Source organism: Tenacibaculum agarivorans (genome assembly GCF_001936575.1).
Classification (GTDB): domain Bacteria; phylum Bacteroidota; class Bacteroidia; order Flavobacteriales; family Flavobacteriaceae; genus Polaribacter; species Polaribacter agarivorans.
Window position 1 is genome coordinate 1 of the sequence record NZ_MSMP01000033.1, and the last position, 54,711, is coordinate 54,711.

The 54,711-nt window shown below is 30.9% G+C and carries 39 protein-coding genes and 3 tRNA genes; 10 read left to right on the forward strand and 32 right to left on the reverse strand.

The window, feature by feature from the left end; all coding sequences use genetic code 11:
• From BVC87_RS18680 to BVC87_RS18765, 18 genes are all read right to left on the reverse strand, one after another.
• The coding region (locus BVC87_RS18680) for a GTP-binding protein (RefSeq protein WP_143569839.1) at positions 1-556 on the reverse strand (556 nt) is incomplete at its 3' end.
• An 11-nt stretch (positions 557-567) separates the two neighbouring features.
• Positions 568-981 carry a phosphoribosyl-AMP cyclohydrolase gene (locus BVC87_RS18685; protein ID WP_075343931.1) on the reverse strand — a complete coding sequence of 138 codons (414 nt, stop codon included), beginning with the start codon at positions 979-981 and terminating at the stop codon, positions 568-570.
• 46 nt (positions 982-1,027) lie between these two features.
• Positions 1,028-1,648, reverse strand: a complete 621-nt coding sequence (locus tag BVC87_RS18690) for a DUF1826 domain-containing protein (protein ID WP_075343932.1) — start codon at positions 1,646-1,648, stop codon at positions 1,028-1,030.
• 324 nt (positions 1,649-1,972) lie between these two features.
• The gene (locus BVC87_RS18695) at positions 1,973-2,245 is read right to left on the reverse strand and encodes a serine hydrolase domain-containing protein (protein ID WP_075343933.1); all 273 of its coding nucleotides are present in this window, start codon (positions 2,243-2,245) and stop codon (positions 1,973-1,975) included.
• A gap of 133 nt (positions 2,246-2,378) precedes the next feature.
• Complete coding sequence (locus BVC87_RS18700) at positions 2,379-4,703, reverse strand: TonB-dependent receptor (RefSeq protein ID WP_075343934.1); 2,325 nt, start codon at positions 4,701-4,703, stop codon at positions 2,379-2,381.
• Between the two features lie 70 nt (positions 4,704-4,773).
• On the reverse strand, positions 4,774-5,550 hold the full coding sequence (locus BVC87_RS18705) for a response regulator transcription factor (RefSeq protein WP_075343935.1): 777 nt from the start codon (positions 5,548-5,550) through the stop codon (positions 4,774-4,776).
• Between the two features lie 403 nt (positions 5,551-5,953).
• Complete coding sequence (locus BVC87_RS18710; protein ID WP_143569840.1) at positions 5,954-6,430, reverse strand: hypothetical protein; 477 nt, start codon at positions 6,428-6,430, stop codon at positions 5,954-5,956.
• An 82-nt stretch (positions 6,431-6,512) separates the two neighbouring features.
• Positions 6,513-7,031 (reverse strand): hypothetical protein, encoded by a 519-nt coding sequence (locus BVC87_RS18715; protein WP_075343937.1) that lies wholly within the window; start codon positions 7,029-7,031, stop codon positions 6,513-6,515.
• A gap of 3 nt (positions 7,032-7,034) precedes the next feature.
• Positions 7,035-7,946: a helix-turn-helix domain-containing protein gene (locus BVC87_RS18720; RefSeq protein ID WP_075343938.1), complete on the reverse strand. Its 912-nt coding sequence runs from the start codon at positions 7,944-7,946 to the stop codon at positions 7,035-7,037.
• Positions 7,947-7,955: 9 nt separating this feature from the next.
• Positions 7,956-8,906, reverse strand: coding sequence for an SDR family oxidoreductase (locus BVC87_RS18725; protein ID WP_075343939.1), 951 nt, complete (start codon positions 8,904-8,906; stop codon positions 7,956-7,958).
• A gap of 195 nt (positions 8,907-9,101) precedes the next feature.
• Positions 9,102-9,605 carry a hypothetical protein gene (locus tag BVC87_RS18730; protein ID WP_075343940.1) on the reverse strand — a complete coding sequence of 168 codons (504 nt, stop codon included), beginning with the start codon at positions 9,603-9,605 and terminating at the stop codon, positions 9,102-9,104.
• 161 nt (positions 9,606-9,766) lie between these two features.
• The gene (locus tag BVC87_RS18735; protein WP_083629617.1) at positions 9,767-10,927 is read right to left on the reverse strand and encodes a flavin monoamine oxidase family protein; all 1,161 of its coding nucleotides are present in this window, start codon (positions 10,925-10,927) and stop codon (positions 9,767-9,769) included.
• Between the two features lie 77 nt (positions 10,928-11,004).
• Positions 11,005-12,156, reverse strand: coding sequence for a serine hydrolase domain-containing protein (locus tag BVC87_RS18740; RefSeq protein ID WP_075343941.1), 1,152 nt, complete (start codon positions 12,154-12,156; stop codon positions 11,005-11,007).
• 276 nt (positions 12,157-12,432) lie between these two features.
• Positions 12,433-13,386 carry a 2OG-Fe(II) oxygenase gene (locus BVC87_RS18745; protein ID WP_075343942.1) on the reverse strand — a complete coding sequence of 318 codons (954 nt, stop codon included), beginning with the start codon at positions 13,384-13,386 and terminating at the stop codon, positions 12,433-12,435.
• Between the two features lie 205 nt (positions 13,387-13,591).
• The gene (locus BVC87_RS18750) at positions 13,592-13,951 is read right to left on the reverse strand and encodes a DoxX family protein (protein ID WP_075343943.1); all 360 of its coding nucleotides are present in this window, start codon (positions 13,949-13,951) and stop codon (positions 13,592-13,594) included.
• 1 nt (position 13,952) lies between these two features.
• Positions 13,953-14,813: an SDR family oxidoreductase gene (locus BVC87_RS18755; protein WP_075343944.1), complete on the reverse strand. Its 861-nt coding sequence runs from the start codon at positions 14,811-14,813 to the stop codon at positions 13,953-13,955.
• Positions 14,814-14,867: 54 nt separating this feature from the next.
• A complete protein-coding gene (locus BVC87_RS18760; RefSeq protein WP_075343945.1) occupies positions 14,868-15,413 on the reverse strand; it encodes a TetR/AcrR family transcriptional regulator in 546 nt (181 codons plus the stop codon).
• Between the two features lie 111 nt (positions 15,414-15,524).
• Complete coding sequence (locus tag BVC87_RS18765) at positions 15,525-17,801, reverse strand: purple acid phosphatase family protein (RefSeq protein ID WP_075343946.1); 2,277 nt, start codon at positions 17,799-17,801, stop codon at positions 15,525-15,527.
• A 372-nt stretch (positions 17,802-18,173) separates the two neighbouring features.
• Between BVC87_RS18765 and BVC87_RS18770 the strand changes: the two genes are divergently transcribed.
• Entirely contained in the window at positions 18,174-19,757 is a 1,584-nt protein-coding gene (locus BVC87_RS18770) for a phytoene desaturase family protein (RefSeq protein ID WP_075343947.1), read from the forward strand.
• Between the two features lie 123 nt (positions 19,758-19,880).
• Positions 19,881-20,756: a DoxX-like family protein gene (locus tag BVC87_RS18775; protein ID WP_075343948.1), complete on the forward strand. Its 876-nt coding sequence runs from the start codon at positions 19,881-19,883 to the stop codon at positions 20,754-20,756.
• 9 nt (positions 20,757-20,765) lie between these two features.
• Here BVC87_RS18775 and BVC87_RS18780 read toward each other — a convergent pair whose 3' ends face one another.
• From BVC87_RS18780 to BVC87_RS18805, 6 genes are all read right to left on the reverse strand, one after another.
• The gene (locus BVC87_RS18780; protein WP_075343949.1) at positions 20,766-21,905 is read right to left on the reverse strand and encodes an acyltransferase family protein; all 1,140 of its coding nucleotides are present in this window, start codon (positions 21,903-21,905) and stop codon (positions 20,766-20,768) included.
• A 182-nt stretch (positions 21,906-22,087) separates the two neighbouring features.
• Positions 22,088-22,540, reverse strand: a complete 453-nt coding sequence (locus BVC87_RS18785) for a DUF4174 domain-containing protein (RefSeq protein WP_083629619.1) — start codon at positions 22,538-22,540, stop codon at positions 22,088-22,090.
• Between the two features lie 3 nt (positions 22,541-22,543).
• A complete protein-coding gene (locus BVC87_RS18790; RefSeq protein WP_075343951.1) occupies positions 22,544-28,930 on the reverse strand; it encodes an alpha-2-macroglobulin family protein in 6,387 nt (2,128 codons plus the stop codon).
• Between the two features lie 157 nt (positions 28,931-29,087).
• Complete coding sequence (locus BVC87_RS18795; RefSeq protein WP_075343966.1) at positions 29,088-31,154, reverse strand: OmpA family protein; 2,067 nt, start codon at positions 31,152-31,154, stop codon at positions 29,088-29,090.
• Positions 31,155-31,164: 10 nt separating this feature from the next.
• On the reverse strand, positions 31,165-32,115 hold the full coding sequence (locus tag BVC87_RS18800; protein ID WP_075343952.1) for a PorP/SprF family type IX secretion system membrane protein: 951 nt from the start codon (positions 32,113-32,115) through the stop codon (positions 31,165-31,167).
• An 11-nt stretch (positions 32,116-32,126) separates the two neighbouring features.
• Positions 32,127-35,021 carry a T9SS type B sorting domain-containing protein gene (locus BVC87_RS18805; RefSeq protein WP_075343953.1) on the reverse strand — a complete coding sequence of 965 codons (2,895 nt, stop codon included), beginning with the start codon at positions 35,019-35,021 and terminating at the stop codon, positions 32,127-32,129.
• 118 nt (positions 35,022-35,139) lie between these two features.
• Here BVC87_RS18805 and BVC87_RS18810 point away from each other — a divergent pair, with 118 nt between their 5' ends.
• Positions 35,140-36,492, forward strand: a complete 1,353-nt coding sequence (locus tag BVC87_RS18810) for a UDP-N-acetylmuramate--L-alanine ligase (protein ID WP_075343954.1) — start codon at positions 35,140-35,142, stop codon at positions 36,490-36,492.
• On the opposite strand, the gene BVC87_RS18815 is transcribed toward BVC87_RS18810, so the two are convergent.
• The 6 genes from BVC87_RS18815 to BVC87_RS18835 form a co-directional block, all read right to left on the reverse strand.
• On the reverse strand, positions 36,476-37,537 hold the full coding sequence (locus tag BVC87_RS18815) for a nucleotidyltransferase domain-containing protein (protein ID WP_083629621.1): 1,062 nt from the start codon (positions 37,535-37,537) through the stop codon (positions 36,476-36,478). The genes BVC87_RS18810 and BVC87_RS18815 overlap by 17 nt on opposite strands.
• On the reverse strand, positions 37,524-38,651 hold the full coding sequence (locus tag BVC87_RS18820; protein WP_075343956.1) for a hypothetical protein: 1,128 nt from the start codon (positions 38,649-38,651) through the stop codon (positions 37,524-37,526). The genes BVC87_RS18815 and BVC87_RS18820 overlap by 14 nt, the downstream gene beginning before the upstream one ends.
• A gap of 54 nt (positions 38,652-38,705) precedes the next feature.
• Entirely contained in the window at positions 38,706-38,879 is a 174-nt protein-coding gene (locus BVC87_RS23715; protein ID WP_200799212.1) for a hypothetical protein, read from the reverse strand.
• Positions 38,880-38,899: 20 nt separating this feature from the next.
• Positions 38,900-41,755, reverse strand: coding sequence for a lamin tail domain-containing protein (locus tag BVC87_RS18825; protein WP_075343957.1), 2,856 nt, complete (start codon positions 41,753-41,755; stop codon positions 38,900-38,902).
• A 151-nt stretch (positions 41,756-41,906) separates the two neighbouring features.
• A complete protein-coding gene (locus BVC87_RS18830) occupies positions 41,907-42,851 on the reverse strand; it encodes a hypothetical protein (protein ID WP_075343958.1) in 945 nt (314 codons plus the stop codon).
• Positions 42,852-42,904: 53 nt separating this feature from the next.
• Positions 42,905-45,460 (reverse strand): ATP-dependent Clp protease ATP-binding subunit, encoded by a 2,556-nt coding sequence (locus BVC87_RS18835; protein WP_075343959.1) that lies wholly within the window; start codon positions 45,458-45,460, stop codon positions 42,905-42,907.
• A 298-nt stretch (positions 45,461-45,758) separates the two neighbouring features.
• Between BVC87_RS18835 and gyrA the strand changes: the two genes are divergently transcribed.
• Together gyrA and BVC87_RS18845 are read left to right on the forward strand one after the other, a co-directional pair.
• Complete coding sequence (gyrA, locus tag BVC87_RS18840) at positions 45,759-48,245, forward strand: DNA gyrase subunit A (RefSeq protein WP_075343960.1); 2,487 nt, start codon at positions 45,759-45,761, stop codon at positions 48,243-48,245.
• Between the two features lie 36 nt (positions 48,246-48,281).
• The gene (locus BVC87_RS18845) at positions 48,282-49,526 is read left to right on the forward strand and encodes a tetratricopeptide repeat protein (RefSeq protein WP_075343961.1); all 1,245 of its coding nucleotides are present in this window, start codon (positions 48,282-48,284) and stop codon (positions 49,524-49,526) included.
• 65 nt (positions 49,527-49,591) lie between these two features.
• Here the strand turns inward: BVC87_RS18845 and BVC87_RS18850 are convergent, their stop codons facing one another.
• Together BVC87_RS18850 and BVC87_RS18855 are read right to left on the reverse strand one after the other, a co-directional pair.
• Complete coding sequence (locus BVC87_RS18850; RefSeq protein WP_099098863.1) at positions 49,592-50,359, reverse strand: C40 family peptidase; 768 nt, start codon at positions 50,357-50,359, stop codon at positions 49,592-49,594.
• Between the two features lie 17 nt (positions 50,360-50,376).
• Positions 50,377-51,552, reverse strand: coding sequence for an acetyl-CoA C-acyltransferase (locus BVC87_RS18855; RefSeq protein ID WP_075343963.1), 1,176 nt, complete (start codon positions 51,550-51,552; stop codon positions 50,377-50,379).
• 96 nt (positions 51,553-51,648) lie between these two features.
• On the opposite strand from BVC87_RS18855, the gene BVC87_RS18860 reads away from it, so the two are divergent.
• The 5 genes from BVC87_RS18860 to BVC87_RS18880 form a co-directional block, all read left to right on the forward strand.
• Complete coding sequence (locus BVC87_RS18860) at positions 51,649-53,709, forward strand: HD family phosphohydrolase (protein WP_075343964.1); 2,061 nt, start codon at positions 51,649-51,651, stop codon at positions 53,707-53,709.
• 84 nt (positions 53,710-53,793) lie between these two features.
• A tRNA-Ser gene (locus tag BVC87_RS18865) sits at positions 53,794-53,876 on the forward strand.
• Positions 53,877-53,902: 26 nt separating this feature from the next.
• Positions 53,903-53,977 (forward strand) — tRNA-Pro (locus BVC87_RS18870).
• A 14-nt stretch (positions 53,978-53,991) separates the two neighbouring features.
• A tRNA-Arg gene (locus BVC87_RS18875) sits at positions 53,992-54,065 on the forward strand.
• Between the two features lie 223 nt (positions 54,066-54,288).
• Positions 54,289-54,711 (forward strand): AAA family ATPase (locus tag BVC87_RS18880; RefSeq protein WP_143569841.1); only part of this gene is annotated, 423 nt, incomplete at its 3' end.

Consider the following 54,711-nt stretch of genomic DNA (forward strand, 5'->3'; position numbering starts at 1 on the left):
TTAAAATAATAACGTTAGCAAATTCAACTTGATCTGTTAGTAAATCAGCAATTGTTCTATCGTCTCCATCAATATCTGTAAGCTCACGATCTGTTAATTGTTCAGGACTTCCAAAATCATTAAAGAAATTAAAAGCATCTACCACAGTTACCATAGTATCAATATAGCTAAATTGAGAAAGGTCAATACCACTTTCTTGATCTACAAAAGAAAAGGTTTGAGCTACAGGTACTGGTTCACTTATTCCAGTACTTTCAATAAGTAAATAGTCAAAACGATCTTCTTTGGCTAAGCGCTCTACTTCAATCATTAAATCTTCTCGCAGCGTACAACAGATACAACCGTTGCTCATTTCTACTAGTTTTTCCTCTGTGCGAGATAATATATTTTCATTTTTTACTAAGTCAGCATCTACATTTACTTCCCCCATATCATTAACTATAACAGCTACTTTTAAGCCTTCTTTGTTATGTAAAACATGGTTTAATAATGTAGTTTTTCCTGCTCCAAGAAAACCACTTAAAACAGTTACAGGAAGTTTTTTTTCTGTTATCATATCTAAATTACTTATTTCATGTTTTTAATAAATTGAAGACTGTTTTGTTCGATGTCAAGTTCTCTGTAAAAACAAGCTTTTCGATGTTTTCCTTTTGAATCAAATGTATGGCAAACTCCATTTCCAACTAAGGTAACTTGATAAACTAAAGCATCTTGATCACAGTCGATTAAAATAGTATCGATTTTAAGATAATCTCCAGAGGTTTCGCCTTTTGTCCAAAGTTGATTACGAGAAGTACTCCAGAATGTCGCCATTTTAGTTTTTAATGTTTTTGATAAAGCTTCTTTGTTTACAGAAGCTAACATTAAAATTTGACCCGTAGCTGTTTCTTGGACAGCAACAGGTAGTAATCCGCCACGTTTTTCAAATTGCGGATTTAGTTTAAGTCCTTCTTCCAATTCAATTATTAGTTCCGAAGTCATTTTTAATCAGTTAAATATGTTATGGATGTTAGTTTTTGTCTTAAAATTAATTGATATCAATACGAAGTAATAGTCTTTTTTCTCCACTTTCCTCAATGGTAGGACTACGATGTACTACTCCTTGTATTCCTTGTTCTGAATATTTATTCCCTTTTAAAATAATTACAGCTCCTGTTTTCGTTTGCTGAATGTGTTTAAGATCTATTACTATGGCCTCATTGTTTTCATAAGAATCCAATGCTTCTCTATTGATATTCTCTTCTGTTAGCCATAAAGTACCAGGACCACTGTAGGTACACAACATTCGTAAACTATTACAATCCATATGGAATCGTTTGCACATATTAGTAGTAACAGTGGCTAAAAACAGGTTGAAATTTTTCTTTTTAGTAATTTCTTGGAATGAGAATAAAAGGTTTTGAATGTCTTTTAGTAAAAAAGAATTTTGATTTAGCTGAACAACTTCCTGAAGTTCATTCAATATTACATTGATATCTCCATTTGAGGTACATCTAATCTTCTTTTGTTTTAGGCTATTGATTTCTTTTTCTAAAGCATGAATATCCCTATTGTAGATAGTAATGTTTACATAACTATCATGTATTTGATTAAGTATGATTGGAGTAGTACCTACTTCCCAATTTTTAACTAATTCTGCTACTTTCATACTGATTTTGTCAGCTGCTTTTCTGTTTTTGTAAATAGTTCATAATAAAAATCTAATTTGGATTTAAGCTCTAATTCAGCGATAAACGATTTACTTTTTGTAGAATTTACAGTACAAGTATTATTTTAATTTGTTATTGCAACTAAGTCCCAAAAATAAGTATTTATTTTTAATGCAACCAGTTGCGTTAAGTTTAATGGCAAATAAAATTAGGGTTCTGTTATTTGGTTTTAAATCATAATATTAACTAAGCAAATAATAGTAACCATTCATAATATAAATTCAAATATGATCCCTTGTGTAATTTATAGACTTGGTTTACCATTAATTTTTAAGATCATCATAGATTTTATATAATAATTGATTAAGTTCTTCATTTATTTTCATGGAAGATTGATTGGTAAAGATTGAAATACCGATTTTCTTTTTAGGAAAGATAGCTAATATGTTTTTCGCTCTAGAAATACCACCATCGTGTCTAAAATGTAAATCATAATTTTGATTACTGATAATCCACCAATAATATCCTATCCAATAATTAGTATCAATTTCAAATATTTTTTTATGAGATTCTCTTACAATTTTGTCATTTTTCAATTGATAATAAAAGGTTTTAATATGTAGATAATTAGAATAATAGTATTAAGTATATAAAGTTTTTGCTGGTATTATTTATATAGATTACTAACAATAATAATTGTAATGTTTGGTAATGTTTTCTAAGATTATTTTAAAACTCGACTTTGTAACTAATATTAGGAATAAATGTAGCTTCACTTTCTACATCCACCATTTGAGTTCGAAAGTTATAACGAAACCCTAATGGTTCTTCATATTGAGTAAGATTGATGATTTTAAGCGCAACTTCATGAGTTGTTTTTTTACTGTTAAGTCTATAACTTGAAGTAAAATGGCTTGTAAAAGCAGGAGCATATTGTTGTGTGAAAGCTTTTGTTTCATCAAAAACAACATCTTGACTAATAATTGATTGTGATATATTTATAGGAGAGTAATGATCACCCCCTTGAAAACTTAAGCGTGCATTTATGCCAAAATTATGATTTTGCCTTTTACCAAATACCCATTCTTTTCCGATTAGAAAGTTTAAAGCGATATTACGATTATAACGTGTATTCCTCCATATACGATCTCCTCCTCGATATTGTGAATTAAATAAAGAGGCTGTAGCCATATAATAATACCCTTTGGAAAGGTGTTTTTCAAAACTAATATCCAAGCCATAGTTTTTTCCTTTACCTAAATTTTGAAGTTTTTCATTAAAAAACCAATCATTTTGTTGGTTGATTAGGGAAAACGAATTGTTGGGTATTACAGGAACATCAAATAAATACTGAAAATACCCTTCCATTTTAAAATGAGTAAGTTTTGATATGCTAATGTTGTAACCTAATACCAAATGGTGTGCTTTAGAAAAATCTAAGTTTTTATTGATGTATTGATTAAAATTATCTTTAATGAAATAGTAATTCAAACGTTCTAAACGGCTATGTAATCCATAAGCAAGATTAAGTGTTTTCGTTGGAGATAGATTATATCTTATGCCAAATCTTGGCTCTATTGATCTAGTATTATTATACGTAAACCATTGCCCGGTTAGTCCAATGTTTAGGTCTATTTTATTATTTATATGAAACATAGAATTACTGTAAGCTGAAATTAATGTACTATTTCCTTTTTGGTCTACAATAGTAGGTGAAGAGGTTTCTGAGATAGCTTCTTTTAAGAAGATATTGTGGTTCATATTGGTGACAACAAATCCAGATTTGTTAGTGTGCTTTGCATTGAATTTGGTGTTTAGGAACGAGTTAAGAACTAAGTTGTGATTTGTATTCTGTATTTCGTTTTTAAAAAAAGAGCTAAAAGAGTTGTTTAATCTTTCGGTATGCATATCAATTCCATTGCCTGTTAGAGCAAGTGTGGTTTTTAAATATTGCTTGTGGTTCAATAAAAGTTTGTGGCTAATCCCTACTACTCCCATAAACTGCTTTACGTTTTCATTTTCTCTGTCAGAATCATATTGCCATAGATTATTGTCTTCTTTTGCTTTTGAACCAGAACGATCAAGCAAGCCCATACCCCATAAGGAAAAAGTCCCTGCTTTCTCTGTGGGAAAGTTTAGTTTAAAAGATAGATCTTGATAGGATGTTCCTTCTGCATTTTTAGGTAATAATGATTCAAGCAATCCTAAAGTAGAGTAGCGATAATTGAAAATATAGGAAGCGTCATTTTTTTTTAAAAAAGGACCTTCTGATGCGAGATCAATACCAATAGCCCCAAGCTGAAAAGTATGCTCGTGCTTTTGACTATTTCCGTTTCTCATAAAAATATCAAATACGCCAGATAAAGCATTGCTGTATTCTGCTGGCATCGCCCCAGAAAAAAAATCAGAATTAGCTAAAAGTTGTGTACTTAAAGCTGTGAGTCCACCACCACCAAAAGCAGCTAAATTAGCAAAGTGATTGGGGTTAGAAATCTCAATACCTTCTAATTTCCATTGCAGTGCTTGTGGGTTATTTCCTCTTACTACTATAGCATTATTTCCTACATTACTAGATACTCCTGCAAAAGATGAAACTAATCTAGCAGGATCGTCAAAGCCACCAGCAAAACGTTTGGCTTCTTCAATACTTAACATTTTTGCACTTACTGTTGCCATTTGATTTAAAGGTTGTTGTTTATTAATCTTTGAGTGTATTATAACAGTGTCGAGTGTAGTAGGGCTTTCTTTCATTGCAATATCTAATACCACTTCCTTGGAAGAAGTTACTTGTATTTCTTTCAAGGTAAGGGGTTCATATCCTATAAATGAAACCTTGATATCATATCTACCTATAGCTATATTTTCAATAGTAAAATTTCCATTCTCATCTGTTGTTGTCCCAAAAGTTGTTCCTTCGAGAGATATATTAACATAAGGTAAGGGTGACTTAATGGCTTGATCAGATACTTTTCCGCGAATGGTTTGTGTTGGTAATTGAGGAAAAACATGAATAGAAATAAGAAAAAATATGAGTGTTTTGAATAACTTTAACATCTACTTTGATTTGGATATTTCAAAGTTCTGTATTCAATATTCCTGAAGCAATACTGATTTATCAGTATATCTATATAATACCTAATTTTGAAGCTAGATTAACAGCTTCAATAGAATTATTAGCTCCTAACTTTTCTAATACTCGTTGACGGTGAGTGTTAACAGTATGTATGCTAATTGATAGTTTATTAGATATTTCTTTACTTAATAAACCGTTTTTAACAAATTTTAAAATTTCTAGCTCTCTTTGTGTAAGTAAAGCACTAGTTTCTGTATGATCAATAAAAGGTATTGTTTGTCCTGTTTTAAAATTTAATAATTCAGATACAATAGATTCATTATTGTTTTTTTGATTAGGTGAAATATCCAAAATGCTTAATGCTAGCCAAATACTACCATTGCTCGTGATTTTTAAAGCCTGTTGTTGTTCAATAACTCTAACGTATGAATTGTTGGCGTTTAAGACACGAAATTCGCTAATCAGTTTATAGTTTGTTTTTTCATCAATAGGAATATTTTTAAAGAGTTTTAAAAGGCGTATTCCGTTTTTCATAAGCATTACATAATCAGTTGGGTGAATTTTTGAATCTAAAAAATCTTCCCCAATAGATTGAATGTCTTTTGAATTATAACCTAATAATTCTCCAATATTAAATGAATTAAAAACATGTTGTTTTTTGTATAGGTCAAAAACAGAAATTACGGAATTTCCAATTTCAGCTAATTTATTTAAAGTAGGTTTTAGCTGTTCAAGTATAGTATAGTCTATATCATTCTGATTAAATTTTTGTTGCTCAAGTAGTTTAAAATAGGTTTTCTGTACATGTACTATTTCTTGTTTGTTCATTTATACTTTGTGAATTAACAAATTAATTAAGCTCTTTTCAAAAAACAAATTTAAAATATCTATAAGTTTATAAAAAAGAGCATAAACTATTGAGAACTATCCTTTATTTTTCTTTAAAAAGAACTGAATTAGTTTTTGTATTAATATAGATTAACTGATTAGGAGTTCTATTTGTAATACATGATTTTTTACTTTTCCTATAATCATTATACTTGATCAGTTGAAATGTTATAAAAGTTCTAATAATCACGATAATTATTTCACTAATGAAATTAGATACGGCATTTATTTTTTTATTTATTCAATGTTTTTAAAAAATGTGTTGTGTGAATGTTATTAACGTATTAAGTTGATTTAAATTTTTGTGATAACTTTAATAAAGTCTGTACTAAAGATTTTTTTACTAGTCTAATATAAATTCGATTTGTTTTTTACTGTCTCCGTTTTCTGCAATAATAAATTCGTACTGTTGATTAGAAAGACTTTTCCATTTTATTTTTTCTGCTGGTATTCCTTCGGGAATACTGGTGTTAATTATTATCCTCTGATCAGATAATTGTTTGAATGCACTAAGAGTTTTACTTTCATGTAAGTCACCAGTACTATCCATTTCAATTTTGATGTATTGAAAGTCTTTTATGGTTCCCTGAATCTCAATTTCAATGAATTCTCCTTTAGAAGTACCATTTAGTACAATGGTGTTTTTATTGTAAAACGATATAGGTTTTTTATAATACTGTTTAATAATGATTTTACCTTCTTCTAATTGTGATAGATGCTTTTTCTCTACTTCTATATTAGGAGTGTTATTTTGAGAATAGGTAGTATTAACTATAAAAAGCATTACTATAAAGGAAAATATAATTTTTTTTAAATTCATTTTTAGAAGCAATTTGTAGTTATTCATAGTCCTTTAATTCAAAAATTATCGTGTTGTATTTGTAATGAATTTTTAAATATAATTATTTTTTGATTTCATTTTGTAGATCTACTGATTTCAATGTTTTATGATAGACCTCAATTCTTGCATGAGCTGTTCCATCTATCAATAAAATAATAATCAACATTCCAATAGTTGTAATACTAATAGCTCTCCACGTAGGTGTATTAATAAAAATGATTAGTAAAGCGGTTATAATAATTATAATCGGAATAATTTTAAAAACTATGATTTTATATTCTTTTAGAGTACTTTCGATTCGGGCAATCTCTGATTTAACAAATGTAGAAGGATTGTTTTTATAAGCAGTTTCAAATGTTGTAATCCTAGATGTATTAGTGAAAACTAATCCCAAACCTATAATTAAAAGTAAACTACCTGCTACTAGTGTTGGAATAACATATGCTTTTGCTATATCCGTTTTTCCTAACAGCCAAAAACTAATACTTGCAATTAAAAATAATATAGCAAAAAAGATAAAAAATCGTGTTGAAAAAACTTCGGCTTTTGCCCATTCTGTGGCTAATTTTATTATTTCCATGATTTAATTCAGTTTATGTTTTTTTCTGTATTCAGTAGGACTAACACCTTCTTTCTTTCTAAATAGTCTTGAAAAATAAGGAGGATATTCAAATCCTAATTCATAGGCTACTTCCGAAATGCTCTTACGAGGTTGTAATAAAATGTTCTTTGCTTCATCAATTAAATATAATTGTAAATGCTCAGTAGTAGTTTTACTAGTTTCTTTTTTTAGTGTATCAGCTAAGTAACGTTGTGATACAGATAGTTTGTTTGCGATATGTTGGATGTTGGGAATACCTTTTTCTTGTAGTTGTCCTGATTCAAAATATTTGGATAAATATAGATTGAATCGATCTAGCAAATCGTTTGATAATTCTTTTCGGTTTAAAAATTGTCTTTCATAGAAGCGATTGGCATATTTTAAAAGAGTAACCAAATGAGAAATAATAATTTCCTTACTGAATTTATCTTGATTATTTTGATATTCAATTTCAATATTTTCTACTATGGATTCTATTTGTTTTTCTTCTTTAGGAGAAAGATGTAACGCTTCATTCGTTGAGTAAGAAAAGAAGCTGTATTTTTTTATCTGCTGAGCTAATTCGGTTCCATTTAGAAAATCTTTATGAAAGTTTATTGAAAAACCTTTTTGTTCAAATACAACACTATTGTCCCATTGCAATACTTGTTTTGGGGAAATAAAAATTAAAGCACCATTAGTAAAATCATATTTTGTTCGTCCATAATTTAAACTTCCTTTTACAAACTTTTTAAAACTAATGGTATAGCAATCGTTAGTAATTGGAGGGGAACTTTCTCTTGGACAAGGTAAATATCCATTTCCTTTTGAATTAAAAAGACTAAACATAGGATGTTCAGGAAGAGGTAGTTCTAAATATTCTAAATAAGATGATAATGTTTTAAAATGTTGCATTGTACTAATTTAAATATTCCAATTAAAATTGGTTTCTTTTTCTGAAACTTCCCACAACTTTTTAGCTATAGTTTTATCTTTTGCATGTGATTCTAATTTACATTCTCCTACTGGACCTGTCCAATAATTCCTTCCTGTTGGACCATAAAAACAGTTTTGATCTAGATTAGGCTCTGTAGCACACATCAATTGTGGATAAGCACCCTTTTCAGCAGATTGTACAAAAGGTGACCACTTCATGAGTTGCCAAATAAAACGAGTCATTATACTACCACTAGTTTTGATTAATGATGTTCGAGAAGCACCAGGGTGACAAGCATATACATTTACAGTAGATCTTCCTGCATTTTTTAATCTATTTTGTAATTCATAAACACTCATAATCTGAGCTAATTTACTCTGACTATACGCATTATTTGGAGTATAGTTATTATTCCAGTTGATATCATCAAATTTGATAGTTTTAATTCCCATTTTATAACCTTCACTACCTACAACCACAATTCGACCTTTTGACTTTTCAATTAAAGGGTAGAGTAGGCCTTGTAGTTTGAAATGGCCATAATGATTTACACCAAGTTGACTTTCAAAACCATCAACTGTAAGTTCTTGTTTGTGGACTTGAGCAATAGCAGCATTACAAATGAGTGCATCAATTTGAGAAGTTTTTTCAATTATTTCTTGTGCGGCTTTTTGCACAGAAGCTTGTTTAGCTAAGTCTAAATGAATAAAAGAAACATCTACCGTATTATCTAGTTTTTTCTTCAAAATGGCAATGATTTCTTTTGACTTTTTAACGTTTCGGTTTAGCATAACTACTTTTGCCCCTTTGGACAGAAGTATTTTGGAGGCTTCAAACCCAGTACCGCTTGTAGTTCCTGTTATAAGAAAAGTTTTACCATTTAAATTCCCTATTCTTTCTGGTGTCCATCCTTGTTTGCCAAATTGATTTGATGCCATTGGTACTATATTTTATTTCAAATTAATATGGCAAAGGTAGAGGCAAGATTATCTTAATTTTTATACAGATTTTCGAATATTGGATACATTTTGGTATTGATCAACGTATTCACTTTTTCATAGTAATATAGTATTAGATAAATTGAAATATTAGTTTAAAGTTTTATCTCTTTTATTGCAGAGTAGTGAGTGTTGTTATTTCATTTTTTTAAATTCTTTTAGTCCGATCTGATAAATCATATAAGGCCATATTTCAATACCTTTTAAACCAGAATGTGTTCCTACATTAGAAGTTTTTTCGAATTTACCATTTTCTTCTCTTTGAATATCAGATTTGTAGTTTAAAGAATACGGGGTTCTATTTTTCATGAGTAGAAGAACTTTCATGTTTTTTTCTTTTTCTTTTTCGGTTTCACCACTTGTACCTAAACCAAAAAAGAAATCTATGGTATTTTTCTCTCCTTCTTTCTCGAATACATTATCATTGTCCCAAGTGTCAATAATTTCTTGATAAGGTTCAAACTTAACTATGGAATAATTAAAGTTTATAGAATCAGTAGGATAAAGTTTAATTGTAAACTTACTTCCAAGTTGGAAAGCATATCCACTTCTTGGTTCAGTTGGTAAATTTTGAGATGTAACAGTTAAACCTGTTAGTATTAAAATGCTTAAAAAAACCTTTTTTATTTCTGTATTCATAGTTAGTATTTTATTATAAAAACTAAAGTATGAAAGGAATTGATTCTCAAAGACTAATTTTTAGTTAAATAGTAAAGTTTAATAAAGGGTGAAAACTAAGTATTGTTGTTTACCAATGTTATGATACAGTTCATCTGTAATATTTAGCTTCACGGTGAGTCTTAATCTAATATCTCATTTACTGATCTTATAGCTGAGCGTGCAGCGGAATGAACTCCACCCCAATCATCTCCTTCGGTATAAGCTGTTCCTGCAAAAAATAACTTATTGTTTATTGATTTTCCAAGTGTTTTTATTGTTCTCCAGCTTTCTTCATCATAAACATAGGCACCTTTAATAAAAGGCTCATTGCTCCAATTTTGAGAAATATGCTTTATATAACTTTTAGAGGCTTTACCGCTAAATATTTCATCTAACTCTTCTAAAATATAGTTAATTATTTTAGAGTCTGGTAATTTTAAGAAAGGAAGCGTAACAGGACCAACTGCAAAAACGCCTAAAACATTACGGTTAGATTTTTGTCCATAAGAAGCATCATAATACATTTTTTGTCCTGAAACATTAAATTCTGTAACAGTAGGATAAAATTTTTCTGAAAACTCAATAAAAGCTTTGAACCCATCCCAAACAGTAACATCACGTATAGCTTCTTGTTTATCATCGGGTAATTTTGGTATAAATGTAATGGAGTTATTCTGAAGCATTTTTACAGGAGTAGTTATAATTATTTTATCTGCGGTAAAAATATCTTTTGAAGTTTTAGCTATAATTGTATCAGAGGAGTAATCTATAGATCTAATAATTTGATTATATTTTATTTGATCTTTTACTGATGGTAAAATGTATTGTTTATAAAAGTCAAGCCAGGAAAACCCGATAAATTTTTGATCAATACCAAACCCCATGTCGTCCATTGAAACTTCTTCACCATCATATAATCCATAATCTCCTGATTTGTATGGTGTAGTTTTAAAGTTTAAATTCACTTTAGGATTGTTGGTGATTTCGTGAAAAATGCTTCTTTCAATATGTAACCATTCCGCTCCTAAAGGAATGGGAAAATCAACAAAATCGTTTGTTGTTTTCATCCTACCACCATATGTAGATGATGCTTCTAAAATTTGAAAGTCAACTCCTAATTGTGATAGTCTATATGCTGCTGTTAAGCCTGCAGCACCTGTACCTATAATAAGTACTTTACCTTTAAATTTACTTGACTTCAAACTATTAAAGAAAGATTGTTTTGGGGTTGCAAATACAGATTTAAACGGTATGCTTATGCCAAGTAAACTACAAATTTTGATAAACTCTTTTCGTGTCATACTATTGTGATTAATCTGTTATTTCATTTTCTGAGTGAATTCTTATTGTCATTTTGGCTATATACCGTAAGGCAGTTTTACTTTATAAGACCTTCCCTAACTAGAATATCAGCAATTCCATTAACTTTTCGGAAAGCTTGACCTGAACCAATATTTGAAAGTACTACAATTGCAATGCCTTGATCTGGAAAACGCAAAAGTTGTGAGCTAATTCCCCAGTCTCCACCGTCCCATGCAACTATTTTTCTACCATTAAAATTTCCAATATAAAGACCAAAAGCTTGATTATCTTTTTCGTGTTTAAATTTTAGGGTTTTATGCATTAAATCATAAAATTCCTGTCCACCAAAACGTTTACTAGTCATATTAGCACTCCATTTTAATAAATCTTCAATTGTAGTAACTACACCACTTCCACCATAATGAGGTGAATTTCTTGGGTGTTGAATATATTTTCCCTCTTCCTTGAGCTTTATACCATATTCATTATATCCGTCCAAATACTCTTTTATTCTGAAATTATAAGGAGTAACTCTATTTTTTATGATCTGGGTTATATCATCATTTATAAGTGTATTTTTCATTTCTAAAGGTTCAAACAACTTGGTTCTTGAAAATTCACTAAAAGACATACCACTAATCTTTTCTACTATTTTTGTTAGTAGCATAAAATTGATATTGCAATAATCCCATTTGTCACCAGGGGTAAATTGAAGTTTGTCTTCAGCTAGAGAAGTTGAAATGCATTCATCAATATCAAAATAGTTAAATGTCACCCAAGATTTACCACCTTTACGCTTCAGTTGGTGATAGTCTGTAATTCCACTAGTGTTATAAATAAGATGTTTAATTCGTATAGTATCAGCGTATTTTTTAAGTTCAGGAATATAGTTAGAAGCAGGTGTTTCTAACGATATTTTATTTTCCAGAATTAATAACGCGATACAAGCTGCAGTAAATTGTTTTGAAACAGAAGCAATACTAAAAGCAGAATTTGGTGTAATAGGAATATTATAATCTAAATTCGCAGCTCCGTATCCTTTTTTATAGAGAGTTTTTCCATTTTTTGATATTCCGATTGCATAACCGGGAGAATTTAAATTGTCAAATTCAGAAAATAAAGAGTCAATTTGTTGTGTAACGGTGAGGGGTATTTCTGTATTAGAAGCATCTTGTCCACAGGATATTAAAGTTATTACTAAAAGAATAAGTGCAAAGATCTTTTTCATTAGGTTTTAATTTAGAATTACTTACAAATATTTGATTTATGGTTGTTTGTGTTTTGTAGTAAAGGTAATTAAAAAGTCTAAATTTTTACTTTTTTGATATTTGCTTAAAGGAATTGTTATAACTTCATTTTTATTGGTTTATCGATGCTATTAGTTTTATATTTTTTATAGTAAGTTATAAACGTACTAGCGGATTAAATGCATTTAATTTAAGTGCTTACTTTAGGAAGCATGAAACCCGCTATTGCGTTTATACAATGTTTTCTGGAAATAATTTTAAAATGGAGCAAAAGTGTCTTTTGGTCCGTCTGGTAAGCTCCAACGTTGGCGAGGAGTTACAGTTTCTGGCGTATTAACTGTAGGTATTGAGTTACCAAAATTACCGTAACTATTTGCACCACCTCTAGGGATTTGCATACAATCACCATATAACCATACTACCAAATTATTACGCTGTCCACTAGTTATGGGATGTGTTGCATGCGGAACACTACCACGATGAATTATTGCTTTTCCTGGTTCAAAAACAGTTTGTACTGTTTTTCCTGTAGTTTTATCATGAAAATCAACTTGTGAGCCTGTGAATTCTTCATCAGGTAAATTAATATTAATGTTTAGGGTAGCAGCAGAAGCATCAGTATGAGGATGTAAATCCTTATCCTTATCAGGGTTGTATTGAATAGAAAAACCAAATGTTTGATTGTCATAGCCATAAGTGCCCAATAATAAACGAGCAATCGGACGCATATAGCGGTTCATGATATCGTTATAAAATGTTTGAAAATTAGGTACTGCAAGATGACCTTCTGAACGTGAATCAAGCATAAATCCATAACGATTTAATTGAATACCATAAGGTGGACGTGCAGGAATTTGTGAACTTGCTACAGCTTCCAAATACTCACGGAATTCGGCTAAACGATCCAGATCAAAAAATTGAGTAGTATAAACTCCAGGAATAATTTCTTCCCATAAATCAGCAACAGCGTTTTCTTTTTCTGGGTTTTCCCATGCATCGTTAATTGCTTGTCGTAATCGTGGATCAAGTAATGTTTCGTCAGGTATCAATAAATTATCTTTATTTTCAATTTCCCATGCTGTCCATGCATCTTCAAGTAATTTTCGATTGTTATTCCAAAAATGAGAGACAGATGCTTCACGTTGTAGTACGGCTTTACGCGAAGGTAGAGTGAGCGCACGAGCTTGTGCGAGTGCATTATTATTTATCATTTTCTTCTGTTTTAATTACAGTACAAAAATAAGTTGAGAAAGTGTCTGGTGTTAGGTAAGAAAAAGGTAACTTTTAGTAAAAAACGAGGATTTGAATTTTTTGTAAGCATAAATAGTTACTGAAAGCTCATTATAAATAAAATAAAAGAAGCTGTTCTTTTAAAAACAGCTTCTACGGGAAAAATTATAAAAATAGTTTGGGGAATTATAATGATGTATAATGCGTGCGAAATGTAACGTATGAAGTTATTAATACGATGAAAAGAGCACAAAGTAGTAGTAAAATACCTATACCGTCTTTATGTGCTACGTGCGCTACAACAGCAGTAATTAAAAAGAATGCTATTCCTGCGTAACACCATTCTTTAACAGAAACAGGAATATTAGGGATTAATAAAAGTATAGCTGCAATAATTTTTAATATAGCAAGTTGAATCCTAAAAAAATCAGGAAAACCTAGATCTTTAATTCCCTCTATAGTTGTTGAATGAAAAATGTAGCTATAAGAACTTATAACCAAAAAAATAGAGATTAATCCTGTAGAAATCCAATATAAAACTCCCATTTTATAAAAAATAAGATTGTACTTGTTTCAACAATTTTGAGCCATCTGGATCTAATTGAGTTTTCAGATTTCCTAAATTTTCTGACCAAACTGAGGTTCTAACGCGCAGGGGAGGAGTATCAGTTTCAGCAACCTTAAAAATGACTTCAGCTACTTGTTTTCCTGTTTGATACATAGGTAATTCTTCGTTACTAGCTCTATCTTGTGCACCACTTAAATATTTATGAAAAATAGGAGCATATTCACCAGTAGCTAGTTCACCATTTTCATTTTGTGTTTTTTGTACCGCATTATTCATAAATTCAGTAGTAATTCCTCCAGGTTCTACTAGAGAAAAATTAATATTAAAAGTAGGAGAAATATAACTGGCTAAAGCTTCTGTAAAACCCTCTACAGCAAACTTAGCTCCGCAGTATAATTCATTAAAAGGTTGTCCTACTAAACCTCCAATAGAAGTAACATTAATAATATGACCTGCTTTTTTTTCACGCATGAATGGCAAAACAGCTTTAGTAGTTCTAATTACACCTGTATAATTCACATCAGTTACCCAGTCGATTTCTTCTTGAGAAGTTTGTTCTAATGTTTTTGCAAATCCAGCACCTGCATTATTTAGTAGTATATCGATTTTACCATCTTGAGCAATAATTAGATCAATAGCTTTTAAAATAGAATCGTTATCAGTGACATCCAATCGTAAAATTTCTATAGATAGATTTCTTTTCTTCGCTTCCTCTTGTAGCGTATTGGCTTTTTTTAAATTACGCATAGTAGCGTAAACCTTGTAATTATGTTCAGCAAAAAGTAAAGCTGCTTCAAATCCAACTCCTGTTGAGGTTCCGGTGATTAAAATATTTTTCATTGTTGTTTGTTTTTTTTGGATTGAATATTCATTCCAATAATTAATTAAATTTTTTTATTGTTTAATGGCATCCCAAACTAATGTAAGTTGGGTATTGATATAGTTCTCGTTTTTTTCTTTTAAATACCAGCGTATGGTTGACAAAAGTGATCCTCCTATAAATTGTAATAATTCATTTGTGTCAATAGCTTTAATAATGCCTGTTTTTTTACCATTTTCTATAAGTTGAAATATATTTACGATTGCCTTCTCACCTACAGCTTTACTTTCGTCAGTAATTATAGGAGAGGCATGTAACTGCTCCATAAACTGAAAATATTCTGGTGTATTGGTAAAAAAAGTAAAGGCTTGATTATAATAAGTAAAGAATTGATTTTTTATAGAACCTGATTCATTAAAAGATGCAAATATTTCTTGTTCTTTAAGTTTTATATGCTGGTAAATATGATTTATTAATACTTCTTTGGTAGGAAAATAATTGTAAATAGTACCCATTCCTGTACCAGCTTCTTTTGCAATGGCAGACATAGGCGTAGCATGAATACCTTGTAATGTCAATAGTTTTAAAGCTGCTGATATGATGCTATCTTTTTTTGTCATAGTGCAAAAATAGTGTCTTGGAATGTTTATTCCAAAGATAAAAGAAAAAAACCGCCTCTTTAAAAGGAAGAGACGGTATGTAGAGGTAAAAATCCTCCGCTTTTTTGATTTTTATTTTCTGATAAGCTTTTGCTTAGTTATAATTTCATCACCTTGCTTGATATGTAAAATGTACACACCTGCAGATGTAATTTTTGGTGAAATTACTTTTTGCTCGTTCGCATTAACTAGCATTATTTCTCTATGAACTTCTCTACCATTAATATCAAATAACTGAACTTCAATTGGAGCGTGTGCATAAGCATTTTTTATAACTAAATTGATGTTTTCAGTAAATGGATTAGGATGTATTTCAAAGTTAGCTTCAGTAAATACTGGAGGAGTTGCTACTTCTGTAGTTGTTATACTTCTTCTTGCAGAAGTACCACAAGCGCCTAATAAATTCCAACCACTAGAAGTTCTTTCAAATAAATTACCTTGATATGTCACTTTAGATCCTGTAGGATAACTTACTCCGCTTCTCCATGCAGCAATACCATCACAGATATCATCTGAAGTTGATCCTCCGTCTGTTGAATAGGTAACAATTAACCTAGCAGCTTTGCTAGCACCTCCTTCATAAGAATCAGCAACACGTTTTGCTGAAGTACTTGTTAAACTAGCTCCTTTACCCTTTATAAGGAAACTAACGCTGTTACCAGAAGTCCAAGTACTTTTATTAACTAAACTTTGTACCATGTTTTTTAAGTTTGGAGTACGTTGTCCACTACCATTTTGGTTAGATGACCAGGCGCTTGGTCTCCAAGTAACTTTAGAAGAAAAAGTAGCTCTGTCAGATACATTATTAGAATTAGAAAAAGCAGGTGAGTTACTACTGTCGTGTAAACTAACTTCTAATTCAGCGCTAGAGCTATTACTTTCATCAGCTGTAAATTGAAGGTAAGCACTAGTAATTGTAGCATTCTTAGGTAAATTAAGACCTCTAAAACGTAATCCTACTTTTTGATAACCGTTATCTTGGTAACTATCGTATACCATTTCTAAGTCACTACTATTCGCATAAATAGTACCATTTTCTCTTTCTTCTACATCGTCACTACCGTTAGCTATAGCTACTTCTAAAGTTCCATTTCCAGAGTCACCACCAGATCCTCCACCATTACCACTTTTAGTAATAGTTACAACGCTACCGTTAGATGGGTTCCAAATATCTAAATTAGATGGAATTTGAAATGAATTGCTGTTTGATACAGAACCTACGCTTGAAGCATTATCTACTCGAATAGTTCTTGTTTCAATTTTGTTTTCGTCAACAAAAATCCATTTGAATTGATTAAATCTTCCTGAATTACGAGTCCAGTCTTTATTGTCGTCATTAGAACGCAAAGGTGCTCCCCAACATCCTTCTCCTACATATGTAGTACCATTATCGTCTCTTTTGAATCCTTCATCATTACCTGAAGAAGAAGAAGGACGTACTGGCCATGTAGTTTTTACGGTATGCGCATCACATTCAACAACTAACTTAACGTTATTATCATAAAATAAACGAGCCCAATTCCCATATTGACTGTTTCCTTCAGATTTAAAACGAACGTGAGGACGCATTGGCTTGTGATATTGAGCCATTTTCCAAATGGTATTTGTAGAGGTTAAATCGTTACGTAACCAAGTAGTTTGATTCCCAGAAATTGAAATTTCAGTATTTAACGTATAGGTTCTTACTAAGTTATTACCAAAAGTAATAGCATAATATATACTAGTTGAAGGTACGTCAAATAAATTGTAAATACTGTTATTACTATCTTCATGATTTCCTCTAGCTGCTATAATAGGAAACATTCTTCCGTCACTAGCAATAGTCAATTGCCAATCATTAAACCAAGTTTGCCATTGGCTACTAGTATCATCATCTGTCATATCACCACCGAATAAAACCGCATGTGGCTTTAATTTAGAAACTAAAAGATTTGCATTTCTTCTTGGCGTTCTATTATTTCTAGAGTCACCACCAGCTATAAAAGATAATCTGCTATTATTAGCAGGGGCAGTTTTAAACCATAAACGACGACTTGTACCTTGACTATCTCTAATTACAAAATAGTAAGCAGTGTTGGGTTGTAAACCTGTTAATCTAGCAAAATGATTATTCATGCCTTTGTAAGAAACAGCCTTTGTTGGGGCCATAGAAAAAGCATAATTGTTATAATTTGTTCCATAATCTGTAGTTCCATAATATACTCTAGGATTACTACCAGAAATTTGATTCCAGCCTATAACAATAGTAGTAGCGGGGTCGTCTCTTAGGGTTAGACGATACTTGTCTGTGTTAGCACTAACATTTAAGATGCCGATACATGCTAACAATAAAAAATAAAATTTTTTCATGATGAAATTTAAGGGGTTGATTAGTTAAAAGGTTATGTGCGCGAATGTAAAAAAGTTATAAATTCAATAATACAAAAGTTTAAATGTTAATTAAAAATTAAATAAGTTAACTATTTTTTTATGAAAACATAACATCTTGATGGTTGTAAATTAACACAAGTGAATTTTTGAAAAAAGCGATAAGTTTTTCAAAAACTTATCGCTTTAAATTGTATTGAAATAAAGAGATATGATTAAGTGTGGATTCATTATTTGTAACTCAATTGAATACAATAGGTAGTTTTACGATTTCTTTTTATATTAGAAAGGGCCTTTAAAAGTAGTGTATGATTGTCTTATAAAGGTGTGATTTATTAATACTTTTTAAAATATATGATTCAATCTTATAAACAGCAACAAGGAAAAATAGGAAAAGAATATGATACTATCATTATAGGTTCGGGAATGGGAGGACTAGCTACTGCAGCAATGTTGGCAAAGGAGGGACAGAAGGTGTTAGTATTGGAAAGACATTATACAGCTGGTGGTTTTACACATGTTTTTAAACGAAGAGATTATGAATGGGATGTTGGAATACATTACATAGGAGACATGCAACGAGAGAATAGTATTTTAAAACGCATTTTTGATTATGTTACAGACGGAGCTCTTAAATGGGCAGATATGGGAAATGTATATGATAAAATTGTTATTGGAAATGAACATTTTGATTTTGTAAAAGGTGTAGGGAATTTTAAAAAACAAATGAAAACCTATTTCCCAGAGGAAGCGATTGCAATTGACAACTATATAAGTTTAGTTTTTGAAGCTGTTAAAAGAAGTAAGAATTATTATATAAGTAAGAGTCTACCTCCCTTTTTAGATCGATTAGTAGGTGGCTTTTTAAGAAAACCATTTTATAAATATTCAGACAAAACTACTGACGAAGTTTTACGTTCGTTAACCAAAAATGAGAAGCTTATAAAAGTACTTACTGGGCAGTATGGTGATTATGGATTACCTCCTAAAGATAGTAGTTTTTCTATGCATGCATCTGTAGCAAGACATTATTTTAATGGCGGAAGTTTTCCTGTAGGCGGTTCATCTCAAATTGTAGAGACAATTGCGCCAATAATTGCTGCCTCAGGTGGAAAGATTTTAGTAAATGCAGAAGTACAACAAGTCGTTGTAGAAAATAACAAAGCTGTAGGAGTACAAATGAAGAATAATAAGGTAATAAAAGCTAAAAATATTGTGAGTGGTGCAGGAATTATGACTACTTATAAGAAACTATTACCTTCTGAAACAGTTTTAAAATATGGATTAAATCAACAACTTCAAAAGGTAAAACCTTCAGTAGCACATGCGAATTTATTTATAGGCTTAGAAGGAACTCCAGAAGAGTTGGAATTACCAAAAACTAACTATTGGGTGTATCCAGAAACTGCGACACATGACGAATGTGTTGAGCGCTATGTAAATGATTTATCACAACCATTCCCAGTAGTATATATATCATTTCCTTGTGCTAAAGATCCAGAATGGAACAACCGATATCCAGGCAAAAGTACAATAGATATTATTACACTACTTCCGTATGAAACTTTTGAAAAATGGAATACAACTTCTTGGAAAAAGAGGGGAGAGGAGTATGATGTGTTAAAAGAAAGTATTTCAAAACGTTTATTGGACGAGTTATATAAACAACTACCACAAATTAAGGGTAAAGTAACATTTTATGAATTGTCTACTCCGTTAACGACACAACATTTTGTGAATTATGAAAAAGGAGAATTGTATGGTTTAGATCATAGTCCATCTCGATTTAGACAGTCTTTTTTAAAACCAACAACACCAATTAAAAATTTCTATTTAACAGGTCAGGACATCGTTACTGCTGGGATTGGAGGGGCTTTGTTTTCAGGTATTTTATCTACAAAAGTAATAGCTGGTGTGAATGTTTTACATAAATTATAAAAGTGCAATTGTAAATAGTTGGAGCAAATATATCTTGAAAATAAGATCCCTTAACTATTCGTTAAAATAAATTTAACAAAAGCCTATTTATCAATTAGTAGTTCTTGCATTTAATTTGCAGGTATGAAAAAAATAAACCTCCTAAAACTCTCTGTATTTTTAATTTTTATTGGTCGTGCTTGGCAACACTTATTTTGGGATGCTCCATATCGTACTTTTTTCTGGGATGAATCCTTATTAAAACCTATAGTTGAAGGTTGGTTTGGTGGTTCTTGGACAACCTATGCAACAAGTTCAGCTACAGATACTTTTGTGCAAGGTATTATCAAGGTAAAAGGAATACTTTATCTAATAGCTGCTTTTTGTGCACTTATAATCAATGCAAAAAATAAAAAATGGACTAAAATTCCAATTTTTATAGGAGGAATTGGGCTGGTTGTCCTTTCTCTATTATTAACTAAGGAAAAATTTTATCACTTAGCTCAGTTTTTTGAGCATAGCATCCAATTTGGATTGCCTTTTGTTTTACTATATACCTATAAAAAGGCATATGAAAAATCAAGATTAATTCTAATACTGAAAATTTTAATAGCGGTTACATTTTTCTCACATGGATTATATGCTTTTGGAGCGTATCCTGTACCAGGGAAGTTTGTTGATATGGTGATTAACATTTTAGGCTGTTCGGAATCGTTTGCAATTACTTTTCTGTATGTAGCAGGTATCTTAGATTTTATTTTAGCTGTATTGCTCTTTATTCCAAAGTTAGATAAATATGCTTTAATTTATGCTGTGCTTTGGGGACTTCTTACTGCCATGGCTCGTATTGTTGCTAACTTTTATTGGGACTTTCCTTTACAGACAATTCATCAAAATTTACATGAAGTAATTTATAGATTACCTCATGGATTGACTCCATTACTAGTTTTATTAGGAGCTAAAATATTTGCAAAAAAAGGAACTTTTGTGGCAGTCAATTTCAATATAAGTGATAACTAACTATTGGTTCTACAATTTTAAGAATAGTTTCTTTTTATATAAGAATTGTAAGATTTCAAATAACAGTATAAGAAAGGTTATACCATATAAAAATGATCCCCATTTTTCTGAAGAAACCAAATCTTTGAAAAAATGAAACCCTGCTTGTCTTATAGATGCTTCGTTGGAAATTGGAATATCCATAATAGGTATTATCGCATTCCCAATAATGAAAGCAAGTAAAGCATTAGAACCATATACTACAAAAGGATAAAAGATTTTTTTGAACACAGAAAAATTTGTGTTTAAAATATTAATAATAGCCAAGACAAGTAGTGAAAAACCAGAACTAAATAAAGCAAAACTAGTTGTCCATATTTTTTTTATAATTGGATTCAAGGAAGTCACGTTTAGTACATAACCAATGAGCATTAGGATAATACCAATTATTATAAAGTATTTATTGTTGAATAATTTTGATTTTTGAATATAAAGTTGTCCGAAAACTAAACCAATAATAACATTAATAGAAGCAGGAAAAGAGGCTAATATTCCTTCTGGATCATAAGTAACTATTCCGTCTGTTGTACCATAAATCCATAAATGTTGCACTCCAAAAACTTTTTGATCGATGTAAGAAGGCCAACTATTTACTGAACTGTGTCCAGTGATACCAAAAGAAGGAACAGGAATAAAATAAAGAAGAATACAATAACCAATACCAATTGTTAAAGCTATCAGAAGGAGATATTTTATAGGTAATGTTACTTTTTTAGATTTTAAAAATAACCATATAAATGCTACTAAACCATAACAGATAGCAATACGCTGTAAAACACCAAGTATGCGTATATTTTGCCAGTTAAATGATGGAAAACCATTAATAAGTACGCCAATTGAAAATAATAAAATAGTGCGCTTTATTATTTTCTTAGCAATTATGTTGTGAGCTATATTTTGTTTGAATTTTCTATCAAAGGAAATTGAAATAGACATACCAACACAAAACAAAAAAGAAGGGAAAATCATATCAGACAAAGGGTAACCTATCCATTCAGCATGATTCATCCATGAAAATCGATGAGACCAATCACCAGGCGTTATGACTAATATCATTCCCAGTATACTCAATCCTCTTAAAATATCTAGTTCTATAAGGCGACTATCCATCAATAAAATATTTGAAATGCATTTAATTTGAAAAATACTGCTTTTAGTAGCATACACGTAAATGCAAAAAGAACAAAAAATAGTAGGAAAATTTTATTTATGTTAAAACAACAAGCTGATTTATTATTAATTATTGAAATAAAAATAAAACAACGTAGAAGTACGTTGTTTTATATAATTATCTATCTTTTTAATTCTGCTCTTCGCATAGGCATACCATCTATAATGGCAAAAAGTGAGCTTTTAGATAAAATCTTCCGTTTTTTTGTTCTTTTAGTCCCACCATCGAGTCCAATTAAAAGAACTTTAAAATATTCCTTTCGAGAAGCATATTCACGATACAAATCATTATTTTCTTGCCACTTATTTACGAGCATTGTCTTGTTGTCTATAAATTCAATTTTTCTGAATTTATTCTTCTGAATATCTAAAACCACTAATTTTCTTTCATTATAACCTTCAGGTTTCTTAGTAAACTCTTCAATCTGCTTTTGATATTCAGGCTCTTTTCCTTCCTTAGAAATAACTAGAACAAGTCTATTTTTCCATTTAAAGTGATTTAAATCTGTTTCTTGAGAATATACCTTCAAGAAAACGAAATTCAATATGAAAATAATGCAGTATAGTTTTTTCATTATCTATTTTATGTTAACTCTTATACCTTCAGAATGACTACTAAATTCTGGTGCATACATGCTTTGAATAGTAGAAATTCCGTTACTAAAATTCCCTTTATTATTTACACGAACATCATATTCAAAAACATATACCCCCTTAGGTAATCGATCAAAAAAGAAGTGTGTTGCAGCATCTTTCGTACTTTGATAATACCCTAATCCATCTTGCCATTTGTATTTAGATAATACATCTACAGGTTCAAAAGTAGAGGCTCTCATATCTTTCATATGAATGAATTCCATATCTCTATCTACTTTTAATTCAATACGAATAGTAACTAAATCACCGATGTTTAGATTTTCATTTGTCACCGCTTTTAATTGTTTACCCGTATCAGAATTTACTTTTTTAAATAGTTTTTTACTTAATTGTAAAGGTGTTTTTGCAGATGTAATTTTATCTAGATCTTCAAAATACTGCCAATATAATCCTCCCCAAGCAATGCCTTTATCTTTTTTAGTTAAAGAAACTGTTGCTTTGTCTGATGAAATTTGAGTTGTATTCCAAGAAGTTTTAAAATAACCCGTACCAGCTTCTAGTTTGGTGTCTTCTAACGTAGTAGGATCAATAGTTTGATTTCCGATTTGTACAGTTACGAACTCTGATGACGATAACCAATCAGTGCCTTGCAATAACAGCGCATATACAGCATCTGAGGTAGCCTTAGTGGTTTTCCACTGGCTTACCTGTTTATTTTTTAATAACCATATTTTTAAGTTATCTACGATTTTAATATCATTAGTAATTTCTGAAAAAGCTTCAATTAAAAGAGCTTGAGTTTCCACAGGTGCTTGATGCCAGTACCAACCCGATGTATTTTTCTTCCAATACATTCCAAGCTCTTCACTAGTAATACTATTTTCTTCTAACGATTCTATAATTTTATTTGCAACTGCACTATTATTAGCTCTAAATTGGATTAAAGCATTTTGTCCTTTTCCGTATAAGTTAAAATCGTTCCAGTAACTAACAGCTTGTTTTGTATAATAGCCAATAGCTTTCTGAGTTTGCTTAGTGATTGTGTTACTATTATAAAAACTACGCATGTATAAGTACTGAAGGTCAAAATAACTGATATGTTTGTCAGCTAAGAACTTCAAATACTTTTGTTCTCCATGATGTTTTTTTATCTGATTGGCTTTCTTGAGTAGTTTTTCATGTCTATGAACTATTTCATTATCTAAGAATTGTACAGCATCCCTTACAATTCTTTCAGATTGTTTGTCCATTTTTGTAACGCCTAGCTTTTTAAGATGACCAAAACCGGTAGCTATGTGGTTAGTAATATATATACTTGGATAATTTCCTCCTTTAAACCAAGGGAATCCACCATTATCAAGTTGTATGTTCTTAAGTTTATGAATAGCATTTTGTTGTTCGTTCTGCATTTTATTCAGGTCAAATAACAACGCAATACGTTTCTTTTGTTCTGTTTCTGATTGTGCGTCTCTAAGCCAAGGTGTTTCTTGAATAATTAACGATTTTAATTCTTGATTCTTTTCTAAGTTACTTAACAGTGCTTTACTTGATTTCCATTGATTGAATACCTGTTGAATTTTAGGATTAGAATTTGCAATGAAACTCGCTAAAGTATTCGCATAATAACGAGAAAAGACTTGCTCGGCACACTCATGAGGATACTCCATTAAGTATGGTAAAGCTTGCACGGCATACCAAGCAGGGTTTGACGTAACTTCTAAACTTAATTTTTGATGTTTTAACGTAGTTGAACTATTATTTTTTAATTTATTTAGCGTAAATGTTTTAGTTTGATTAGAGCGTACCCACATTGGTAAGGTTTCAGTAACCAACATCCTATTAGATAACACTGGCAGTACATTTTGTTCTCCATCTGTAAATTTTCCAGCTTGAGCAACAATTTTATATTGCACTGCTTGTATGGTTTCTGGAATTTTTAAATTCCAAGAAACATTAGTATTACTTTCTGCATCAACATTAAAATTTTGTTGAGGTTGGGTATTCTGTAAATCAACATCAATAGTTTTCCCCGTAAGTGCATCTGTTAAAATTAATTGACTTACACCTTCTAATTGTTTTTTAGTCAGATTACTAATTTTAGCGCTAAATGTAATTTGATCTTTTTCTCGTAAAAATCGTGGCGCATTAGGTACTACCATCAGTTCTTTTTGAGTAACTGTTTCTAGTGTCTGGGTAGCAGAATATAACTCTTTGGTATGAGCCAATAATTGCAATTTCCATTTAGTTAGTGCTTCAGGCATCGTAAAATTAAACGATACATTACCTTTAGCATCCGTAGTTAAATGCGGATAGAAAAATGCAGTTTCTTGTAGGTTTTTTCTGGCTGTTATACTTTTTAAATCAGTAGTTTTTTTAGTTTGCTTATCTGAGTTTATTTCAGATGTACTATCAGTTGAAAATTCAGCTTCATCACTTTCAGTTGTTTCTACAGAAATAGATTCTTTCATCAGCATTTTAGATTCAGCTGCTGGAGCAGGAGCACTTCCTCTGATCATTATATTTTTCTTATTTCTACGTATGCCACGTCCAGTAACGGCAATTTCGTCTAGTCTATCGCTATCTTCTTCCATTGTTATGGATAAATAAGAGAAGTCGTTAATTTTTCTTTCAACACTCTTATAACCTACAAAGCTGAAAACTAAAATATCTCCTTTATTAACTTTAATAGTAAATCTACCGTTTTCGTCTGAAACAGCGCCAAACGAAGTTCCTTTAATGAAAATATTAACAAACGGTATAGTTGAACTTTCATCTTTAATTACCCCAGAAATTGTTCCATCAAAAGTTGTTCTTTGAATAGCTAGATTATTTAAATACTCTTTATTTATCCATTGGTTATTATTAATATCAAAACCAAACCAGTTGAATTGATCGTATTGATGTTTAGGATATCCTCCAAAGTAACCACGATTCGGATTTAACATTGAAAAATTACTAGTTCCAAAACTGAATGCTATTGATGAAATTGAAGCAAAATATTGTGGTTTTTGAATAGGAGAGAAGCTCCATTCATGTGCTTTAAATTGATCTAAAGAAGCATCATACATACCTACTAATAGTTCAGCAGTGACTTGATCTTTTTTAGGTCCTTTTATAGAAAAACTCCAAGTTTCTTTTGCACCAGGTTGTAGTTTATCTCTAAAAGTTTTAGTTGTAATTTCTAAATCAGTTTTCGGATAAGGAACGTCTACTACAAATGTTTTAGAGGTGAAAGCATTATGATTGACAAAATGATATTGAATAGCAAAACCGCCTTCATCTTCTTTACTAACAGGAATTTTAATGGTTTTACTGTTTTTATCTAAATGAATATAATATGATTTGAAAAGTTGATGTGCTTTTTCAACAAACACCATTAGGGTAATATCTTGTGAATTTGTACTAAAGGTAACTTCAGCGGTATCATCAACATTATATTCTTTTTTATTTGTTTTAACTGATAGTAAAGCGTTATCACTAGGTAATTTGTCATTCTTTCCTTGTAATGTAAAATAGGCTTTATCGGTTACTTTTTGATTGAATTTATCTTTACTATCTAACTCAATAACATAATAACCTGAAGTCCATTTTTTCATGCTTTTCAGTGCTATCTCTTTAGACTTTTCTGTATTGAAGTTGGTAGAAAAAACTAGTTTCCCTTTTTTCCAATTGATATGATTATCTTCATTAGTGTAAGCATCATAAGGAAATTTTTCTTTGAATTCTCGTTCAGGTATAGTTTGGAAATCTGGAGATGGCCAAGGGCGTCGACGAAGTGTATGTTTAGGTGCTTGAAGTTTATAAATATGAATTTGTCCAGAAGCAGGTACAAATTCATCATTTAAATTTTTGGTTTCTATAGAAATGGATTGATTTTTATTGTTTTTATCAATTTCTCCATCTACAGTAATAGAAGCTAATAAACTATGATATCCTACTTTTACAATAGTTGTAGCACTTCTAGTTTCTCCATTAATATCTGTTACATCGGCAGTAATTTCATAAGAAAATACTGGTAGTTTATCTTTAGATACACTTTCATCAGGAAAAGCTTTAAATGTGATGTCAAATTCTCCCTTATCGTTTGTGGTTAATTCACCATTACTAATTTCTTGAGCTTCAGAAGTAGCTATATAAGGTCTGTACCAATAAAACCATCTTGGATATTGTACTTTTCTGTGGACTCTATACACAACTTTAGCATCTGTTATGTTAGTACCAGCATAAGATTTTGCAAATCCAGTAACTTTAATACTGTCAAAAAGTTTATAAGATTGGGTAACGGGTTTAAATTCAGTTTCGAATTTTGGACGCTTATATTCTTCAACAGAAAAATAGTGGTAACTTCTTTCTCCATTTATGATAGCTTCCAATTGAAAATCGCCAGTCAGTCCTGTTGCTGGAATAATAAATTCTCCAGAAACTGCACCATAATCATTGGTTTGTAAGGCTAATGTTTTAATATTTTGTCCATTGACATCTTTTAAAATAATTTCAATTTTTTTATTAGCAATAATGTCAGATTTTTTCTTGAATCGTTGTAAAGAAATACCTTTAAAGTACAATTTTTGCCCAGGTCTATAGATGCTTCTGTCCGTAAAAAGAAAGGTTTCAGTAACTGTTCTTTCTTTAAAATTATCTTCGTAAGATCTTTGTATATAGATGTTGTAGAAAATTGCTTTATCCTGTTTATAACTGATAGTTGCATTTACATTACTATAATACGTAGAAGGTGAAAATTCAAATTCTCCATTAGCATCGGTAGTGAAAGTTTTATTGATATGCCTTCCATATCTAGTTTTTTCATTTTTTAATAGCACTCGAGCTTCTCTCAGAGGCTTTCCTGTGTTTCTATCAACGACTTGATATACTGAACTACCATTGAGCTTTCTATTAATAAATGTTAAGTTGGTAAATTGAATATCATCATATCCAAAAATATCACCCTTTTTCAGTTCTTTAGTTGTAGAAGCGACTATTAGAAACATTCCTTGGGATTGTTTAGGAACAATTACTTCATTGGAATGAGTTTGGTAATCAGATTCATTAGGTAGTGTATGCTCCCAAGATGTAACTTTAGTAAGTGCATTAATGAGTTTAATTTTATCACCTTGATCATACCTTTCATTAATTTTTTTAAGCTCATTAAGTTGAACTCTATACATTGAAAAATAGAGTTTGTCTATATTTTTATAATTGATTAATAATCTTGAATATTGATCTATTGGATTGTGTTTTTCAGTAGTAATACGAACATTTTTCTTTTCAATTTGAGCTATGAGTAACTTACTTTTTTGAGCAGCAAAACTATCAGGAAATTGTTGTACTATTTTTTGACAAATTTGTATAGCTTCTTTATGCTTAAATTGAAAATGTGTGTGTTTGTTTTTTGAATACGTATTCGCTTGCTTAGAATATAGTTTAGCAATTTCGAAAGCATATAAAGCAGAAGCTTCATTAGGTTTAGTACTATTTTCAGAAGATTGTAATGTTTCTAAATATATTTTTTCTGAACCTGAAAAAGTAGCATGTTCTTTAACAAAGGCTAATCGTTGTAAATCGACATCAACTAGTGCAGTTGTGTTTTTTGTATTCAGATGAAAATCGATTAAACTTTGGTAAATTTTTAAAGCATTGAATTGTAATGATAATGAGTCTTTACTTTGTAAATTTAATGTAACAAACTTTGTAGCTTCACAAATAAGATCTTGATTACTTAATTTGAACTGATAGGAAGGTTTTGTAATTTGAGTTTCGTTAGTTTTATAAAACTCCAAAGCATTATGAGCTAAAAAGTCATATAAACTAGGACGATATTTTTTAGAGTCCTTTGCTAGTTTTAGAATAGAAATATATTCATAAATATCTATGTTTTGTAATTTCTTCTTTTCTGTTAATGAATTTTGATAATGGTTATGGATTTCAGCAAAAAGAGTTTGTAAATCCCAAGTCCTAAAATCATTTTCATCAACTTTTTTAGCTGTTTGTGTTCTATTGTAAAAACGCCATCTATTCTGATTAAAATATTGCCAATATAATTTTGCTAAAATATTTTCTAGTACCTGTTTCGTTGGAAAAACACTTTTTTTAATGTGTTTTTTAAACTGATCTAGAATCTTTAGTTGTGCATCTTCTTCTAAGGTTAAAGAAAATTTACTTTTGTATAGTAAAGTTTTAATAAGTTGTGGCTGATTTTTGTTCTGTTCAGCTTTTTTATAAATGTCATCAACTATTTTTAAAGCTGATTTTGGGAGGTTGTCAAGTTCATATGTATGAACTTTATTCCATAAGGTTTCGTAATTGTTTTGTGCGTGTAATAAGGCTGAAAATAACGTAAGCATCAATACTACAATAGATTTATTTTTCATAATAGGATGTTAATACCTTTAAGCAAAGTACTTCAATACGTTCAATATACTAAACTTTAAATAAGTAAAGATATATTTTTAATAAGTTAACATGTCTTTTGGGTTAGTTTGTCTAAAGTTGAAAAGTTAAATTGTTAACCTTTATTCTTGAAGAACTTTATAAAACTTTTTTCACAACAAACTCGCAACGTCTATTAATCTCATGTTGTTCTTCTGAACAAGCATCTTCATTTTTACATTTAATAATAGGTTGTGTTTCGCCATAACCAATAGCAGAAATTCTATCCGGCTCTATACCATTTTCTAGAAAATACATACGTACAGATGTAGCTCGTTTTTGAGATAATTCCAAATTGTAACGATCATTTCCCCTAATATCACAATGAGTTCCAACTTCAACAATCATTTCAGGGTATTTTTTCATGATATTGATTACTTTATCCACTGCTTTTTTACTATCCCTACGTAGATACCACAGTTTATAATCGAAACTTATCTCATCTGTTTTTATGACAATTTTGTCTTTGCCTTTTTCAATATCTTTTTCCTTTTCAACAATCTCATTTATCAGATTATCTCTTTGTAATCTTAATTTTTCAGCATTTTTACGTTGTAATTCTTCTTCTTTTGCTTGTTGTAAAGCTAAAGCTTCTCTTTTTTCTCGTTCTAAAACTTCTAAGGATTTTAATTCCATTGAAGCATCATTAACTTTATTGCGTTCTTTTTTTAATATGAGTATCTTTTGAGATGAAGTATATCCGTTTTTAGAAGCTTTTACAGTATACGTTGTTTTACAGTTCACATTAAAAGAAAATTTTTCTCCATTCTTAGTCTGAGTTTTTTCAATCTCTTTTAGGTTGTTGTCTAAAAGAATTACTACCGCATCATTTAACACTTCACCAGAATCGATATCAGTAATTAAACCTGAAATAATTTGACTACAAGGCTGAATTTTTAAAGGTTTTTGCTCAATAATTTTGTAAATATCATCACCACCTTTTCCTCCATATCGATTAGAGGCAAAAAAGCCTTCTTTGGTTTTAGAATTAATATTGAAAGCAAAGTCGTCAAATCCAGAGTTTACAGGAAATCCAACATTTTCGGGTTTAGAAAAATCATTTTGATGTATAGAACTCACAAAAACATCTAATAACCCAAAACTTGCATGACCGTCAGAAGAAAAATACAGTTTATTATCATTACTAACGAATGGGAATTGTTCTTTCTTTGGAGTATTGATTTTAGGGCCTAGATTTTGAGGGGTATCAAAACTTCCGTCGTTATTAATTTTTGCAGCATATAAATCAAAAGAACCATAACCGTTGGGCATATCTGAAGCAAAATACAATGTTTTTTCATCAGAACTTAAAGCTGGATGCTCTGTAGAATATGTATTAGAATTGAAAGATAATGAAGTGATGTTTTTCCATTCGTTATCAATAAACTCAGCTTTGTAAATCTGAACGTGAGTTATTTTTTTATCATCGCTATTACGTTTACCTTTTGTAAGACTGTTTCTTGTGAAGTAAGCTGTTTTTCCATCTTCTGTAAAGATGATATTAGATTCATGTAGTTTTGAATTTATCTGATCAGATAGAGGAGTTGCAATAGAATCGCCCAAATGGGTTTGTGTTGTGGAAATTGTATATAAATCTAAATAATGTTGTCCATTCCAACCAAAACGTTTCCCGAATGCAGAGTTTTCTTTTCTTGGAGCAGCAAAAATAATAGTATTTCCTTGTTGTATTGCTCCAAATTCTGATAAAGGTGTATTTATGGCTAAATTTTCAATAGTAAATCTATTTCCTAAAGCTTCAACATTTTCTAAATGTTCTATATGTTCCTCAAGTTGAGTTAGTTTTTTAGGGTTGTTTTTCTTGTAATAGTTACGTAGTAAATTATGCGCATTTTTATATTTTCCTTTTGCCTTTAAGGTATTTGCATATTTTTCAAAATAACTACTATCTACTTTTTTTCGATATCTTTTAAGTAGATATTTATAATTAACAGCTGCTTTTTCTATGTTGTTTAAATAATAATAAGCGTCTGCTAAATTTTTTATAGCTTCAAAACTTTCTTCATCTTTTAAAACTTTTTCATATATAGGAATAGCTTCAGCATAAAATGTTCTTTCAAAATATTTATGAGCTCTTTTTAGTTGTTGATTTTGAGCATTAATAAAGAAAAAGTTGGTTAATAGTATTAGAGTAATTATTTTTTTCATGCTATTTTTTTTAAAAGAATCGAGGAGATTTATCATAACCTTTTTGTAAACCTAAAGTATCGAAATCAAATAAGAGCATTACTTCATGCGTTCCAGAATTAAAATTACTTAGATTGGATGTTGTAAAATCGAAAGCATAACCAATTCGTAAAGAATCAAAAGCTCTAACATTAAACATGGCACTAAACGAGTCACTCAATCTGTAGGATAAACCACCTTCAAATCGATCGTTAAATAAAACATTTACAGATGAATCTAATACAATAGGTGAACCTTTTACAGCTTTCATCATAAAAGAAGGTTTAAGTTTCAGTTTACTATTTAATTTAAATACATAACCTCCATTGATAAATACATGAATTTCTTCTCCTCCAAGACTATTAATACCATTTCTTTCTTCAATATGTTTTGAGCGTAAAAGATTAGGAATGGCTACACCTACATAATATTGATCTGTAAAGTAAAATGCTCCAGTACCAAAGTTTGGTAAGGTTGTGTTTTGATTTACAAAAGCTAAATCAGAAGGGATAACTCCAGTGATAATATCTTCGTCAGGGAACCTGAAATTGGTAAAATCTGTATTGAAATTGGTAAAACCAGCTTTTAAACCTAAGGATAGTTTATGACCATCCGCTAACTTTAAAATATAAGCAAAATCAGCATAAATATTGTTTTCTTTTACAACGTCACTTCCAATATTATCACTAACTATTGAAATACCAACTTCAATTTTGTTACTTAATGGAGCGTGAGCAAAAAAGTTATAACTTTTCGGACTTCCGACAGCAGATACCCATTGTCTTCTATGCATTGCACCAAAGTTGATTACACCTAAATCATTAGTTACATAAGCAGGGTTAACTACATTTTGGTTATACATATACTGTGTATACTGCGGATCTTGTTGTGCACTAATAGTAATACAACAGATCATATAAAATAAAAATACAAGCTTTTTCATCAATTTTTTACTTATTTACTCAGATAAATTCTTCCTTGTTTAGGCTTTAAGTCGTTTTTGTTGTATTTTAAAACATAAAAATAAACACCACTAGTAGCTTGTCCGCCTGTTTTATTTTCACCGTTCCATTTAGGGTTTTCTTTATTTCCAATAAATAAAGACTGTCCGTAACGATTAAATATTTCTAATTCATAGTTAGGGTAGAAGAATTCTATATTAGGTATGTAATAATTATCGTTTGTATTGTCGTTGTTTGGAGAAAAACCGTCAGGAATGAAGAAATCATATTTGCTAGGATCACAGTCAGATAAGCTGAAAATAATTAAGGCACGTTCACTTTCGCAACCTTGAGTAGCTTCAACGTTAGCTATATAATAGTTTTTGTTTTCTACTATTAGTTCACCTGCACTTAATTCATTCCCCCCAGTAGGTGCATCATACCAAATCAAATCAAATCCAGTAGTACTAGTGATATCAGTTTCTATATCTGATAATGTAAGTTGATCTAAAACACATAGTAATGTAGTACCATTGTATTCGGGTTTAGGAGGGCTAATCACAGTAGCGATAAATTCTAAGCGTTCATGATGTTCACATCCATCTACATTTTCTACAGCAAAATAGCTTTTTCCATTTTCAATAAGAGTAGTAGAGGGTAAGATGTTACCTCCCGTTGAGGCATCATACCAAATAATAGATCCCATATTAGCTACGGCATCAAAATTTTCTAGAGTAAAAGAATCTAATCCACAGAATATAGGAGTGGTATTACTAGAATTGATAATTGCAGTACTAATGACTTTAGTATTTACTAGAGTTCTTGCAGAACTCTCACAACTATTATCTGGATCACTAGCAGATACAAAATAAGTAGTGCCATCAACTAAAATAGTAGAAGAAGGGAGTGGAGTGGTTGAAGTAAGATTTTCATACCATGTAAGATTTTCTCCTTCAGTAATTGAAATATCAGCTAAAGTAGGTTGATTTGGGAAAAAACTAGCTGTACAAAAAGTTTGATTTTCGTCTAAAACTGGAGCATCCGGAATCCCATTAACTGAAAAATTTTCTGTTAGTTCGAACTCAAATTTTGTTCTACATGGGGTAGTATCATTTTGCACGCTTTTCAATACCACACTATAATTTCCTTTTTCCAAACCAGAAATATCTACCTTAAAATTGGCATTCCCTCCACTGAAAACTATAGTATTATCGATCAGTGTTGTAGCCTTATCTAATTCAGTTACTTCATAGGTTATTGTGTATTGACCACTATTTAGCTGAGGAGCATCAATTATAATATCCATATCAGTGGCGTTACAAATATTATCTACTTTTAAATCTAATGCGATCTCTTCAGGAACTCTAGTTAACGTAAAGTTTTTTTCAACACAATTTAAGCCAATAGCTGTTAATGAAGTAATATTTATACTGTATTCTGTAATACTAGTTGGGATTGATGAAAAGTCAACAGGTATTGATGCTTCTCCATTTGTGAAAGATACATTTATATTACTCCCCTCAATAGTATTTGAATTGACATCGTTAGTGATTACGTAATCTATATTATGAGTATTGTTAGATAAGCTTCCGTCATTATCAGATAGCTCTGAAATATTAACATCTATAACATTGGTGTCAAAACATTTATTTTCTACATCAATCTTTGCATCAAAAATTCCAAAACTATATTCTGTTATGGTAAAAGTATTACATATTAATCCGTCAATATCGTTTATTGCTGAAGTTCTAATAGTATAATAACCAGGAGGCAACGGTGGTTCAATAGAAAATATAGGTTTGTTTAATACTCTTATACCATCATCTAAAACAGTGAAGTCTATGTTATTTTCTGTTCCTGTATGTACTACAGCGTTGGTTGCTACATTTATAATTTCATAAACTAAATCATAATTCATGATGGCTGTTTCTGTACCTTCATGTATTATTTGTATAGTAGTATTACTATCCTTACATTGATTATTGACAAAAAAACGTGCTTCAATTCTTGGAAGTGATACAATCACTGTAGCTGTTTCTTCAGGACAAACCCCATGTGATGGAAATACTGTATATGTAAATGAATAATCTCCAGAACCGAATGCGTCAAAAATCTCTTGGATATTTATAATGGAATCTGATAAACTAGTAATTTGTCCTGTTGAATTGTCGTCAGACCATAAGCCACCTGAGTCATTACCTATTATGTAGTCGAATAAATCAATATTAGTATATGGGCTTAAATCATCAGTATCACAAATAATTATGTCAGTAGTAGTTCCAGGGCTAGAGCCTCTGTGAACTTCTAATTTAACCGTGGCAGTTCTAGAAGCACATGAGTCAACAGCATCAACGGTATAGATTAGTGTGTGTGTTCCAACTCCTGCTAGGTTAGCATTAAATAGATTTTCTTTTAAAGCACTAGTAGGCGTACCAGTAGTAACTTCCCATTTTCCATTTCTGTCGGAACTTATATCTGTAGAATCATTATCAAGAAAAGTAAATAAATCAACAGCAATGTCACTACTACAAGCATTAGCACCACCGTCTATATTATCCTCACCAGGATAACCTCCTAAGAACACTGTTACTGTAGCTTCTTCACCACAAGCAGCATTTTTATAAATAAATCGATGTTCTCCAAACCTATTAATGTTCCATAGATTTAACTTCCCAGTAGTTTTATTTAAAGAAGAATCATTAACTGGATTTTCACTTTCCCATATACCACCTGTAGTTGGAGATCCATTTAATTGACTAAAAAGATCAAAAGATTGATATCCTGGATTTTTTTCTTTCTCACATATAGTTACGGAATTATCCGAGCCAGCGCATTGAGAATTTGTAGGTAAAATGGATATAAAGCTAATTACTAATATAATTAGATATTTGGTTTGGTTGATTTTCATTTTGCTACAGCAATATTTATATTCCGCAAATCTAATATAATTTTACTAAATAGCTGTTTTAATAAACCTTAATACCACTTTGTTTGACTATTTTTACCTCGATTTATAGTAATTTTTGATGAAGATACATTTTATTGCCATAGGAGGAAGTGCTATGCATAATTTAGCAATTGCATTACATGAAAAGGGGTTTGAAATAACAGGAAGTGATGATACGATTCATGATCCGTCAAAATCTAGATTAGAATCTAAAGGTTTATTACCTGTTGATTTTGGATGGTTTCCTGAAAAAATAACAAAAGATTTAGACGCAGTAATCTTAGGAATGCATGCAAAAGAAGATAATCCTGAATTAATAAAAGCCCAAGATTTAGGAGTTAGAATTTACTCTTATCCTGAATTTATATATGAACAATCTAAGCATAAAACAAGAGTAGTTATTGGTGGATCACATGGTAAAACAACTATTACTTCAATGATTCTACATGTTTTAAACTATCATGAAAGAGAAGTTGATTATATGGTAGGAGCGCAACTTGATGGGTTTGATACAATGGTTCGTTTAACTGAAGAAAATGAATTTATTGTATTAGAAGGAGATGAGTATTTGAGTTCACCTATAGATAGAAGGCCTAAATTTCATTTGTATAAACCTAATATTGCTTTGTTGAGTGGTATTGCTTGGGATCATATTAATGTATTTCCTTCTTTTGAAAATTATGTAGAACAATTTGAGATTTTTACTGATTCTCTAATACATGGAGGAATTATGGTCTATAATGAAGAGGATATTCAGGTGAAGAAGGTTGTTGAGAAATCTGAGAATTCAATCAAAAAATATCCATATATAACTCCTGATTTCCATATTGATAATGAGGTGACATATTTAAATACTTCGGAAGGAGATTTGCCTTTAGAGGTTTTTGGAGATCATAATTTGCAAAATATAGCTGGTGCTAAGTGGATATGTCAACATATGGGAATTGATGAAGAGGATTTTTATGAAGCGATCATTTCTTTTGGAGGAGCGAATAAAAGATTAGAAAAAATAACTGAGAATGAAACTACAGTAATTTTTAAAGATTTTGCACATTCACCTTCTAAAGTTAAAGCAACTACTCAGGCAGTAAAAAATCAATTTGCAAATAGGAATCTAGTAGCCTGTTTAGAATTACATACATATAGTAGCTTAAATAAAGAGTTTTTAAAAGAGTATAAAAACACTCTAGATACTGCAGATAAAGCAGTAGTTTTTTATTCTCCGCATGCTGTAAAGATTAAAAGATTAGAAGAAATATCTGAAGAACAAATATTTGATTCTTTTCAAAGAGATGATTTAATTGTGTATACAAATCCTGAAGAATTTAAAGCATTTCTGTTTAAAGAGAATTTAAAAGAAACAGCTTTGTTACTAATGAGTTCAGGAAATTATGGAGGGTTAGATTTTGAGGAGGTTAAAAGTTTGATTTAATTTTCTGTATAATATATTTTCTCATTTTTTTATTAAACAAAGATTTAAAAAGTAGTGTAGCTCTGTATTTAAAAATGTTTTTAAATTTAGTTCTCTTTTCTATATTCTTTGATTGTTCGGGATTTAAAAGAAAATAGATCTGCTTATTATAAAAAGCAATTGTTGATTGGTTTTCAATAAAATCTATAGATTTTGGAGAGCCTAAAACTTTATAAGAGCTAAATAAAAATAAGTTTAAATCCTGAAAATGGAGCCCTTTTTTTATAGAGTTTAAAGGAGATGTACTTTGTGAAAGTATAAATAAATCGTAAGAACTTCTCAAGTTGAAAGACATCGTTGCTTTTCCAAGATCATTAAACAGTCTATTTATTGATGTCATAATGATTTTATTTTCATCTGAAAGAGAAAAGAAATTATTTTGTTTCTTTAGACTCTTAGAAATAAAATTATAATTAAAGAAAGAAAATTGTTTGTCACTTACCATTTTATAATGAACTTCTATAGAAGCAATTCTATTTTCTTTGATCATTTTAGGATAATGCCTATTGAATTTAGTAGTGTCAAATCGATCTTTATGAAACTCAGAATAACCATTGCTTTTTAAAATCTCTATAGATTTTTTAAATTCTTCATCAGATACTAAAAAATCAATATCACCAACCATTCTTTCAGCGATATCATAGTATAGACCTTCGAGAAGGTTCCCTGTTCCTTTTAAAAAGATAGGGGTGATATTATGCGATAAAAGAAGTTCATTAATTTCTTTTGCTTGTTCAATAATTTGCTGATTACGTTCTCTGTTTAAATCTGTGATATGCTGCATGTACTCCATAAGATCTTGAGGTAAGTAATCGAGAAAATCAGCTCGTTTTAAATTGCAAAAAAGTGCAGGAAAAACATAATGAGCTGTGCTAACTTTTACAACATTGTCCCAATCAATAGCATCTTCTTTTAATAAACTTTCTACAATCTTTTTGTTGTGCTCTTCATGATTTATGGTTAAGCATTTTCCTATAAAAAATAATGTTTCTTTATATGTCATCATTCAATATGCTTTTTATAGTAGTAACCATTTTATCATTATCGGAATATGTAAGTTGATAACAGTTGGTATTAGCAAACCAGTTTAAAAATACTTCTACATTTTCAGTTTTACGAGAAATCCAAGAATCTGGGATTAATTGTTGAAAAGCTTCTATTTTAGAAATAGAAGAGAATTTTAATCCGCTATCTTTTTGGTATTTAATGAATACTAAATCATTACATGGTAAATTATGATTCATACCATCTGTCTTTGGAGGCAGAAAGCGAACAATTTTATTTAGCCTTTTTAAATGAAATTCAGCTGTGTTTTCTAACTCAGGATACATAGGTAAAAGAGTTTCTAAGCTATTCTTTTTTATAGAAATTGCAGAAGGAAATGTATATACGTGTTTTTTTTCAATATCTATGGGGACAAAATCATCAGCTAAGCATGTTAAACCATTGGCTTGCAGAATGGCTAAAGAGGTGCTTTTTCCATTTCCTGAATCACCTAAAATAAGTAAGGATTTTTTATTGTTACCTAAGCCAGATGCATGGAAAATTCCCATCCAATCATCTTCGGGTTTATTATGCATATATTGAACAATATACATAGAGAATTTTCCTTGAAAGTAATGAATATCTTTTCTCGGCCATGAACCAATAAATTTATGATCAATGAGTAAAGAGGTAATATTGTTTTCAGTGAAAACTTGAAAAATATGATCAACATTATTTGAAGTATTGATTTCTAAATGTGAAAATTTAGGATGAACAAGGTATTCTTCAAATTCTGATTGAAACTCAACTTTAAAAACCAAATTATTTATTTGATATAATTTAGAAATGCTAAAGTCAAGAATATTATATGCTGAAGTTATTTGTGAAGTGTCTTGTTGATTTTTAGTGTTAGGTTCGTAGATCTCGTTATTGATTTGTTTAACAAAATCAATAGCATCATTTAAAGGAACCTGAAGCTCACTTTCTAACTCTTTACTTATTTCCTCTAAAGAAATTCCATTGTTTATTTGAAGGATAATATCTGAGGTTTTTTTTTCTAATACTAAGTATTGATTAGTGTTAGAAAACCACACTACTGCTTTGTCTTCAATAAAACTTCTTAATAATATATTCATCGGGGGTAAAAATAAAAAACCTCAAGAGTTTTCTTGAGGTTTTCATATGTAAATTTAAAAATTATCTCCTGGTTTATCAATTGGAGGAGATGAAGCTTGTGCTTTTTTAGGGTTTAGAATTAGATAAGTGCCTAATGCAGTTAATGCAGTATATTTACCATAATTTCCTATTTTTTGAAGAGCTTCTTTTCTCGTAATTTCTTTTGTATTAAATTTATTATTTTTCATGATACAGTTTAGGGGCTAGTTTATTCTAAAATAATTTTCTTAGTTATATTAACAGATTCTGAGTTTAATTTTATAATATAAACTCCAGTTGCTAAGTTCGCTAAGGAAACTTTGCTCACTCCGTTAGAGTTAATATTTGTATCTGCCAACTCTTCTCCTAAAACAGAAAACACTTTTAAATTAGCTCTGTCTTGCAAACCAGTTATAGTGACTTCCTTATTGTCAGAACTGTAGATGCTTATGTTTGAAGTGTTTTCTTCAAGATCTTCATTGCTTAAGCTTTTTGCGCTAGCTCTGATGTAAAATTGACCAATTCCATTACTAGTATTTTTTAATGTAATAGTATGGTTTCCTTCAGAAAGATTTGTAAAAGTATTGTTTTTTCTGTCCTCCAAATATATATTGACACCTGAAGGTAAATTAGTTTCAGCTATAGAAAATGTGATTTCTTTGTTAGCTTCAGTAATTAATCCAATAGGGATAATCATAGTTTCTATGTCTGTACTCGGTAAAGATTGGATAGCTAAATGTCTACCGTCATTATCATTCAATAATTCTGTATAAATAGCAAAATCATAATCTACTCCACCAAATAATTTAGAGTCATAACCATTATCGAAACCTTTAGTTTTTCCATCGATATAAAATACTTTAGTTCCTTTTTTATGTCCAGCATTTTCAACAAATAACTCAAAAGAAGATTTTGGAACTTCTCTTAAGAAAGTATCAGTAGATTGGTGTGATTGATTAGAAGTTTCAAAAGTAAGATCGCCATTTGTACTAGATTCAACAAAAAATCCTTGTCCAGGAGCAATTTCTATAGTACCATTAGCCATATTGTAAGCAACGTAATCAGTGCCGTTCCATAACCAAACAGTTTCTTCAGAAAGTAAATTAGAGTTGGCTGTTAATGAAACTAATGTATTTGAATTTATGTATGATGTAAATGGATTACCAAATAAGTTGAAGTTATTTCGTCCTCCAGTATTAATTCTGTATTGAACATTAGAAGAGTTAATAGTACCAGTAAATGAAATATCCCCAGCACTAGCTAACTTAACAGAAAAACCTCTACCAGACACAAAGTCATCAGCTGTGGTAGCACCGTTTTGGTAATAACTCCATATAGTTGCTCCTGTATTGTTATAAGGCGCTAGACCCAAATTATTTGTTGATATGGTACCAGTTGCTAGAGTGTGGTTATCAATAAAATCTTGTACGGCTTCACCTGCTACTGGAGAAGAGATTAAATACCAGTTATTTGTAGGTAAATTTCTTGAGTAAGTAACATTTCCATTAATAGTTGCATTAGCAATCAGAGAAGCACCAGATCCTATATGTATAGAATTTACAGTTGTAGTAGAACTAACAGTAGGATAGTTAGATAATCCAGCAGGAATAACTACATCGTCAGTGCTTCCTGGAGTTAGATTATCAACCCAGTTTGAAGCAGTGTTCCAATCAGAATCAGTTACTCCAGACCATTTAATCGTAGATGCAAAAAGAATGTTATCGGTATTATCTCTGCCAGGAGAATATAAAACAGGATTTGAGGTTATGTTTGAGTGATTTACAAAACTTCCTGTTAAGTCAGGATTTCTAGCTATTGACTGATTACTCCCTGCAGATCCGTAAGTTAATACTATAATATTGTTATTCGATTCATCTTTAATAGTAATAGTATCTCCTGTATTATTTAACCCTAAAGAACCTGTGCTTGCTGTTTGTACTAAGCCAGGTACTGTAACCGGAGTACCACCTCCAAATACTACAATAGTTTCATCTGCAGGAATTATAGTGCCGTTTGGAAAAACATGTCGATCACTAGCGCCATCTGCTAAAACCCAGCCTGATATGTCTAGTGGACCTCCTGAAATATTATATATCTCTACAAATTCGTCTTCAGTCGTATCAGAATCTCCATCTCCATTAGCATCTCCATTAGTAGAATCTGGATCAGCATTAATCTCATTAATGACTATAGGTAAATCATCGTCGTTAATAGTAATTGTATGTTGTGATCTGATAATATCTGCAGATCCACTAGTAACTCCAATGTTTAAGATCAAAGTTTCAGGTTCAAAATCAACATCATCATTAATATCCAAGGAAATGTTTTGAGTTCCATTAGAAGTAAAGGTTAAAGAAGATGTGTTTAGAGTATAATCTCCTGCTTCTGCAGTACTGCTTCCATCTACTGTTACGTTTATAGTAACGTCTGCAGAATAATTAGTGAAAGTTACAGGAATTAATGTGTTAAAACTAGTATCTGTTTCATTTTCAGTACTTGTATTGCTGTCAAAAGTAACCGTTGGGTTAGTCGAAGCTTCAGTTATTTTGAAGTTATCAACCCCAGCGTAGTCACTACCTCCATCTTGTCTGGCTATAATTGTAAGTCTAACATTATTTACTGCATCGGGTACTGAAGCTGTAAATTCAGTCCAAGCATCAGTATTTTTGTCTAAGTTTACCTCTCCTTGAGAAACATCATCATGAAATATTTCAACACTTAGATTATCTGCACTATCATACCCATCGGTGATGTAGTAGAATGAAATACTTACCCCATTCGATGATGAAATATCAACATTATCAAAAGTAATGGTATGATCAAAGTTACCTCCTCCATTTGGGTTATTTAAATCTCTCATTCCCCAAAAAGAGCTTCCGTTTTGAGAAGTTGTTACATTTCCTCCTAAAGAAGAAACATTAGCCCAAACATCTCCAGATGTATTATAAGTTGTTGGATTAATAGTGTTTGTCCAATCGTCAGTTCCTCCTTCAAAGTCTTGAAACTTTAATGTAGTTTGGCTGTAGTTACTGAAAGTTGTAAAAATTGACATTAAGAATAATATCAATGCGTAATTGTTTTTCATTTTTGATTAATTTTTGGTTGGACAAATTACGAAAAACAAATACTTGTAATCTAGTTATTTACTATACTTTACAAAAAGATAACATTTAAATAATAAGTTGATTTTTAAGTGAAAAATGTTTTTCTAATTTAAGGATAAACAAGCTCTAGTATTATAGCCCTAACTTATTTCTCCATTCTTTGTCTTTATTAGAATTTTTATTCCAGTAATCAACTTTAATTCTTTTGTTAATTTTTGCTTCAGTAGTTAATACTTTTTTATTGGCTCCATAACCGCTATTGTAAGAATCTTTCCATCCAGAAATAGTAAAAGGGAAATCTTTACTAAATTGTATAGAAAGTGTTCGTTGTAATTTAGGATAATGAATTGTATAAATGTTCTGATTTTCTAATTTTTCAATTGAAATAGTAGCTGTATAAGCTTTAAACTCTTTATGAGTACTATTCAAATAGAAGAAAGAAGGAATTATATTTTGTTCTCCTTCGGGTAATAATTCAGGGTTTAAACGTAATAGAGACCATAAATCATCTTCTAATATTGTGGATTTTATTTTTTTGTTTTTAAAAGAAGCTCCTTCAAAATAAGAATTAAAGTTGATCAATAAATCATTTTCATTTTTCATTTCAACATAAGTCATCCCACACCACTCTTGAATAGAAGAGGCTATTTTTAATGATGTATTTTCATTTTCAAAAGGAAAAAACGTGCTATTCATCATCGAGTAAGGGTAGATGCCAGTTGTGAATTTTTTATTCATATTCAACTTTAAAACAGGAATGTTATCTTGTCTTTGACGATCTGCTTTAGTGTTTGATATTTTAGAAAAAGGCTCTGTTACAAAAATTAAAGTAGCAGTTCCTTCATGTAATTCTCCATAACGAGCTTGAGATAAAGTGTAGCTTGTGATTTCAGCAGTGCCATCAAACCAATACTTTTTTGATTGTTCTGATGCATTTCTTTTTTGTGAAATTTTATTATCTTCTGTAGCAATACTTTTTCTTTCAGAAGCATTGGATTGCATACAAGAATGTAAGTAAAAAGAAAATATAACTGCCAGTAGATAGTATATGTTTTTTGTTTGGTTGATTTGAATCATTATGTGAAATTTTAAAATAAAAAATCCCAAGTCATTACTTGGGATTTTGGTAATTATTCTTCGTCTATTTCAGTTCTTGTTTCTTTGGGTTTTTCCCCTTTTTCAATTTTTATGGTTAACTGATTCGTTTCTTCATTTAAATCCATAAAAATAGCATCACCTTCATCTAATTTTGCATTAACAATTTCCTCTGCCAACGCATCTTCAATATATTTTTGAATTGCTCTTTTTAAAGGTCTTGCACCATATTGCTTATCAAAACCTTTGTTAGCAATATAATCTTTTGCTTTTTCAGAAAGTGTAAGATTATATCCTAAATCAGCAATACGAGTTAATAGTTTTTGTAATTCGATATCGATAATCTTATGAATGTCTTCTCTTTCTAAAGAGTTAAAGATAATTACATCATCAATACGATTTAAGAATTCAGGAGCAAAAGATTTTTTTAATGCACCTTCGATAATTCCTCTAGCATGATCATCTTCTTGTTCTTTTTTGGCTTGAGTACCGAATCCAACTCCTCCTCCAAAATCTTTAAGTTTTCTAACTCCAATATTGGAAGTCATAATAATTACAGTGTTTCTAAAGTCTATTTTTCGACCTAAACTATCTGTAATATGACCATCGTCAAGTACTTGCAATAACATATTAAATACATCTGGGTGTGCTTTCTCAATCTCGTCTAATAGAATTACAGAATAAGGTTTACGACGAACTTTTTCGGTTAATTGTCCGCCTTCTTCATATCCAACATATCCAGGAGGTGCACCAATTAATCTAGAGATAGCAAACTTTTCCATGTATTCACTCATGTCTATTCTAATTAATGACTCTTCAGAATCAAATAATTCTCTAGCTAAAACTTTAGCTAATTGAGTTTTACCTACTCCTGTTGAACCTAAGAAAATGAATGAGCCGATAGGTTTGTTAGGATCTTTTAATCCCACTCTATTACGTTGAATAGCTTTAACCACTTTAGTTACAGCTTCATCTTGTCCTATTACTTTACCTTGTATTAATTTTGGTAACTCAGCTAATCTACTACTTTCAGCTTCAGCAACTCTGTTTACAGGTATACCTGTCATCATAGAAACAACTTCAGCAACATTATCTTCAGTAACTGTTTCTCTATGTAATTTAGAATCTTCTTCCCATTGTTTCTGAGCAGAATCTAAAGCAGCCTCAATATTTTTCTCATCATCTCTAAGCTTTGCAGCTTCTTCATATTTTTGTCCACTTACAGCTTTAGTTTTTCGTTCTCTGATTTCTTCTAATTTACCTTCTAGTTCTAAAATCTGTTGAGGAACAATGATGTTGGTAATGTGAATACGAGAACCAGCTTCGTCCATTGCATCAATAGCTTTGTCTGGTAAAAAACGATCTGTCATGTAGCGATTCGTTAATTTAACACAAGCTTGAATAGCTTCGTCAGTAAACTCTACATTATGATGTGCTTCATATTTTCCTTTGATATTATGAAGTATCTGTACAGTTTCTTCTACAGTTGTAGGGTCAACCATTACCTTTTGAAAACGACGTTCTAGAGCTCCGTCTTTTTCAATATTAGTTCTGTATTCATCTAAGGTAGTAGCACCAATACATTGGATTTCTCCACGTGCTAGTGCTGGTTTTAACATGTTAGAAGCATCTAGAGATCCAGTAGCGCCACCAGCCCCTACAATGGTATGGATTTCATCAATAAATAAAATGATATCATCATTTTTTTCTAACTCATTCATAAGCGCTTTCATGCGCTCTTCAAATTGACCTCTATATTTAGTTCCAGCAACTAAGCTAGCTAAATCAAGAGAAACAATTCTTTTATCAAATAAAATTCGTGATACTTTTCTGTTTACAATTCTAAGAGCTAAACCTTCAGCAATGGCAGATTTACCAACTCCAGGCTCACCAATAAGCATTGGATTATTCTTTTTACGTCTACTTAAAATTTGAGATACACGTTCTATTTCTTTTAATCTACCTACTACAGGGTCTAGTTTACCATTTTCGGCTAAGGCAGTTAAATCTCTACCAAAGTTATCTAAAACAGGAGTTTTAGACTTTTTAGATGCTTTACCTCTAGGAGTTTGTTGTCCATAAGGTTCAGACTTATCGTCTGCAAACTCGTCTCCTGAAGCTTCAGCTATTGGATTGATTGGTAAATGTCCTTCTTCCACATTCAATTCTTTGTATAATGCTTTTGCCTGATCATAGTCAACATCATACTTTTGAAGTAATTTTGTAGTAGGATCATTTTCATTACGTAGTATGCATAATAGTAAATGAGCAGTATCTATAGAATTACTTTGGTATAATTTCGCTTCTAAAAACGTTGTTTTAATCGCTTTTTCAGCTTGCCTAGTTAAGTGGAGGTTATTTTTTTGGTTCAAACTGTTTGAATTTGTCGGATTTAACTTCTCTAATTTACTTCTAACAAGATCTAGATCAATATCAAAAGTAGATAATATATCTATCGCTTTTCCATCTCCTTTTCTAATTAATCCAAGCAGAAGATGTTCGGTTCCTATAAAGTCATGACCTAATCGTAAAGCTTCTTCTTTACTGAATGTTATTACATCTCTAACTCCTGGTGAAAAATTTTCGTCCATAAATTAATTTTCTTTAGTTGTAAAGTTAGTAAGAATTTTTGTGAAAAAATTACAAAAACAATGCCATCAAAAAAAAAGGACAAAAAGGCAGTGTATTTTTAGATTTTTGTATGTACTAAAAATCACGATAAATTGTTAATAAATATAGTGAAAATAAAATAATAAAACTTGGGAAATCTAGGTTAAAATAATATCTTGCGTTGCTTATATAATACTATATAAGTATAAAAAAGTGAATTTTAGAAGGGTAAAATTCACTTTTTTGTAAAATGAATACTAATTTTTTAAAAAGATTAATATGGCAGATGGTGAAAAGTTGATTCCTATTAATATTGAAGAGCAGATGAAAGCGGCTTACATTGACTACTCAATGTCGGTAATTGTATCTAGAGCTCTTCCCGATGTAAGAGATGGTTTAAAACCAGTGCACAGAAGAGTGTTATATGGAATGCATGAATTAGGAATAAGATCTACAGGAGCCTATAAAAAATCAGCGAGAGTTGTTGGGGAAGTTTTAGGTAAGTATCACCCACATGGAGATACTTCAGTATATGATTCTATGGTACGTATGGCACAGCATTGGAGCATGCGTTATATGATGATTGATGGTCAAGGGAATTTTGGTTCTGTTGATGGTGATAGCCCAGCAGCAATGCGTTATACCGAGGTAAGAATGCAAAAAATATCTGAAGAAATGTTATCAGATATTGAAAAAGAAACAGTGGATTTAAGGCTTAATTTTGATGATACTTTACATGAGCCAACTGTTTTACCAACTCGAATCCCAAATTTATTAGTAAATGGAGCTTCAGGTATTGCTGTAGGTATGGCAACTAATATGGCTCCTCATAATTTAACAGAAATTATTAATGGTACTGTTGCATATATCGATAATAGAGATATTGAGATCGATGAGTTAATGCAGCATATTAAGGCACCAGATTTTCCAACAGGAGGAATTATCTATGGTTACGATGGAGTAAGAGATGCATTTCACACAGGTAGAGGTCGTATTGTTATGCGTGCGAAAGCTACCATTGAAGAAGTAAAAGGTAGAGAATGTATTATTGTAACTGAAATACCTTATCAGGTAAATAAAGCAGAAATGATTAAGAAAACTGCTGATTTAGTTAACGATAAGAAACTTGAAGGTATTGGAAGTATTAGAGATGAATCTGATAGAAAAGGAATGCGAATTGTGTATGTATTAAAACGTGATGCTATTCCTAATATCGTTCTTAATAAGTTGTTTAAGTATACACAACTACAAACTTCATTTAGTGTAAATAATATTGCTTTAGTAAATGGTCGTCCAGAGCAATTAAATTTAAAGCAATTAATCCATTATTTTGTTGAGCACAGACACGAAGTAATTGTTCGTAGAACTCAATATGAATTAAGAAAAGCTGAAGCTAGAGCACATATTTTAGAAGGATTAATTATTGCTTCTGATAATATTGATGAAGTAATTGCTTTAATTAGAGCTTCTGCCAATGCCGATGAAGCACGTGAAAGCTTAATTAAGCGTTTTGAATTGACAGAGATTCAAGCTAAGGCTATCGTTGAAATGAGATTACGTCAGTTAACAGGTCTGGAACAAGACAAGTTAAGAGCAGAGTATGATGAAATTATAAAGACGATTGCTGACTTAAAAGATATTTTGGCAAATGAGCCTAGACGATACAATATCATCAAAGAAGAGCTCATTGAGGTTAGAGATAAATATGGAGATGAGAGAAAATCTACTATAGAATATGCAGGAGGGGATATGAGAATCGAAGATATGATTCCTAACTCTAAAGTAGTGGTTACCATTTCTCATGCAGGATATGTAAAAAGAACAAATCTTGATGAATATAAAGTTCAGAATAGGGGAGGAAGAGGACAAAAAGGAGTTACCACTAGAAATGAAGATTTCTTAGAACATCTTTTTGTAGGTACTAATCACCAACACATGTTGTTTTTTACGCAGAAAGGTAAAGTATTTTGGATGAGAGTGTTTGAAATTCCGGAAGGAGGTAAGAATACCAAAGGTAGAGCTATTCAGAATCTTATCAATATAGAGCAAGACGATAAAGTAAAAGCATTTTTAGTTACTGACGATTTAAAAGATGAAGAATACATCAACAATCATTATGTAATTATGGCTACTAAAAAAGGTAAGGTTAAGAAGACTCCATTAGAACAATATTCTAGACCAAGAGCCAATGGTATTAATGCAATTACTATTAAAGAAGGAGATGAGCTACTGGAAGCAAAATTAACTACTGGTGACAGCCAGGTAATGTTAGCATTAAGGTCTGGTAAAGCAATTCGTTTTGAGGAAGAAAAAACGAGACCAATGGGAAGAACGGCTTCAGGTGTTAGAGGAATTACGCTACAGCATGACGAAGATGAAGTTGTTGGTATGGTTTCAGTAAATGATATGGAAAGTAATATTTTAGTCGTTTCTGAAAAGGGGTACGGAAAACGTTCTAAATTGGAAGATTATAGAATTACCAATAGAGGAGGAAAAGGTGTTAAAACATTGAATATTTCGGAAAAAACAGGTAATTTGGTCGCGATTAAAAACGTAGACGATTCTAATGATTTAATGATTATAAATAAATCAGGAATAACTATAAGAATGGCCATTGAAGATCTGAGGGTTATGGGTAGAGCTACTCAAGGAGTTAAGTTAATTAACATTAAGGGTAATGATAGTATTGCAGCAGTAGCTAAAGTGATGCATGAAGATGAAGAAGAAGAAAATGGCACGGAAATTGAAAATCAAACAAATATATAACAAGAACTGTAATAACAATAACTTAAACCCATTAAGATGAGAAAACAAGTTTTAGCAATTTCTTTAGGTTTATTAACATTAGCTTCTTTTGCACAGAAAAAAGAGCTTAAATCTTTAGAAAAGGCCCTTGACAATAACGATATGAACGGAGCTTACACTATTGTAAAGTCTCTAGAGAGTTCAATTGAGAGTGCCGATGATAAGTATAAGTCAAAGTATTATTTCCTTAAAGGGCAGACTTTAGTAGGAAAGAAAGAATATGAAAATGCTGCGGCTACATTTAACCAGTTATTCGATTTTGAAAAGAATACAGGGAAAAGAAAGTATACTTCTGAAGCAAAACCAATTTTAGATAAATTAATTCAAACAGTATCTGAGAAAGCCATTAATTTATATAATAATGATAAAAACTATGGTGAAGCTACCAAGTATTTTTATTTAACCTATAAATTAAGTCCAAAAGATACTTCTTTTGTTTACAATGCAGCAGTAAGTGCTACTCAAGCAAAAGATTATGACTCTGCTTTAAAGCACTATAAAGAGTTAAGAGAGTTAGGATATACCGGTAAAGAAGTTATGTACGTAGCTACAAACAAAAAAACGGGTAAAGAAGAAAATTTAGGTAGTAAGAATCAAAGAGATTTATTAGTGAAATCAGGAGATTACATCAAGCCTGTTGATAAAACAACTGAAGGAAAATCTGCTGGTATTGTAAAGAGTATTGCTTTAATCTTAAAAGAGCAAGGAAAAACCGAAGAAGCTATTCAAGCAATGTCAGAGGCTAGAAAATCTGATCCTAAAGATTTAAACTTAATCTTAAATGAGGCACAATTATATATTGATTTAGGTAAAATGGATAAATTTGGTCAGTTAATGAGCGAAGCTGTTGCTTTAGATCCTAATAATCCAACTCTATACTATAATTTAGGTGTAGTTAACTTTAATCAAGGAAGAGCTAAAGAAGCTACAGAATACTATAGAAAAGCAATTGAATTAAAGCCTGATTATGCTGATGCATATATGAATTTATCAGTTGTAATTTTAGATAAGGAAAAAGCAATTGTTGAAGAGATGAACAAAAATTTATCTAACTTCAAAAAGTATGATCAATTAGCTCTAGATCAAAAGAATGTGTATAAAGAAGCGTTACCATATTTAGAAAAAGCAGATAGCTTAAATCGTAATGCAGATACTGTAAAGTCTCTAATGAGTATTTATGAGGTTTTAGAAATGTCAGCTAAAGCTAAAGAGTATAGAGATTTATACAAAACAATGAGATAAGATAAAAATAGTTCAATATGAACTCCAATAAAAAGGCTGAAAGTTAACTTTCAGCCTTTTTTAATTTATATCATCTTTTTAATGACTCTTAGTTTATGTGAATGTTGTTGAGAATCTGTATTGTAAATACCGCTATGATCTAACTTGTCAATACGCACTTTACCATGAGCATGTATAATGTTATAATCATTCATTACAATACCTACATGAGTAATTATGCCTTCTTCATTATCAAAGAAAGCTAAATCACCAGGCTCACTCTCTTCAATAAAACTTAATACTTCCCCTTGAGTAGCTTGTTGACTTGCATCTCTTAATAGTTGATAACCGCAAAGTTTATACACGGTTTGGGTAAAGCCAGAACAATCAATTCCAAAAGGAGTTTTACCTCCCCATAAATATGGAGTATTTAAAAAATGAAAGGCAGTTTCAACAATAGCATTTTTGGTTAGTTTACCATGATTTATTTTACCCTCATAGATGAATGACTTCTCCTTTATAGTAAAGGAATGATCTTTGTAAAAAGGTAACCTTGCTCCATATGGAATTGTAGTTAAGTTGTTATTATCATCAACAATAAAATCAATGAGTTCACCTGCATAATAATTTTCTTCAGATGATAGTTTCTGATATAATGCTTCAGGTATATCTTCATATTGTTTATTATCGATATACCCTTCGTAATCATCAAAAGCTAATTTGATTTTACTCCATTTTTTTGTTTTCTCTAGCACTATAAAATGCTCACCAAAAACTAGTTGATTTACCATTTCAGACATGTCAGAAGGTTCTAATCTGAGAGGTACAATACTTAAATTACAAATTCCGAACAATAGAAAAGATTTTCTTGTTAGATTCTTTCAATTACCATGGCGCTAGCACCACCACCACCATTACAGATTCCAGCTGCACCTAATTTAGCGTTGTTTTGTTTTAAAATAGAAGTTAACGCAATAACTATTCTAGCTCCAGAAACACCTAAAGGGTGCCCTAAAGAAACAGCCCCACCATTAACATTGACTTTTTCAGGTGATAATCCTAATATTTTAGTATTTGCAAGACCAACTACAGAGAAAGCTTCATTTAACTCAAAATAATCAACATCTTCAATTGCAACTCCAGCCTTAGCTAGAGCTTTAGGTAGCGCCTTTGCAGGTGCAGTAGTAAACCATTTTGGTTCGTGAGCGGCATCTGCATATCCTCTAATTTTAGCTAAAGGAGTAATACCTAATTCTTGCGCTTTTTCAGCAGACATTAAAACTAAAGCAGCACCTCCATCGTTAATTGTAGAAGCGTTGGCAGCAGTAACAGTTCCTTCTTTAGTAAAAGCAGGACGTAAAGCTGGAATTTTCTCCATTTTTACATTTTTATATTCTTCATCTTCGCTGAAAATGATAGGTTCACCACGTCTTTGTGGAATTTCAACAGGTACTACTTCATCAGCAAATTTACCTTCACTCCAAGCTTTAGCAGAACGATTATATGATTCAATAGCAAAAGCATCCTGATCTTCTCTTGAGAAATCATATTCAACAGCACATTCGTCAGCACACACTCCCATAGCCACTTGTTCATAAGCGTCAACTAAACCATCTTTTTGCATTCCGTCTTCCATTTTAACTGGTCCAAATTTGGTAGACGATCTAGCATGTTGATAATGTGGAATCATACTCATGTTTTCCATTCCTCCAGTAACTACAATTTCAGCATCGCCTAAAGCTATGGCTTGAGCACCTAACATTATAGATTTCATCCCAGAGGAGCAAACTTTATTGACAGTAGTACAAGGTACAGTATCAGGAATTCCTGCCATAATAGCAGCCTGACGAGCAGGAGCTTGTCCTAAACCAGCAGACACAACATTTCCCATAAATACTTCATCTACCATTTCAGGTTGTAAGTTTATTTTTTCTAAGGCTCCTTTAATAGCTACAGACCCTAGTTTAGGCGCTGGTGTTGTTGATAATGTTCCTAGGAAACTACCAATTGGAGTTCTCGCTACAGATACAATTACTACTTCTTTCATGTAAATTTAGTTTGTTTTATCTACGCGAAAATAACTATTTTAAAGGAAGTTCTCAAATAATAACAAAAGGTTATCTTTACAAGATTAAATACTCAAATGAATAAAATTATTAATAATTTATATAAGAATAACGCTACTATATACAGGGTTTTTCTTTTCATTATAACAGCTTTTTTTATAGTATATCTTTTACCAAAAGGAGGCCAATTTAGATATGACTATTCCCCAGGTAAACCTTGGTACTATAATAATTTATATGCGCCTTTTGATTTTTCTATTCAAAAAACAAAAGATGAAATTAGCAGTGAGATAGCGCAAATCGAATCTTCTACAAAACAGTTTTTTTCTTATGACTTAGAAGTGCCAAAAACGATAAAAGAAGAGTTTTTAGGCACTATTGATTTCTTGAAAGAATCTGAAAATATTACTACTAAGGATCTCAATGACTTGAAAAGAAAAGGACTGGAGATTATTAATAATATTTACAAGTTTGGATTTGTAGATGAAGTATCTGAAAAAAAAATAAATGATAATAGTACTGTTGTATTAAGAAAAGAAAACGCTATAAGTGACGTACCTTTTTCTAAATTGATACAATCACGTCAAGTGTTATCTATGATTGTTACTGAATTATCTGAACTCAATGAAGGTTTTGGAAGAGACCTAGTGATTAAAAAATTATCCGAAATATTAGAACCTAATGTTGAATTTGATGAAGAGTTTACACAAAGGGAGATCGATGAGGCTTTGAAGGAAATTTCCTACACCAAAGGAAAAATCAATAAAGATGAATTAATAATTCAAAAAGGAGACATTGTAGAAGGTAAAAGCTTAAATGTTTTAAATTCATTAAAAGAAGCTTCAAAATCTCAAATTTGGACAAAATCGAATTATAATTGGTTAGTTTTCGGTTACACAATATTAGTATCCTTAGCATTATTAATGCTGCTTTTGTTCTTACACAGAAATCGAAAAGATATTTTTGATAATAATAGTAAAGTAACTTTCATATTTTCGAATATCTTGTTAATGATCTTCATACAAACTTTAGTTTTGAAGTATAATCCAGATTTTTTGTATGTAGTGCCGTTAACCATCTTGCCAATAATTCTAAAATCTTTTTTTGATGCTAGGTTAGGTTTATTTACACATATTCTAACGGTTTTGTTGCTTGGATTTATAGTGCCTAATAGTTTTGAGTTTATCTATCTTCATATCATTGCGGGTATTGTAGCTGTACTTTCAACTACAGAGTTATATAAACGAGCAAGTTTGTTTATGTCAATTGCACAAATTACATTAACCTATATGCTAACCTATTTTGCGTTTTCAATCATAAAAGAAGGAAACGCAAGTAGTATTAAAGGAATCTATTTTGGATTATTTGCTATGAATGGATTATTATCTTTTTTAGCAGTATTCTTTATTTATTTCTATGAAAAAGTTTTTGGTTTGGTATCTGATGTTACCTTATTGGAGCTGTCTAACACAAATTCAAAGCTTTTAAGAGAGTTAAATGAAAAAGCACCAGGTACGTTCCAGCATTCAATTCAAGTAGCTAATTTAGCAGAAGCAGCAGCAAATGAGATAGGAGCGAATTCTATGTTAGTGAGAACAGGAGCTCTGTACCATGATGTAGGAAAAATGGTGAATCCAAAATATTTTACAGAGAATCAAATTACAGGAGTCAATCCACATAATGATTTGTCCCCTAAAGATAGTGCTCAAATAATCTTAAATCACGTGATAAAGGGAATAGAGATAGCAAAGAAAAATAATATTCCAGATCGTATTATAGACTTTATTAGAACTCACCATGGAACTAGTTTGGTGTATTATTTTTACAAGAAAGAACAAGAAGAAAACCCAGATATAGAAATTGAAGAAAAAAAGTTTAGATATCAAGGTCCAATTCCATTTTCTAAGGAAACAGCTATTTTAATGATTTGCGACGCTGCAGAGGCGGCTTCTAAGAGTTTACAAAAACCAACGGCACAATCTATAAGTGATTTGATAGATAAAGTTGTAGATGGACAGAAAAACAAAAATCAGTTCATAAATTCAGATATTACATTTAGAGAGATCGAGAAAATAAAAAAAGTTGTGAAAAGTAAACTCATGAATATCTACCATTTACGTGTAGAATATCCAGAATAATATATTTTTTCTTCAAAAAAATTTGTGAGAATGTTTTTCTAATGTTACATTTGCACTCGCAATTTTTAACTCATTAAGAGTTCAGGAGAGGTGGCAGAGTGGTAATGCAGCAGCCTGCTAAGCTGTCATCGTTTTTCGATGCCCGGGTTCGAATCCCGGTCTCTCCGCAAAAAATTGTAAGTTCTTACATCTTCGGGGTGTAGCGTAGCCCGGTCATCGCGCCTGCTTTGGGAGCAGGAGGTCGCAGGTTCGAATCCTGCCACCCCGACAATAAGAAATACTGGTCGCGTAGCTCAGCTGGATAGAGCATCTGCCTTCTAAGCAGACGGTCACAGGTTCGAATCCTGTCGCGATCACAAGAAAACAAAGGCTTTCAGGAAACTGAAAGTCTTTCTTGTTTTTGTACTCCCCGAAAACTCCCCGATTTTTCACTGTCTATTTATGGAAAACCGTAGTTTTCAAAAATAAATTTTACTATTTTTAGCAGTGTGAGAGAAAAAGAATTGATGAAGTCCCCGTTTCATAGCCAAATTCTTCCTTTATATAGATGATTCTCTCTATAATTAATTATGGTTATCGATGAAAATAACAAAAATTAAAGTCGAAAATTTTCGATTGTTAAAAGATTTCTCAATTGATGTTGAGAATAAATTATCACTAATTATAGGAAAAAACAATACTGGAAAAACCTCTTTACTAGCTGTAATTGAAAAGTTCTTGACTGAAAAAAACAGTTTTTCAATACATGATTTTAATTTAGATGAACAAGAGAAATTAAAAGCATTAGAAAAAAAAGAGGGTATTAGTATACCTGAAGATTTTAAATTTAGCATTTATTTATTATTTGAAATAAAATATGATGATACTGATAACTTAAGAAATTTATCCTCTCTAATTCTTAACTTAGAATCTGAGAATACAGTTGTTTTAGGTTTTGAGTATTATCTAAACCCTATACAGTTTAAATATTTAATAGATGATTTTATAGAGTTTAAAAGCGAT

Coding starts and splice junctions, on each gene's coding strand:
- BVC87_RS18685 (WP_075343931.1), bottom strand. CDS start 981: ATGACTTCGGAACTAATAATTGAATTGGAAGAAGGACTTAAACTAAAT.
- BVC87_RS18690 (WP_075343932.1), bottom strand. CDS start 1,648: ATGAAAGTAGCAGAATTAGTTAAAAATTGGGAAGTAGGTACTACTCCA.
- BVC87_RS18700 (WP_075343934.1), bottom strand. CDS start 4,703: ATGTTAAAGTTATTCAAAACACTCATATTTTTTCTTATTTCTATTCAT.
- BVC87_RS18705 (WP_075343935.1), bottom strand. CDS start 5,550: ATGAACAAACAAGAAATAGTACATGTACAGAAAACCTATTTTAAACTA.
- BVC87_RS18710 (WP_143569840.1), bottom strand. CDS start 6,430: ATGAATTTAAAAAAAATTATATTTTCCTTTATAGTAATGCTTTTTATA.
- BVC87_RS18715 (WP_075343937.1), bottom strand. CDS start 7,031: ATGGAAATAATAAAATTAGCCACAGAATGGGCAAAAGCCGAAGTTTTT.
- BVC87_RS18720 (WP_075343938.1), bottom strand. CDS start 7,946: ATGCAACATTTTAAAACATTATCATCTTATTTAGAATATTTAGAACTA.
- BVC87_RS18725 (WP_075343939.1), bottom strand. CDS start 8,906: ATGGCATCAAATCAATTTGGCAAACAAGGATGGACACCAGAAAGAATA.
- BVC87_RS18730 (WP_075343940.1), bottom strand. CDS start 9,605: ATGAATACAGAAATAAAAAAGGTTTTTTTAAGCATTTTAATACTAACA.
- BVC87_RS18735 (WP_083629617.1), bottom strand. CDS start 10,927: ATGACACGAAAAGAGTTTATCAAAATTTGTAGTTTACTTGGCATAAGC.
- BVC87_RS18740 (WP_075343941.1), bottom strand. CDS start 12,156: ATGAAAAAGATCTTTGCACTTATTCTTTTAGTAATAACTTTAATATCC.
- BVC87_RS18745 (WP_075343942.1), bottom strand. CDS start 13,386: ATGATAAATAATAATGCACTCGCACAAGCTCGTGCGCTCACTCTACCT.
- BVC87_RS18750 (WP_075343943.1), bottom strand. CDS start 13,951: ATGGGAGTTTTATATTGGATTTCTACAGGATTAATCTCTATTTTTTTG.
- BVC87_RS18755 (WP_075343944.1), bottom strand. CDS start 14,813: ATGAAAAATATTTTAATCACCGGAACCTCAACAGGAGTTGGATTTGAA.
- BVC87_RS18760 (WP_075343945.1), bottom strand. CDS start 15,413: ATGACAAAAAAAGATAGCATCATATCAGCAGCTTTAAAACTATTGACA.
- BVC87_RS18765 (WP_075343946.1), bottom strand. CDS start 17,801: ATGAAAAAATTTTATTTTTTATTGTTAGCATGTATCGGCATCTTAAAT.
- BVC87_RS18770 (WP_075343947.1), top strand. CDS start 18,174: ATGATTCAATCTTATAAACAGCAACAAGGAAAAATAGGAAAAGAATAT.
- BVC87_RS18775 (WP_075343948.1), top strand. CDS start 19,881: ATGAAAAAAATAAACCTCCTAAAACTCTCTGTATTTTTAATTTTTATT.
- BVC87_RS18780 (WP_075343949.1), bottom strand. CDS start 21,905: ATGGATAGTCGCCTTATAGAACTAGATATTTTAAGAGGATTGAGTATA.
- BVC87_RS18785 (WP_083629619.1), bottom strand. CDS start 22,540: ATGAAAAAACTATACTGCATTATTTTCATATTGAATTTCGTTTTCTTG.
- BVC87_RS18790 (WP_075343951.1), bottom strand. CDS start 28,930: ATGAAAAATAAATCTATTGTAGTATTGATGCTTACGTTATTTTCAGCC.
- BVC87_RS18795 (WP_075343966.1), bottom strand. CDS start 31,154: ATGAAAAAAATAATTACTCTAATACTATTAACCAACTTTTTCTTTATT.
- BVC87_RS18800 (WP_075343952.1), bottom strand. CDS start 32,115: ATGAAAAAGCTTGTATTTTTATTTTATATGATCTGTTGTATTACTATT.
- BVC87_RS18805 (WP_075343953.1), bottom strand. CDS start 35,021: ATGAAAATCAACCAAACCAAATATCTAATTATATTAGTAATTAGCTTT.
- BVC87_RS18810 (WP_075343954.1), top strand. CDS start 35,140: ATGAAGATACATTTTATTGCCATAGGAGGAAGTGCTATGCATAATTTA.
- BVC87_RS18815 (WP_083629621.1), bottom strand. CDS start 37,537: ATGATGACATATAAAGAAACATTATTTTTTATAGGAAAATGCTTAACC.
- BVC87_RS18820 (WP_075343956.1), bottom strand. CDS start 38,651: ATGAATATATTATTAAGAAGTTTTATTGAAGACAAAGCAGTAGTGTGG.
- BVC87_RS23715 (WP_200799212.1), bottom strand. CDS start 38,879: ATGAAAAATAATAAATTTAATACAAAAGAAATTACGAGAAAAGAAGCT.
- BVC87_RS18825 (WP_075343957.1), bottom strand. CDS start 41,755: ATGAAAAACAATTACGCATTGATATTATTCTTAATGTCAATTTTTACA.
- BVC87_RS18830 (WP_075343958.1), bottom strand. CDS start 42,851: ATGATTCAAATCAACCAAACAAAAAACATATACTATCTACTGGCAGTT.
- BVC87_RS18835 (WP_075343959.1), bottom strand. CDS start 45,460: ATGGACGAAAATTTTTCACCAGGAGTTAGAGATGTAATAACATTCAGT.
- gyrA (WP_075343960.1), top strand. CDS start 45,759: ATGGCAGATGGTGAAAAGTTGATTCCTATTAATATTGAAGAGCAGATG.
- BVC87_RS18845 (WP_075343961.1), top strand. CDS start 48,282: ATGAGAAAACAAGTTTTAGCAATTTCTTTAGGTTTATTAACATTAGCT.
- BVC87_RS18855 (WP_075343963.1), bottom strand. CDS start 51,552: ATGAAAGAAGTAGTAATTGTATCTGTAGCGAGAACTCCAATTGGTAGT.
- BVC87_RS18860 (WP_075343964.1), top strand. CDS start 51,649: ATGAATAAAATTATTAATAATTTATATAAGAATAACGCTACTATATAC.